Source organism: uncultured Acetobacterium sp., assembly GCF_927416815.1.
Classification (GTDB): Bacteria; Bacillota; Clostridia; order Eubacteriales; family Eubacteriaceae; genus Acetobacterium.
Map to the genome: position 1 here is coordinate 57,672 of NZ_CAKMJU010000007.1, position 40,976 is coordinate 98,647.

A 40,976-nucleotide genomic window follows, 5' to 3' on the forward strand; every position below is an offset into this window, starting at 1 on the left:
TGCCCCGAAAGCTATTTTTTGTGGTTCAGAAAAAATTAGAGGATGGAAAAGTAAATGCGGCTAAAAGTTCTTGTTGATAACAACACCATAATTGATGAATATTATTGGGGTGAGCCTGGGGTCTGCTATTATATTGAGGACGGGGAAGAAGCCTTGCTTTTTGACGTCGGCTACTCGGATCTGGTTATCAAAAATGCTGCCGCCATGAACATTGATCTCAGTCAGCTCAACACCATCGTCCTTTCTCATGGTCACGATGACCATACCCGGGGATTAAAAAGTTTATTGGAAATCAAAAAATCGGAAGCTATTGAGATTATTGCCCACCCCCACGCCTTGAATTACAAAGAATGTGATGGTCTAAAAATATCGGCGCCCTTTACCCGAACGGAACTGGCCGAAAAGTGTCAGCTGAAGCTCACCCAGACCCCGGTAAAGATTACCGAAAACATTACCTTCCTGGGCGAAATCCCCCGGGTGATGGCTTTTGAAAAACCGGACCCGATTGGCAAACAACAAGTAGGTGATGACCTGGCCGATGATTATCTATTGGATGATTCCGCCTTGGTCTATCAGGGCGAGGCGGGGATTTTCATTATCACCGGCTGTTCCCACAGCGGCATTTGTAACATCATTGAGTACGCTAAAACCGTCACTGGAGACCAGCGGGTTTGCGGAGTCATTGGCGGCTTTCATCTATTTGAGGTCAACGACCGGGTGGTACGGACGATAGAGTATTTTAAGAACAATCAAATCGAGCAGATCTACCCCTGCCACTGCACCGCCTTTGCTGTCAAAGCTGCTATTCACACACACATTCCCATTACCGAAGTAGGGGTTGGCCTGGAACTAGAACTGGTGATAAAGGAATAGCACAAAAATCAAGTGTGTTGGAGTAATAATCGTGAAAAAACCGGATAAACAATTTTCAAGACAAATTATTGCGGCTGTCGAAGACCTGATCTTTGGAGCAAAATCGCTGGTACAAAACAAATATCGGGAAACTGTGAATACCGACTATGCCTTGTTTATGGAAGCGGAAATTGTGACGGCCTTGTTGGCCATACCGATTGAACGCATCAGCGAGGCCGGCTTAGGAATCCGCACGACGGTCATTCGGGAAGCAGGTATTGATAACATTGCTGAGCTTTTGAAACTTAGCAAAAAAGAGCTGGAAAAAATCCAGGGTATTGGCGAGCATAGTGCTTTTCAGGCGATGGCGGTAGCCCAGAACTTTGAAGATTCGCTCCGAAAAACCCTTTTTCCCAGGTTAAACCCTGAGGCACCAACAGCGTTTACCGATCGACTGGTCAAAAATCTATACTGTATTCTTCAGAGTCAAGTCGATTATGAAATCTGCAAAACCATCCTGGAAGAATTTGAAAACCATCTTTATCAGGAATTAGAGCTTGCTCGGCGCACACAGCAGTCGTTTCGTTGGCTTTTTAGCGGCAAAGAAACGAAGGAAGCGGCCTATAATTCGCTAAACAATTTAACCCGCTTTCTTGATAGTGATGCCGGCCGAGACCTGGAACGGTCGGTAAAACACTACCGCTTGATTCAGGCAACACCACTGTCAGAAATTTGGCTGGATTTTACCAGCAACGCCGCCGCTTACTATGTGCTACTGGAATCGATTACTGGGGTCAAAGCAGACCGTCAAAAACGTCAGGGTGACCTACCCCAGGAACTGGTGGAGACGGTGGAAGCCCTGACATTAAATACAACGCTGATGAAATCTTCGCTGCGGGGTTATCAGGAATTCGGCGCAAAGTACGCCATTGTCCAGGAAAAAACGCTGCTTGGTGATGAAATGGGTTTGGGAAAAACTGTCGAAGCGATTGCAGCGATGGCGCACCTTCAAGCAGTCGGACAAACCCACTTCATGGTGGTTTGTCCCGCCAGTGTGCTGATCAATTGGCATCGCGAAATAACCCACCATAGCGTGCTTGTGCCTTATACTCTCCATGGCTCGGAACGGGAAAGTAGTTTAATAAAATGGTCAGAAAATGGTGGAGTGGCGGTAACTACCTACGCAACCCTGAGGGTTATTGCTATCCCTGAGCAGCTCACCTTAGATCTGCTGGTAGCTGATGAAGCGCATTATGCAAAAAATCCCGATGCTAAAAGATCGCAAGCCTTGTACCAGCTGGTAAAGCGAGCTAAGCAGGTACTTTTCATGACCGGAACGCCCCTTGAGAACAATCTTCAGGAAATGAGTAGTTTAATCATGCGACTGAATCCGGAGATTGCAGAGAAAATTAACAAGAAGGAAGTATTGACTAACGAGTATCAGTTTCGGCTTTTGATTGCGCCAGTGTATTTGCGACGAAACCGAGATGATGTACTAAACGAACTGCCAGAGCTGATCCAAAAAGAACAATGGCTCGATTTTGGAACTCAGGAAGAAAAAGATTATCGTCAGGCAGTCTTAGATGGTCAGTTTATGGTGATGCGCCGGCTAGCATGGACAGGCGCAGGAGTAAAAGATTGTCCCAAGCTCAAGCGGCTGATCGAAATCTGCGTCGATGCAAAGGAGAATGGACGCAAAATTTTAATCTTTTCTTTTTTTCGGGATGTCATTGATACCCTCAGTCAGGCATTGGTTGGGACTTCACTGGAACCGATAACGGGCAGCGTTACCCCGGCCAGGCGCCAGGCCATTATCGATGATTTTAACATCGCCCCTCCCGGCACCACCTTGATCTGCCAGATTCAGGCTGGCGGAGTAGGTCTGAATATTCAAGCAGCCAGCGTCGTAATTATTTGTGAACCTCAGATCAAACCAGCACTCGAGACTCAGGCAATCTCCCGAGCTTATCGGATGGGACAGACCCACACCGTTTTTGTATATCGGCTGCTCACGGATAACAGCGTCGATGAACAGATGATGATCATGCTCCAAAATAAGCAGCAGCTTTTTGATTCCTATGCCCGGGATTCGGTAATTGCCGAATCGAGCTATCAGGCCGTAGATGTTTCAGAAAAATCAATAATTGATGAAATTTTGATGGCAGAAAGAAAGCGCCTGAATTTAAAGTTTGAAAAAACGGCACTTCAGAATAAATTGTTGAATTGAACAAGTCTGAAAGAAAACAGACAGTATTGATAAGATTGAAGATATGAGGAGAAAAAAGTTCGATTGTTGTTGTGCAAGTTGCTCTGATCAGTACTGCTTGTTTGCCACAAAAGAAGGACATCCTGGTGGGTAAATGGCAGCGAGTGGAACCGGGTAGTATGAACATTTACCAATAGGGCGTTCCTAACTTAAAAATTTCGATCGTGTAAACGGTGGTTCGAGATTGAAAACAGTATCGTCATCAGACATTTGTGGTCGTTCAGGTCTGCAGTGATACAGCTTTCGAATCAGGTCATTATAAACCCATTCCAGATTATCCAGTTCTTCTAGTAGCGTAAGGGTGTCGGCGATGATCTCAGCGGCCTCAGTGTATTCGGAATTTTTTGAAAGTCGTTCATATTCTTTTTTGCTGATGACATCAAGCACCTTGCTTGCTCGCGATTCGGCCTTATCGGCGGCAAAAAGTTTAATTCCCTTGTCAAAGCTCTCCTGAGGCAGACCATCCAGGTCCTTGCAGAGCTTCCTGATTTTTTCAAGTATTTTTTCTGAGATCATATGGCTCCTCTTTTCGTGTTTTTTTTAATGATAACCATCTTTCGAATAAACGTCAAGGATAAAACATTGTCATTTGGGTTTGGGTTGTGCTTTTAAATATAATTAAAGTAATTCTAAAGAGATGCTTTGTCAAGTAAGGTCCAGGATTAATAGCTGAGCCTTCGTAAAGCATCTCTTTTGGTGTTTTTAATATAGCGTCATCATTTTTCAGAACGAACAAATTTTCACATCTTAAATAGGCGGTTCGCTAAATGGCAAAAAATAAAGTCAAACATGTAAATATATACATGATATGATTGACATAATTGAATGATCATGTTAAGATTTTATCAAATCGACCACTTGATTATGACGAAACAAATAAAAAGTATTAAGGAGAATTGACGATGCAACGAAAATATCCAAATCTATGTAAACCGATTAAAATTGGTAATGTAACCTTCAGAAACAGAATGTTTGGGGCACCTATGGGAGGCACCGATATTACTGCTGACTGTACCATCGGCCCTAAATCAAAAGCTTTTTATGAACTGAGAGCCAAAGGTGGTGCCGCCGCAGTCACTGTAAGTGAATGTGTGGTTCATCCTGAAACTGAAGGCTCCCATATGTATCATCTCGATCTGCAAACGGTTGATTCACTGTCAAGCTTTACTTACACGGCTGATGCAATCCGCCGACATGGAGCCATTCCCTCTGTCGAACTGTCGCATTCTGGACAGTATGCCGGTACCTATCTGACCGACAAGGATAAAAAAGGTGGTATGGCTCAGTGGGGACCCAGCGTCGGAACCCGTCCGGACGGTAGACCGGTTAAAGAATTGACTCAGGAACTGATTGATGATATTGTCGCTGCTTATGGACGAGTTGCCGGATTGGCGAAACGGGCAGGATTTGAAATGATCATGGTGCATGGTGGTCATGGCTGGCTACTGAACCAATTCCTTTCGCCCTTTTTCAACCATCGAACCGACAAATACGGCGGTCCACTGGAAAACCGGGCGCGTCTGGCCTTAGAAGTCCTCGATAGCGTTCGAGCCGCAGTTGGTCCTGGGTTCCCGATCGAATTCCGAATGAGTGGTTCTGAGTTTTTCGAAGGCGGCTATACCCTTGAAGAGGGCGTTGAAATTGCCAAATTGGTCGAATCCAAGGTGGATTTATTGCATATTACCGCCGGCACCTATCAAAGTGGATTTGGATTAACGCACCCATCGATGTTTGAACCGCATGGTCGCAATGTTTATCTGGCTGCAGAAATTAAAAAACATGTCTCGGTTCCGGTAGCGACCCTGGGCGGTCTGAATGATCCTGCAATGATGGAAGAGATTATTGCTTCTGGGCAAGCGGATATTGTTGAGATGGCTCGGGCGCTGTTAGCCGATCCCTTTCTGCCACGAAAAGTGATGAGCAATCAGGATGCCGACATTGTTAAATGCCTGCGCTGTTTTACCTGTATGGCCGAACGGGCAGTCACATCGACACGACGCTGTACGGTTAATCCATTAATCGGACGCGAAATGGATGGGACTGAAATTATTCCCACCGCCAACCCGGGAAAAGTATTAGTAGCTGGTGGCGGACCAGCCGGACTGGAAGCGGCGCTAACGGCAGCTAAACGGGGGCACCAGGTTATTCTTTGCGAAAAAGGTGATACCTTAGGTGGAATCCTTAAAGGCGAACAGGCAATACCATTTAAATATGAAATGTATGAACTTGGTGTTACCCTGGAAAAATTGGCCAGAGATGCCGGTGTTGAGATTCGCTTAAACACACCAGTAACAAAAGAATATGTTGATCAGGAAAATGTTGATGCCTTAATTGTGGCAGTCGGCTCGGAGCCGATCGTTCCAGCAATTCCTGGTCTGGACGGCGACAATGTGATTGTTGTCAATGACTACTACAAGAAAAAAGATCAGGTTGGGGATACCGTGGTTGTTTTAGGTGGCGGTTTGGCCGGTTGTGAAGCGGCCATCCATTTTGCCCGTGAAGGTAAGACCGTTAACCTGATTGAGATGAGACCAGAATTGGCACCAGATGCTAATCTTCGCCATCGCCCGCTGATGATGAATGAAATTGCAAAATGTGGCATTGCTGTTCACACTGAATTAAAAGGATTACAAGTTACCGATCAGGGGGTTGTCAGTGAAGATGTCAATGGCAAGGCAATCTTGGTATCAGGAACGACAGTCATCTGTGCCCTGGGACAAAAACCCCTACGCAATATTGCCGAAACCTTGGTTGATTGCGCCCCCTATGTCATCGAAATTGGGGATTGTGTAAAAGCATCCACCATTACCACCGCTATTTACCAGGGCTACCACGCAGCTCTGGACATCTAATCCGGACTAGCATCGAACAAAAAATCAAACAACTTTAAAGCTGTACAAAATAAATAAACGTGATAGTTGAAACCTGTTCATATTAGCAAAAAACCGCCCACCGGCGGTTTTTTGCATTAGTTCTGATAACTGGGCAGTTGCCATCCAATAAATATGGAATAATCCATCGACATTTTTCTGTGATTATGGTATCTTAATCATATGTGATGATGCAAACGAGTAAAACAGAAAGGCACGATACCAAAGATTTTAAAGAATAACTGCCAATCTCAACAATTCATCAAAATAGAGTTTGAAATGGAGAAGAAAATGAAGCGAATATCAAAGTTTTTATCGCTGCTGATGGTTGCGGCGATGTTGTCGCTGCTGATTCCGGTCTCAGCTTTAGCTGCTGAAGAAGCGGTAAGTGGACAAGAATCACCCAACGAGTTTGGCCTGGTTATAGTAACAACTGAAGCGGCCGATACGGAGACCGTGTTACCAGAAGAAACAGCAAACAGTTCCGAAATTGCCTCGCTGCCGGTTGATGCAGAAGTATCAGTGCCGACAGATAATAGTCCTGAAACCAATGTTGTTTCAGAGCAACCGGTTATATCAACCATTGAACCGGAAACGATCGAAACCCAGGCAGCTACATATTTGTGTTTAACCCAGAATGGTGTGATCATTGATGTCCTGGCCACCAATACCGGATCGGACTATGCATATGATGCAGCTGCTAACGAATTGACATTAAATAATTTTATTGGAGAGAAGTTGGATGTCAAATCGGCAGCAGTTCCCTTTAAACTCGTCCTGCTAGGAACCAATATTATAAAAACGGATAATGGTTTTGCCGTTAAGGTTGATGGTGATATGAATGCCAGCGGGACGGGCATGCTGATTGCAGAAGGACAGGCGACCCCTGATATAATGGGGGGTGGCATCAACGTCGTTGGAAATCTGGTTATTGACAGTGGGAACTATGATATTGCAGCGGTCGGATATGAAAGCTCCAGCTCAGCGGTTGGAATCCTGACCGGTGATAATGCTGAAGTTATGACAATGGGGAATCTCACTATCAACGGTGGAAACATTGATGTAACCGCATATAATAGCGATTATGCCGGAGCCTTTGGTTTGTTTGCTTTTGGCGATTTAATTGTCAATGGCGGAAATATTGATGTTTTCACCGATAGTCCAAGCAGTTACAGTCGCGGTATCGGAGCCTATGATAAACTGGTATTTAACGGCGGATATACAGTTGTCGAGTCGATTGCAGATCATGGCGATGCTGGCGCTTTATTCTCTTATAATCAGATTATCATTAATAATGGTATTCTTAATCTCTGTACATCCGGAGCCATCGCTAAGGCTCTTGTGGCCGAAGGCAGCATTGATATCAGCCCGATTTATGGGGATGTCGATCGTGATGCGGCCTGTTTGTATTTGGAACCCCTTTCGGCTCAAACATTCAAAAAACAGCATGCCAGTTCAGCCAATCCCAAAACCGGAGTGGATGCTACCGCATCGGACGCTGCTGTAGCGGGAGCAGCTCTGATCATGATGATCGGACTTGCTTATACTCTGGGTAAACGAGAGATGCAGGTCTAACATTTTACGAGTAGATGACTGAATTTATAATTATCGATATTTTACAGCGGCCGTTCTGGCCGCTTTTCTTTTATGGATCTGCAAAAAATAACGTTGGAGAGTAAATAGAAGCCATTACTGACACAAATAAAGCCTTACAGCCCGCACAAAACGAGTTGATCATTGATACGCTTTTTTAATGGTAGCGTTAAATTTAGTTCACAACCATCCTGATTCTGTGATATTATGCACTTGTAATGTTTTAGAACAAATGTTATATCAGCAATAAATACAGTCAGAAAGAAGAAAAATATGTTAAATCAGGAATACATTGAAGCGCAAGCGGTTATGAACCAGGCCAAAAAAGATCTGGAAACCATTTTTGACCAGGTTAAACCGCAAACACCAGAAGATCAGGAAGCGCACAACAGCTTATTGAAACTGATCGATCAATTAAAAAGTATGGATGCTTATTACAATCATCTAAAAACAGCTAAAATCGAAGCATTGTCTCCAAATGAGAAATTATTTACCAATCTTATCAAAAGGAACAAAGAAAACCTGAAGTAATCTCTTCAGCAGAGATTACGTCAGGTTTCAGTTTGGAACAACCATAGGAATAACAAGCTAATTGCATTAGTCGCACATCTGGAGATAACAATACATTGGGGTAAAATTGTTTGCTTGGTCAAGCAATTATAAAAGTAGATCTGCAAAAAGATAATCATTGATGCGGTCAATCAGTTCCCGTGGTCTGATCATTTGATCAACGATTTTCCGGGTCTGCGTGACGTCGTCGGTGATAATGTTATCAACGCCGATTTTGACCATTTTTTCGGTCAATTCCTGGGATTCGACTGTCCAGGCTAGAATTTCCTTGTCATCGCGATGAATGGCTGCAACTAATTCGGGGGTGACAAAGGTTGATTCAATGCTGTAAATATCAACAGGCAGTTTTTGAATATCACCAATGGCCAAAGCGGTAATGTAAGCCCGTTTAAGATCAGGATCGACGGTAGCAACCTTTTCGAGTGTGGGGTAATCCAGAGAGGCAAGAACACATTGATCGGCAAAATCGTTCTGATTGATAACAGCTATCGTAGATTCGACCAGACTGGCTTCATGACCGGTCGGCTTAAGTTCGATATTTAGATGAATCTTTCCTTTGCAAAGCTTTATCGCTTCGTCAAGAGTGGGGATGCGTTCATATTTAAATTGCGGATCAAACCAACTGCCGATATCCAGATCCTTGATGTCCGCAAAATTTGATGACCAGATATTCAGATCCTTTCCAGAGATGCGCTTAAGGTTATTGTCATGTGAGACAACAACGACGCCGTCCTTGGTTTGAGCCACATCGATTTCAGCATAATCAGCTTCCTGGTCGATAGCCTTTTGCAAAGCGGCCAGCGTATTCTCAGGAGCCAGGTTAGAACCACCGCGATGGGCAGTTATTTGCGGTCCCGTTAAAAAATTGTCGTTAAAGGTTTCCGAAAAGGTATTAAAAATAGCGATACTGTTTAATATAATAAACAAAACAATCATGATTATGCTGATCGACATAATCGTTTTTCTTTTTATTTTAATTTTATATTTGTCTAATGGAGGCGGTTCAGGATTAACCATCACCTTGGATAAGGCTGAATACTGATAATAAAACTGCGAGACCACAGCCAAATTGATGGAAGTGGTCAGTAACGAAAAAACGGTAAACAAACCAGACACCAGAAAACCGAAGGCAGCAATAAAAATCGATAAGGCCAGCGGGTGTTCGAGGATCAGCGCCAATACCAAGAAGGCGATGATTTCAAGCATAATAATCGAAATAATCAGCAGCACCACAATAAAGAGGTTAAAAGACAAGACAAACAAAATAGTCTGCCAAAAATGGCCTTTAATCAAATGACTACTTTTTTTAACCGCCTGAAAAAAATCTTGATTCTCCAGGGTAAAATAATGGAATGAGAAAATCCAGATGATCGAAACCAGTAGCATGACCAGTGATAGTGACGTGAAACCAACTGTGTACATGGGGTTGGCCATGATATAGTTCATAATAAATTCTGGAATTGAGATTTCAGAAATAAAATTGGAAGACAATGAAAACTCAGTTAAAGGAATGATGATAAGAATAAAAATGACGAAGGGAAAATTCTTAACCTTTATTATTTTAATCGCTCGTTTAAAGCCCTCTTTGAATAATTGAATCAATTGAACCTTACGCCGAAAATGACTTTCATTAAAGAGAAAGATTATCGTGGTAAATTCCAGCAGACCAAAAAAAGCGACAAGAACAGCAAAGCCAATAAGAGTCAACAGAAAAAAAGGATTAGTTATAGCCTGGCTGAAATTTGAACCGCTTAAATAGGGAAACCCCAACAGGTTGATGATTCTGTTAAACAGAAAAAAACCTCCGGGATAAATAATAATGGCGCCGGCAGCGGTATAGAGTGCTTCAAAAAAAAGAAGATGTAAAAAATTAAACTGAATAAGCGTGAATATTTCTTTGCTACGGCTAAAAATGCCGGATCGTTGTTTATCCATGATGCGCAGTCCTTTCTCTTTTTACAGTATAAGCATGTCGAAAAACGTGTTTTGTTACATCCCAATGAAATGTAGGAATACTTGCATTCTCCAAAGTTTGGATGAGTGTTACTCTAAACCATGTTCAGTGAGAATGGCTCGAATTTTTTCGAAGGGGAAATGATTAGCTTCCCGTCTGGATTCAACCGGTTTAGTCCGAATATCAATGTGGGGACTGGCATTGTCGCCCTTTGCAGGACCACCGTCAATGTACAGATCAACATTTTCTCCAAAATAAGCAATTGATTCTTCGATGCTTTTGGCAGCAAGTAGAGCCTTCGTATTGGAAGAGCTAATCGCGAGGATCCGATCACAGCATTCGTAGAGATCCCGAATGGGACTGCCTTGAAAATAAACCACAATAGCATCGGAAGAAGCAGTTGCGGCATCTAGCGGAGTTTGTGCTTTTTTTTGAACATACATACTAACCGGTGAAGGCGAAAAAATATCAATGATTTGTTGCTGGCGTTCATCAATCACCGCATATTCTGGAATTTTTGATTTATCCATGACGATGGTAATTGGTTTGTCAGCTGGACTATGACGAATTTCTCTTAATCGTTTCAGCGCGGATGCATTAAAGGCATCACACACCAGTACATAGATGGTTAGGGTTGGCATCACAATAACTTTACCATCTCGGATTGCCTGAGCTGCTTTTTGATAGGCTTTTGGACTGGCCTTGATAATTTGTACGTTTGAAGCGGTTTCACTAACTAAGTTTTTTGTATTCATCGGATAAGATTCTCCTTGTCGAATAATGCTTTGCTAATTTTGGTTGGTATTATTATATAATGGATAGAAATGATCTACAACACATTTGTTGCCTTATGAGTTGCCTTAAATTGCGGGATGAAAGGATGGTTTTTGATGATTGCATTGATGATAGAAGTATTTCAGTATTTGGGGATTTTGCTGATTATTATTTCGATGGTGAGAATGATAAGGTTAAAAAGTATTGAAATCAAGGGTCTCGAAGTTGAAGCGATCGTGGTAGACATCAATGAAAACAGGGTTCGAACTGGTCGCCAGGTATATGATGAGTATACACCGATTCTGGAATTCGTGGTCGCGGGAAAGGTTTATCAGAAAACAGCATTGGCCTCCCAGGGCGATAAACGCTATCATTTGGGTCAAGTTATCCGAATCCGCTGCAAACCGGGAAACCCTGAAGATTTTTTAATTCCAGGAGATCTCCGGTATTATTTTAATCCTGTTTTAATTGGTATGACAGGAATAATGATCGAAGTTCTGGTTTTCCTATTGATTCGATTTTTATAAAACGATTAAATGCTAGATTAAGATTCATAGCTGATACTATTAATAGAGCGATAAAGCTTTATGCAAAAATATGTTTGGACCTTTTGGTTGATAAGATGAAGTATCAGGCTTTAGACAAAATCAAATGATCCATTCCCGTTCTATAAGAAAGGAGTGGCGATGACGCGATTATTTTTAATTATTTTTATTCAATTGCTATATGTTCCGATGTTGACGCTTCGCACCATTTGCATGGTGAAAAATTTAAAAGTATTGACTGGTATTTTTGGATTCATGGAAGCGCTGATATATATTTTTGGCTTGGCAATCGTCCTATCGGGGGAGCAAAGCATTGTCGAGATGGTCGTTTATGCGATTGGTTTTGCAGCCGGCTTGACTTTGGGTATTTATATTGAACAGAAATTGGCGATTGGATTCACTAGCATCCATGTAAATATTGAACAGGAAAACCCAACCTTGATCGAGGTGTTAAGAAAAGAAGGCTTTGGCGTAACCGTTTATTTGGGTGAAGGAAAATTCGGAAAACGAACCAAGCTGGATATTCTAACTAGACGAAAATCAGAAAAGAATCTGTTGCAAATTATTGAAAAATATGAACCGAAAGCTTTTATTATGTCTTTTGAACCTAAAATGTTCCGCGGTGGCTACCTTGCTGATATGATGAATGTCCGTTTGAAAATGAAGATGCAACGAAAAGATCGCGAGGAGATGGAAATAAAAAGTGTTATCGAGAAAACGGTTGAAGAGATAAAAATAGAGACTGAAACACTTAAGAACGATTGGTTTGAGAACTAGAAAAGAATCAAACTAAAGTTCTTGGACGATACAAATACTAAGTTGAGAAACCAACTATTTCATGAAATAGTAAACAATGCAAAAAAAACAACGATGGTGGTGGCATCGTTGTTTTTTTGTTTAGATCGATTTGAATTTTATGGCCTTCATCTGGGTATCAAAGTAGAAATCACCGGCAGCAGAAACCATTTCTGACCAGTTCAGGAATTTGCTGTTTTGCAAAACCCAGGCGTCCATTACGGTAGCCGGGATAAGCTCAAAATCCTGCTGGGTGGAAACAGAAAATCCGGCTGATTGTAAAAAATCTTCTAGGCTGGTGAAAACAGTATGCTTTTTCAAAAAGGCTGGGGTTAGATAGTTTTTAATTAAATCAAGATCGTCACGTAGACCGATCACCGAACCGTCCTCTGTTAGCAGACTTGACTGGTCAGATTGAGTTTCAATGGTTTTCATTAGCTACCTCCGGGAAATTTAGTATGGTTACTGTTTATCATATATCGTTTTAATCAATGTGACAAGAAAAATCTGAAACTTTACGAATGTTGATGATTTAAGAATTTGTAATTTTGAAGCGAAAAGGAGGACTGCGTAAGTTACAAGTAGATTATCTGGAAGAGAAGCTTGTTAAAGACGAAATATTACCCTTGATATGAGGATGATTATGTCGATGATTGATAAGGATAATATTTTGCTGCTGTTTTGCAGTAGTATTCAATAACTACATCTGATTCATGTTAAAAATATTGCATGGTTGGAAGAAAGAGGGATCATAATTTTTAGCAAAACAGCTTTGAAGAACGCTTTAAAAGGAAATGTCAAAACTTGGTATATGATCGATGTCCCGTTTCAAAAATAGGACTATCTTTTATAAAAGTGAACAAAGGAGGATTTAAAATGCAAACAACTCAAAAGAAACAAATGAATTTGCTAACCCGGATACTTGTTTATATCGGTATTCCGATCGTAATTATTTATGGTATTTCATCGTTTATTACATTGTATAACGTGAATACATCAATTACCGGTTTGACTGAGAAACAGCTAGAGTCAGAGTCTGATGCGGCGGCCAATGAGATAGCCGGAGTTTTCACCAAATATCTCGAAATAACAAGACAAATGGCAGTTAACTCGCAGTTTGAAGATATGACAACAGAAGTAACCCCTGGTTTTGTACCAACCGCTGCTCAGGGATTTGCCAAGTCGGAAAAGTCACTATCCAGTGTAAAGGCATCTGATCCAAATATTATGGAAGCATGGATTGCCGATGCTGATTCGAATCAATTGCTTTTATCAGAAGGATTTTATGCAAGTCCCGATTGGATCATGGCTGAACGGCCGTGGTACATTCAAATGATCGAAGCTGGTGGAACGACCTTAACAGCACCTTATGTGGATGCTATGACCAACAAAATGGTGGTAACAGCGGTTTCACCGATCTATCGTACCGGCACTCAGGAAATTATCGGTGCAGCGGGGTTAGATTTTTCACTGGATAGCGTTTCAACGATGATGGGCGAATATAATTTAGGTGAAACGGGATTTTTCATTCTGGCGAGTGCTGATGGACAGCTGATCTATCATCCTAACCAGGAATATGGCAACACCAATATTACAGATGCGAATATGTCAGATAATATTAAAGATGCGGTTTTGACTCAACAGACCGGGGCGATCGAATATAGCAGTGATGGTACAAATAATCACGGCTATGTTGCGATGGTCGGAAATACCGGTTGGACAATAACCACCGGTCTTCCGAATAAAGAGTTTGACAGCGCTTATAATCTTATTCAGCTGATTACTTTTATCATTATGCTGATCGTTATAGCTGGAATGGTGATGCTGACAATTTTCACATCCAGAAAAATCGCCAAGCCAATCAATATGTTAGCAGGCGTTGCCAACAAACTGGCAGTCGGTGATGTCGATGTCAGTACCGATGAAATTTCTGCCATTAGCAGCGAAATAACGGAACTGACGGCGGCGTTTAGTGAGATGGCAGACAATACCAAAGAGCAGGCAATGGCAGCAAAAAGGATCGCCGCAGGCGATTTAACGATGGATGTCAACCCAAGATCAGATAAAGATGTGCTGGGAATCAGTATGGCGATATGGTCAAGTCTTTACGAGAGCTAATCCAGGAAACCGAAATGCTGACAGTCGCCGCTGTCGCTGGCAGATTATCGGTTCGTGGGAATACAGAAGCGCTAAGTGGTGGTTACCGAGATATCATCGCAGGCTTTAATGCTACCCTAGATGCTGTCATCGAACCACTGAATATGGCCTCGGGTTACATCGATAAGATTGGAAAAGGAGAAATCCCTGAAAAAATAAACCTTGAAGCCAAGGGTGATTTCGCTGATTTGAAAAATAGTATCAACTCCTGTATTGACGGATTAGGCGCCTTGACTGAAGGAAACGAAATTCTGGCGCTGATGAGCAAGAATGATTTAACAAAACGCATTGAAGCCAATTACTCCGGGATTTATGGTGAAATAGCCAAATCCATCAATACCATTCAAGATTCGCTGATGATCATGGTCAGAGCAGTGGATGATATTTCAAATGGGGATATGAAAATGTTGGATGGCTTAAAAGCGGCCGGTCAACTCAGCGAAAATGATCGCTTAATACCCGGTTTTATCAAGCTGATGGAAAACATCATCATGCTGCTAGAAGAATCTGATAGCATGGCCAAAGCCGCCGTTGCCGGCGATCTGAACAACCGGGCCGATGTATCGCGATTCCCGGGAGACTATGCCAAGGTAATCAACGGCTTTAATAACACCCTTGATGCCTTAACTGAGCCAATGCAGGAAGCTTCCCAAGTGCTTAATGAGTTGGCGCAGGGTAATCTCACGACGGCCATGACGGGAAGCTATTTGGGTCAAAACGGTCAGATCAAAGAAGACATGAATAAAACCATTACCTTCTTAAAACAGTATGTTCATGAAATTTCAGAAACGCTGGAAAAAGTCAGCGATGGTGATTTCAACCAGGAGATTACAGCTGAATATCTGGGAGATTTTGTCAATATTAAATATGCGATCAATGACATTACCGCCCATCTTAGTGAAATTCTGACTGAGATTGGGAACTCCGCCAACCAGGTAGAAGCGGGATCGCGACAAATATCTGATGGTGGTCAGGCGCTGGCACAAGGAACAACTGAACAGGCCAGTGCAATCCAGCAATTATCCGCTTCCATTGATGAAGTGGCTGAAGAAACCAAGAAAAATGCGCAAAACGCCAACGCTGCCAATGAGCGAACCCTTGATGTTCGGGTAACGGCCGAAGAAGGCAACAAACAGATGGGTGATATGGTCAATGCGATGGAAGAAATCAATGAATCCTCCAAAAATATATCCAAGATTATTAAGGTCATTGATGACATTGCTTTCCAAACCAATATTCTGGCTCTTAATGCAGCGGTAGAAGCGGCTCGAGCCGGCCAGCATGGAAAAGGCTTTGCGGTGGTCGCTGAAGAGGTTCGTTCACTAGCGGCCCGGAGTGCCGAAGCCGCCCAGGAAACGACTGGTCTGATTGAAGGCTCGATTGACAAGGTCGAATCTGGAACAAAGATTGCCAATGATACCGCTGATAGCCTGGAAGAGATTTTGAAATCAGTCGCCAAAGTAACCGATCTGGTCAGCAACATTGCTCTGGCATCCAATGATCAGGCCACCAGCATTGCCCAGATTACTCAGGGGATTGAACAGGTATCCCAGGTGGTTCAAACCAATTCAGCAACGGCCGAAGAAAGCGCCGCTGCCAGCGAAGAATTGTCTGGCCAGGCCGAACTGCTCAAAAATATGGTTTCTAAGTTCAAATTAAAAGGCAAATCAAGCAGTAGCGCAGGTAAGAGACAAGCCACTGTAGCGACTCCTCAGATAAAAACTGCCCAAACTAACCAACAGACAGCACAACCGCAGATTTTGTTGGATGATATCGAAATGGATAAATACTAAATACTGGCACTGATGATTTTATCATCGTCAGTCTGACCGGAACAATCGCTTTAAGCAGAAAAAATCCTTCCAGTGACGTCGATTAACGTTATCTGGAAGGATTTTTTGTTTTGGTAGCGGGTGCTTAGCTTGCTTGAGCAACTTTACCCAAGCTGGTAAAGGTGTCGGCCTTTGTAATCAAGGTAGCAGTCATAGTATAATGACCGGCTTTGTCATAAGCATAAACATGGACATTATAATCACCAAGTTCAGTATTGTGATCACTGTATGGGATAAAGACGCTGGCCACATTGCCGGTAACGGTTCCTTGATGCCAGATTAAATCATCCTGACCGCCATTTTCAGTCCACACTGGAAAGAAAACTTTATCGATGCCGCTTAAGTCATCAGAAACCAGGGCGGTGACCTTGATTCCTTCACCTTGATAGTCGGTAGCTAGTACATCTGATAGGGCTGGGGGGCTTGTGTCCATTGAGGCGTCAATATAATCGCCGAGATAGATGTAACCCTGGAAACCGCCAACAGAGGTAGCATCTTCAGCACCGATAGTATAGCTGTAATTCTGGAAATAAACGCCGCTGTAGGTTGATTCGGAAAGGGTGACCGTATTACCATTAATCGCCTCAACAATGGCTACATGGCCGTCTGAACTACCGCCCCAACAGATCACGGCGCCAAGTTTGGGGGTCGATCCGGAGGGATAATAGCCGGTGCTTTGATTATAAGCCCACCAGGAATTTGCATTACCCATGCGTAAGTTTGGTATGGTTCCCAAAATTTCATATGCCCGGCCAAAGGCGTAGGCGGTACAGTTTGGCATACCGTAGCCACCCTGGGCATAAGGGTTATTGGCAAAGAAATAGGCATTATCAGCGGCTGGTGCTGTGGCTCGTGCTGAGAATAAGCTGGGCAGGGGGGCAGAATTTTCGGAAGTATCAACGGCCACGGCAATTGGCATTGAATCCACCTCGGCTGCTTCTGCTATAACGGCACTTGGGGCGATGCCCAGGCATAAAGCAAAGGCAAGGCTTACACAGGCGTTCTTTATTAAGTTTTTCTTCATTTGACCTCCAATGTCAAAACATGATGGTGTCACGATGTTGACGTGACTTAAATGCATCATTGATTGTTGCAATTTATTTACAAATTAGCAATGTGTATAATACATTAGAGCTGGACATTTTGCAAGTTGATGATTAAATCCATTTAAGAAAGTGCAAAAATAAGTCGATCTAAACTGATTGGTATTGACAAAGAAATGGCTTTATTAAAGGGAAAACGTTCGATGATCGGCAATCGGATCAAAAATTAATGAAGAATCATTTCTAAAAGTGATTAATTTAGCATTAAGCAAAATTGAAATAGTTTGTAGGAAAGTAAAAATAAGAGTCGAGCTTGAGTCATGATGACGTTTTCTTTTTTAGCTAAATGCCATCAGCTTTCTAATAAATCTACAGAAAAAATTTAGCTTTTCAGAAATGTTGCCAACAGCGAGCTCCTGAAAGGGTGATAAAGCATATCAGGCAATAAAAAAACGATGGGGTTGACGGTTGTTTGAGTCGTTAAACGCGCATGATATTTTGAGAAGCTTCTTTTATTTCAAGGAAGTAATATGGTGTTAGCTATATTTATCACTAGCTTAATCGATGAAAGGCAAAAGCAGGATACTTCGACATAGAATATTGGAAGATTTGCGAAAAGAAAGATTTGACGCTATAATGGTTGAAGATATCATAAATAGCGCCTTAAATGTCCAAAAGCGCGTGCCTTTCCGCGTCGAATTCGTGATAAGGTCTTCCCGCGGGATTAAATTAGGTGTATAATAATCAAGTTATAAAAAAAAACTTCTGAGGACTCTCAGAGTGCGTTAATATTTACAAAACGAAAGGAAATGAATGGAAAAATTAACTTCACCACGGGTCATTGAAGGATTGCTAAAAAAATATGATCTCCACTTTAATAAACGTTTTGGACAAAATTTTCTAATTGATGAAAATATTGTTCAAAAAATTGTCAGAGCCGGAGATGTAAGTGAAAGAGATCTAGTGCTTGAAATCGGTCCGGGGATTGGTACCATGACTCAGGCGCTCAGTGAACATGCCGGCAAGGTTGTGACAGTAGAAATAGATAAAAAACTGATACCGGTGCTTAAGGAGACGCTTAAAGAATGTGACAATGTAGAAATTATCCAGGGCGATATTCTAAAAACTAACGTCAAGGAGGTACTAGGCGATCATCTTACTACCATGCCGCTAAAAATTGTGGCAAATCTACCCTATTATATTACGACTCCTATTATTATGGGTTTTCTGGAATCAGATCTGCCAATTGAGAGCATGACCTTCCTGATACAAAAAGAAGTGGGCGAGCGTCTGTGTGGGGTTCCCAGCACAAAAGCCTACGGATCGCTAAGTATTGTAGCACAATTTTATGCCGATATTTCGATTGATTTTGATGTGCCCTCCCATGTGTTTATCCCCAAACCCAAGGTCGATTCGATCGTCGTAACCTTAAAAAAACTGGCAGTTCCTAAAATAGAACTGGAGAATAAGGAATTGTTTTTAGCGGTTGTCAAAGCCAGTTTTCTGAATCGACGAAAAACCTTGATCAATGGGCTGTCGATGAATACCCCATTTGACAAAAGCGTCCTGCTTGAGGTATTAGAGATCTGTAATATATCACCGGGAATCCGGGGGGAAACCCTTACCGGTTCAGATTTTGGCCGCATTGCCAATGAACTGAACAAACGGATTGACCAATTGGTTGATCCCAACGATAAAACGGAATAATGTTTGTAAGGAGAAAAAAATGATTGAATTAACCGACGTTACCCTTAAATATTCAAGCACTAAAGGTATTTTCAACTTAAATTTCAAGGTTGAAAAGGGTGAGGCTTTTGGTTATGTCGGCCCAGACAATGCCGGCAAAACGACCACCATTCGGATGCTGATGGGATTGATCCGCGCTGGCCGGGGTAAAGCCACCATTGATGGGTTAAACTGTTTTTCCAGGGCATCTGCGATTCAAAAAAATCTCGGTTATGTCCCTGAAGATGTGGTTCTTTTTGATAATATGCGGGTAAAGGAATACCTCAATTTTATTACTCAGATGCGCGGCATGTTTGGACAGAAAGACGCCAAGCTCAGAGATTCGCTAATTGAACGGTTTGAAGTGGAAACCCGGGGAAAAATTGAAAATATGTCAACTAGTATGAAAAAAAGGCTAGCTTTCGTTACAGCTATGATGCATGATCCCCAAACCCTGGTGCTGGATGAACCGACTAGCGGCCTGGATCCGCTGATGCAGTCCCGATTCTTAGACCTCATTCTCGAAGAAAAACGCCGCGGAAAAACGGTGTTGCTGTCAACCCATCGCTTTGAAGAGGTGGAACGAACCTGTGACCGGGTTGGGGTTCTTAAAGAAGGCCATCTGGTCGAAAACATGGACATTGTCAGCCTTCGCGCCGAAGAAACAAAGGCCTATCTGGTTAAATTTTCAGCACCGCCGAATCTCGAGCAAATTAAAAAGTATGGTTTCGGTTATCTGCAGTTTTCACAGAGCGACTACGAAATTTTTGCTCCGGGTGATCGGATTGATGTTCTGATGAAGGTTTTATCCCATGAAAAAGTATTAGTATTTAATTCAAAAAATCAATCCTTGGAAGAAATTTTTAAGAAGCATTATCAGAAGGAAATAAATCACCATGAGATCAAAAAAGAAGTGAAAGAAAAAAAACTGATCGAAAAACCGCAAGAAAGAATGAAAGAAAAACCGCAGGAAAAACGAAAATTGCTGGCTGAAAAGAAAACAAAAATCAAAGCTCAGCCAGATCAGGAAGAAAAAGTTCGTGAGGTGACAAAAGCATGAGTATTCCATTATTTCTTAAAAATATCAAAAACAACACCCTGTTATTGTTCGTTTTTGTCGCTCTGATGTCTATTTATCTGGCCGTCATTATCTATATTTATGATCCCAGCGGGGTAGGCGCAATGATGGATATGATGTCAATTTTACCGACTAGCCTGGTAAATGCCATGGGCTTTGGTACCATTGAAAGTGGTCTTACCGGATTTATTGCAAGTCTCTTTTACGGTTTTCTGATTTATCTCTTTCCAATGGTCTACTGCATTATTCTGGCCAACCGACTGGTCGCAAAATGGGTTTATGAGGGGTCGTTTACCAGTTTGCTGTGTACCCCAAACAGTCGGATTAAAATCATTGTGACTCAGGGGATTTATCTGCTGGCCTCGATTGCGGTTTTGTTTACGGTGCTCTTTTTAGTTGGCTATGCCATGAGTGAACAGTTTTTCCCGGGAATGCTTGAAGCAAGAGTATTCTTAAAGCTGAATTTGGGAGCCTGTCTGATGACCATGACGATCGCGATGTTCTGTTTTTTCTTTTCCTGCTTGTTCAACAGTTCAAAACCGGCGTTGTTCTTTGGTGCGCTGATACCGATTGTTTTTTTTATCTTAAACATTCTCAGTAAGTTGTCTGAACGGACTGAATTCTTGGGAAAATTCTCCCTATACAATAGTTTTGATGGTCTTGCGATTGTCAATGGTCAGGCCAATACCACGCTCATCATCAGCGGTTTCGCCGTCTTTATTGTGGTGCTGTTTGTGGCCGCAGTCGGGGTATTTAGTATAAAACGTTTGCCTGTGTAGAACGCAAGGTAAGATTATATGTTTATAGGCAAACACTGGGTTGCGAAAACATCATGCCTTAGTATTAAAGCCAGCATCATCTTGGGACGGATCCCAAAGAAGATGCTGGCTTTTTGTAAGGGTGTTCATTTGTCGTTATTCAATGGTGTTTCGCAGGATCCCGATTTTTTCGATTTCGGCTTCAATCTGATCCCCATGCTTGAGGAATTCGGGCGGATCCTTGGCAAAGCCGACACCGGCGGGAGTTCCAGTAAGAATGATATCTCCCGGCATGAGTGTCATTCCTTGAGACAGGTCACTGATAATTGAGGGAATGTCAAAAATCATCTGACCGGTATTGGAGTGCTGACGCACCTCACCGTTAACGCGGCAGGTGATGTTCAGGTCAAAGGGAATTCTCAGATCACTCTTATGGAGGATCCGAGGACCCAGTGGACAAAAAGTATCCAGGGATTTGCCCTTGTACCATTGCGAGTGCTTTTTCTGAAGATCCCGAGCCGTTATGTCATTGGCAATAGTGTAACCAAAAATATAATCTTCAGCTTCTTCTTTAGAAATATCACACCCTTCTTTGCCAATGACAATGGCCAGTTCCACCTCATAGTCGATCTGCTTGGTAGCCTTGGCATGGGATAAAATCACCGTATCCGGGCCAGTGACTGCGTTAGATAGTTTAGAGAAGTAAATTGGATTTTCAGGCACTTCCCCCAATGAGGGAATGTTTTTAATTTCCTGAGCGTGGTCGGCATAGTTTTTGCCCAGACAGAAAATATTTCTTGGCGGTTTGGGAATCGGAGCCAGCAGCTTGACCAGTTCCAGATCGATCCCCAGATTCTGATGTAGAGTCATGATTTCTTTGATCTCTGCTAGCAGTTCATCAGTAGCCAGTGGAATAAAGTCAATCAGAGGCTCCGGAAATTTAAGACCCAACAGTTTACCAATGGTTGTTATGGGTAATACCTTTGTTTCATCAGCGGTTAGAATGCCGCCTTCACTAAATGCGTTATATTGATACGTTACGAAATACATAGAATCCCTCCTTTTTTTATTATCATACCATTATCTGCCTTGAAATTCCAGTCAAATCATAGAGTGTGTGATCTTCGACTAACTGAAGTTCAAAGATTATCTTAAAATTACAGCTTCTTTTAATCAAAGTCCATTGACAATTTTGGTTAATTAAATTATGATTACTGTAATTGATTATGCAGGCTTTATTAAGCAAGGCATAGAGGTGCAAAAGGAACGATACATTTAATGAGGGAAAATGCCTGTTAGAAAGTATGCCGCTATTTTTATAAAGCGGCTTGTTTTTTGCCCATAATTGTGTTTATCATAGGAGGAATATTATGTTAAAAGGAAGACATTTAATTGAGCCTGGAGACTTTCAACTAAACGAAATTGAATCGATTATGCAGCTGGCTGATAATATTATTGCAGATCCCGAGGGTTATTCTTTGGTTTGTAAGGGGAAAATATTAGCCAGCCTTTTTTATGAGCCTTCTACCCGGACGCGGTTTAGTTTTGAAGCGGCGATGCTGCGTTTAGGCGGCGAAATCATCGGCTTTGATGATCCTAATAATTCGTCGGTATCGAAGGGCGAAAGTCTGGGTGATACCATCAGAACCATCGAGTGCTATTCAGACATCGCCGTGATCCGGCATCCCCGTGAGGGAACAGCCCGGCTGGTGTCCAAATTTGCTAACGAAATGCCAGTTATCAATGCTGGTGATGGCGGCCATGAACATCCCACCCAGACCTTGACCGATCTGCTGACGATCAGGAAATACAAGGGTGGCTGCGACAACCATGTGGTAGGGGTCTGTGGTGACTTACTTTTTGGTCGAACGATTCATTCCCTGGTTAAAATGCTGAACCGCTATCAGGGGGTTCGGTTTGTTTTTATTTCTCCCACCGAACTTAAAATGCCGGCTCATATTCTTAATCAGTTGGATCCCAAAACCTATCAGGAAATTACCAGTCTTGATGAGGTTATCGGCGAGCTGGATATTCTTTATATGTCACGGGTACAACGGGAACGGTTTGTCAACGAGGAAGAATACCTGCGCTTAAAAAACTATTATATTCTCGATAAAAAGAAAATGAAGGCGGCCAAGCAAGACATGATCGTCATGCATCCCTTACCCCGGGTAAACGAAATATCTACCGAGGTGGATGAGGATCCCCGGGCGGTTTATTTTGCCCAGGCTAAATATGGAATGTATGTACGAATGGCACTGATTGCCAAACTTCTGGGAGTGGAGGATAAAAAATGATCAACGTATCAAAACTAAAAAAAGGTATTATCATTGACCATATTGAAGCGGGACACGGTTTTGAAATTTATAAGGAACTTCATCTCAATGACATTGATGATGTGGTCGTTTTGCTTAAAAATATCCCCAGCAAGAAAATGAAACAAAAGGACTTAATCAAAATCGAAACCGACATGCAAATTGATATGACCGTACTCGGTCTGATTGATCCCAATGTTACCATTAACTTTGTGAAAAATGGCGAGCTCTACAAAAAAATAAGTTTAACCTTGCCGAAAGTTGTTAATGGCATAATGACCTGTAAAAATCCCCGTTGCATTACCCAGTACGAGGATGTCAAAGACATTCAATTTTTTCTGGTAAATGAGGAGAAAAAACAATACCGCTGTGAGTACTGTGACGCCTATACCACCTTTATCGAAGAAGAATAAAAAAGGAGGAACGATGAAAACCTTAATCAAGAACATTGAAATGGTTGATGCTGACGGAAGGCGGTTTGGCAAGGTATTGATTGAAGACGGAAAAATAAAGAAAGTGTATAAAGAAAAAGGGAATGTCAAAACAGCATATGATCAGGAAATCGACGGCAGGGGCTATCTGCTGATGCCAGGATTTATTGATATGCATTGCCATTTGCGAGACCCCGGCTATGAATATAAAGAAACCATCGAAAGCGGCATGCAGGCAGCATTAAAAGGCGGGTTTACCACTCTGGTAGCGATGGCTAATACCAATCCTGTCATCGATGAGGTCGCTCCGTTAAAAGCCAATCTCGACAAAGCCGAGGATCTGCAGCTTTGTAACCTGATTCAGGTGGCGGCATTGACAAAAGCGTTTAATGATGCAGAGCTTGTCGAGATCGAACCCTTGCGTCCGCTGACCAATGTTTTTTCTAATGATGGAGTTTCGATTATGAATCAAGACATCATGGTGGCTGGACTTAAGGCTTCGAGCGAGCATGATTTTATTTTATTAACCCATTGCCAGCCGGAAACCGAATTGGTACGACGGGATGTTAAATTGCTTGAAGAAATCGGCGGTCATCTGCATGTCTGCCATATCAGCAAAAAAGACACCCTGGAGCTGATTGTCGAAGCCAAAGAAAAGGGTCTGGATATTACCTGCGAGGTGACCCCTCATCACATCTTTGCCTCGGCGATGGACTACAAGGTCAATCCACCGTTTCGGACTTATCCCGACCGCCGTGCTTTAATCGAAGGGATCAAGGCTGGCGTCATTGATATGTGTGGTACTGATCATGCCCCCCATTCTGAAGCCGACAAACAAAAAGGCGCCCCGGGAATTAATAACTTTGAAATCGCCTTTGCCATGTATTACACGGTCTTTGAGCAGAACGGCATTGACTTGGAGACGCTTAGCGAGATGCTCAGCAACGCCCCGGCTAAACGCTTGGGCCTTAAAGCCGGACTAATCAAAGAACGGTATCCGGCGGATCTGGTTTTAGTGGATCTGAACTGGGAAGGGAAAATAAAACCCAAAGAATTCATTTCAAAAAGTAAAAACAATCCCTTTGGTGGCGAGACCCTAAAAGGAAAAGTAATGATGACGATGGTGAAGGGAGAAATAAAATATGATGATAATCGATCGGCTATATCATGAAGCTGTAAAAAAAGGACCGATCTGTGTGGGTCTGGATACAACCTTAAAATTTTTGCCAAAATACTTGTTGGACAAGGACTGGTCTGATGGTGAAAGAATAACTGAATTTAATAAAAAAACGATCGATGCCACCGAGGATCTGGCTGCCTGCTACAAGGTTCAGATTGCCTGTTACGAGTCACTAGGACTTGACGGCATGAAGGCCTACAGCGAAACCGTTAAATATGCCAGGAGCAAAGGCATTGTCGTTATTGGTGATGTCAAGCGGGGCGACATTTCATCGACTGGCGATCAGTATGCTAAAGGTCATTTCACAGGTGATTTCGAGGTAGATATTATGACCGTTAACGCCTATATGGGTGAAGATGCGGTATCACCCTATTATAAATATATTAATGAAAACAACAAAGGTATCTTCATTCTGCAACGAACATCCAACCCATCAGCGGTGGATCTCCAGAACCTGCAGGTTGGCGATGATACTATCTACGAAATTATCGGGGATAAGATCGAAGCCTGGGGAAGTGCCTTCCGCGGCGAAAATGGATTTTCAGCGATCGGCTCGGTGGTTGGACTGACTCGTCCGGAAGAATTTGAAGCGATTCGGGCACGTTGTCCCCATACCTTCTTTTTAGTGCCTGGCTACGGCGCCCAGGGCGGAACCGGTGAGGATATTGCCAATATTCTAAAAAAATCCCGCTGTGCGGTGGTTAACTCATCCCGGGGACTGATCACTGGCCACCAAAAGGCTGGTTGCGAAGACGAGGGCTTTGCCGAGCATATTCGAAACGCAACTCTGGCAATGCAGGAGGATATTCTTAAATGGCTTTAATCCTAAATAACATTGCTATATCACCGGGGATTTTTAAAATGACTGTCGCTTTTACCGGAGTAGTAAAGCCAGGGCAATTCTTTATGCTGCGCGCCTGGGACAAAGATCCGCTGCTTTCTCGACCGATCAGCGTTCATAATTACGAATCCGGTCAGCTCACCTTTTTATACCAGGTGGTGGGAAAAGGAACCGAAATCTTATCCCAGCTTCAGACCGATGATCAGGTGACCATCCAGGGTCCCTACGGTAATGGCTTTCCGGAAATCACTGGCGATTTGTGTGTGGTTGGCGGCGGTATCGGGACAGCACCGCTTTATTATCTGGTGCGACACTATCAGGAACAAAACCCCACTGGGAAGTGCCGGATCTATCTGGGATTTCGCGATAGTGCCTACGGGGTTGATGCCTTTGAGGCCTTGGCCGATGAAATGATTCTCGATGTTGGGGGAATTATTACCGATAAACTTGTAGTTTTAGCTAGTGAAACGGTGGTGACCTGCGGACCGGAAATTATGATGGAAACGGTGGCTAAAACCGTGCCGGTAGATAATACTGTTTATGTTTCGCTGGAAGCGCATATGGCCTGCGGGATCGGTGCCTGTCTGGGTTGTAGCTGTGAAACCCGATCCGGCAATAAAAAAGTCTGCAAAGACGGCCCGGTATTTGTCAGAGAGGAGGTCTTTAATGTCTAAATATCTGGAAACAAAGTTTAATGACATCCTCTTTAAGAACCCAGTGATCCCGGCTTCAGGAACCTTTGGTTTTGGTCGAGAGTATGAAGCCTTTTATGATTTGGCTAAGCTTGGCGGCCTCTGCTCAAAAGGGCTGACCTTAGAACCAAAATCAGGCAACACCGGCATGCGGCTCTGGGAAACCCCGGCCGGGCTAATGAACAGCATTGGTCTGGAAAACCCCGGGATTGATGCCTTTATTGAGAATGAATGGCCCCATCTAAAAGAAATCGATACGGTAACCATTGTTAACGTCGGTGGAAAAGATGAAGAATCTTATCTCACCGCCATTAAAAAGCTAAATGCTATTGATGCTCAGCTAATTGAGCTGAACATTTCTTGCCCCAATGTAAAAGCAGGGGGAATGGCCTATGGTATTAAGGCCGAAACCGCTGGAGAAATTACCAGAAAAGTTGTGGAACTTTCCCGTCATCCGATAATGGTTAAATTATCGCCCAACGGCGAGGCGGTCGCTGACATTGCCCGGGCTTGTGAGGATGCTGGTGCCCAAGGGATTTCGCTGATCAATACACTGCAGGGAATGGCCATTGATTACAGAAAGAAAGCCGTTGTTTTTGATAACCTTTATGCCGGTCTATCCGGACCGGCGGTCAAACCAATTGCCCTGCGGATGACCCATCAGGTTTGTCAGGCGGTAGCAATCCCGGTGATGGCCATGGGTGGCATCAGCGATTGGAAAGATGCCCTGGAATTTATTATGGCTGGGGCAACCTGTGTACAAATTGGCACCATCAATTTTAACAACCCGATGGCACCGATCGAGATCATCGCTGGCTTAGAAGCCTATTGCATCAACGAAGGCCTTGCCAATATTGGCCAAGTCCGGGGAATTGTTTAATTTAAAATACAGAAATGAGGAATAAGATGAGTCAAGAAATATTAGAAATTCTGAAAGAAACTGATGCCTTTTTAGAAGGACATTTTTTACTGTCATCAGGAAAACATAGCGACCAGTACGTTCAATGCGCCAAGGTGCTACGATTTCCGGATGCCGCCGCCAAGGTCTTAGCACCGGTTGTCGAGCAGCTAAAAGCACTGGAAATTGACAAGGTAGTTGGCCCGGCCATGGGCGGTGTCATCGTATCCTACGAAATCGGCCGACAATTGGGCAAAGAAGCGATTTTTACCGAACGTAAAGATGGGCTGATGGAATTGCGACGCGGCTTTGAATTAACACCCGGCGAACGGGTTATCATCACCGAAGATGTCGTCACCACCGGAAAATCCACCATTGAAACAAAAAAAGTGCTGGAAGAATTGGGTGCCGTCGTCCTCGGAGTTGCCTGCATCGCCGACCGCCGGGCTGCTGGGGTTGAAATTAACATGCCCATCTATTCAGCCATCAAACTGGAGATCACCGCCTGGGATCCCGACGACTGTCCCGTCTGCAAGGCCGGACAAGTCGCACTGATTAAGCCCGGTTCCAGAGGGAATGTCTAAAATAAAAAAAACAGGAGGAAACAAGATGAAAAACAAAAAGATTATCGCCTTGATTAGCAATGATTTTGAAGATCTTGAATTATGGTACCCGGTACTTCGCCTACGGGAAGAAGGGGTTACCGTTGATGTTGTTGGCGAGGAAGCCGGCAAAAAGTACATCGGCAAATATGGGGTGCCCTGTGTGTCCGACCTGGCCTATACTGACATCAATCCTGACGCTTATGACGGGATTCTGGTTCCCGGCGGCTGGGCACCAGATGCGATCCGTCGTTTCCCGGTGGTTTTAGAGATGATCCGCAATCTGGACCGCCGCAAACGGGTCATAGGTGAAATCTGCCACGCTGGCTGGGTATTAATTTCTGCCGGCATCCTTAAAGGTAAAAATGTCACCAGTACCCCCGGTATCAAAGATGACATGACCAACGCCGGTGCCATCTGGCATGATACCCCTTCGATTATTGATGGTCATATCGTATCAAGCCGTCGGCCTCCGGATCTGCCAGAATATATGATCGATTTTATCAAAGTACTGAAAGCTCAGGACTGATCCCGATCTAAGACATTTAAAAAGCCACTCAATTGAGTGGCTTTTTCGATATTTTGAAGGATTTAATTAAAATTCCATCTTTCTGACGACAACTGAACTAAGTGTTGATAACTCTTTTTCAAGAATTTCACTTTCGGTATCAGAACCTGACAAAAATTCTAAGATGATCAATCCGCTGGTGCTACAAAGATCATCAGATGATTCATGTAAGCCAAGACGCGTCTTAATAATACAACCATTTTTAGTTAATAATTCTTGAACTTTAAGAGCTTCACTTTCACGATTGCCTACTTGGATTCCAATAATTTTTTTCATTTCAAATTCTCCTCTTTAAATAGTTTTGACTAATTATACACTAAGAATAGAATTGAATCAATCTTAAATGATAAAGAATAAAACATTCAATTATATTGTAGAGGCAAAATCTCGCCAAATAGCGATTTGATTTCTTCCCGCTTCCTTGGCATGGTAAAGAGATGCGTCAGCATGTTTTAACAAGTTATCTAAGGAGTTCTCATCAAGTGGATCTGAAGAGACCACCCCGATCGAAACAGTGACGACATCATTAACTGGTGAGGACAGGTGCGGAATAGATAAATTTTGAATTGCTGCGCGCAGGGTTTCGGCGACGTTCTGAGCGCCTTTCGTATTGGTGTTAGGGAGTAGGCAGGTGAACTCTTCACCACCCCAACGGGCAGCTAGATCCTTGGGGCGTTTGAGGGTCGCTGCCAGAGTAGCTGCCACTTTTTTCAGACAGCTATCGCCTTCCAGGTGGCCATAGGTATCGTTGTAAAATTTAAAATGATCAATATCGAGTAAAAGCAGCGATAAAATGGTTCCAGTTCTTTTGGCTTTTTTTATTTCCAGCGTCATGATTTCGTCAAACCGACGACGGTTGGCGATCTGGGTTAGCGAATCGACGTCAGTATTGATTTTAAGGGTGTCCTGATAATATTTCAAGGCCAGATGGTTCTTGATCTTTGCCTTGATAATCGGGATGCTAAAGGGTTTAGTAATATAATCGATCGCTCCTAAGGTCAATCCAAACTCAATGTCCTTGGATGCGGTGAGAGAGGTTAGAAAGATCACTGGAATATCCTTTGTTTTTGGACTATGGTTGAGTCTTCGGCAAATTTCGTAGCCATCAATTTCAGGCATTATAACATCCAATAGGATCAGATCCGGGGGATCGCTGGAATTGCAAATGTTCAACGCTTCTTTTCCAGTGTGTGAAATCAGAACCTCATAGTCATCAATTAGGGCGGTTTCCATTATTTTTGTATTAAGTGGCGAATCGTCAACGACGAGGATTTTTTGTCGGATCGGACAGAGATCTTCTAATTCATTTTGAATATTGCTTGTTTCGAGCTGATTTCGAACCGCTTTAAGCCCAGCGGCGGAGAGCTTTGTGTGGGTGATGTCGGTTCCGGCCACATAGGCGTAGCTGTCGTGGCGATTAAATTCCCAGTCGATATAACGGTAGCTGCCGTCTTTGGAACGGAAACGATTAGAAAAGGTCAGTCGGTGGCTGGTTTGTAGCAGCTCCGAAAAAACGAAGGCGGTAGCATCGCGATCGTCAGGGTGAGCATAGTCGATGATATTTGAATGTGACAGTTCTTCAGCGGTATACCCGAAGGTTTTTTCCCAGGAAATATTGACCATTTTAAACCATCCATCAATATCTAAAATGCACAAAAGACCAAGATTTAGCGAAAAAATGCGGTTAAGTACTTGTTGTTGGTTATTTGTGGCAAAAAAATCTTGCATAAGCATTCATTCCAATCGTTAATCAAATTTATTTATAATTATACCATGTATTACTAAAAGATGAATAGAAAAGTTGATACTTATCTAGAGCATGGGCAACCAGTATAATCACTGGCGCGGGGAAATTGTAGCATCGTCGATAGTTTCTGGGATTGAAAAAGCAATTGTCTGTACCGACCTATCAGGACGAGAATAAAACAATTGCTTTTGCTAAGTTCCAGAGAAACGTTGGGCTGATCTGCTAAGAAACGGCGGTTTATTGTTCCACAAAATCAACAATGATTTCGATCAGATCCATAGCCAGTTTATTGTAATGATCGCCGGTGAGATCATCGGTTCCGGAATAAATCAAAACAAAAGATTTGGCATTGAGACCGACCCCGATTTTGATCCGAGGCTTGTCTTTAAAGGCAACTGGAATATTGTCATTTCTCAAGGTAATATACATTTTTTCCTTATCGGCAAAAAGCTTCACCAGGGTTCGTCCGTCTTCAGCTTTAATACTGTAAGAACCATTAAAGGTAATGACCTTGCTAGTAGTAAGCCGATCTCCAAGCGACACTAAAAATTCCTCCAAATTCAGCTTTAAATCGGGATGCCATTGATCCAGAACAATCGTCCGAATAGTGGGGTCGTTATTGCTGGAGCCAGTTTCTGCTGGCAGATGCAAGACGTTTTCTTTTGACGCAGCATAATATCCGGCCTGGGGATCAACCAGCTTTTGCTCTTCAAGCATAGCAAAAGAAATCAACCCAAAGGATTGTTTTTCGGCTCGCCAGCCACTGACGCCAATGGGGGGGAGGAAGTTGGCATTCTTGAAAGGCTGGATATCAGTCGGATCGTTCGTCATGGCCACAAACAAAAAATCCGGATTGTATCCGAATTTTTCAATACAAAGTTTGATCATGACGGGTTTTTTTAAAACCTTTGGCAGGTCATGATAAAGCTTGTAAGCTTCATCTACATCTTCAATAAATCCACCGTCTTTTTGATGGTGATAAGCTTTGGCCAAACGATACATCAGTGCCAGCCGGATATTTAGCTTGTCGCCGATATCCTTGTATTTATTGGGAAAGAGTTTTATATTTAATTTTTCCGACGCGTCATCATAGGCCGAAATTTTTGATTCAACAAAAATGACATGCCGCTGAAGGCTTTTTTCTTCGGCGATAATAACCAGATTGGGTGTACCGAATTGCCCCAGAGACGGTTGAATAATAAAGCTTATTTTGACAATATCCGGCAGCCATTCAGGCTTGAAGTCATCGGTGAATTTGATTGTGTTTAGAAATCTTAATTGTTTTTCGAAATCGGTTTCCATATCAAGTATGATGCTGTTCACAACTCCTTGGTTTCCGTAGAAAGTGGCTGTCATAAAGAACCCTCCATTTGTAGTGATTTTAGTATACCACGTCAAGGCCAACTATAAAAGGATTTTGATGCATCTGCTCATGAAAATGAAGGGTAAAAATCAGGTATAACGGGCTATCAGCGTTTTCATGCATTCAATGACCCAGTCAATATCAGCAGAGCTGACACCGTGATTGGTAACAAACCGGTATTCACCGTCTTCCTGTCCGCTGATTTTAATATTTTTTTCCAATAAGCCGGCAACTAGGGCAGATTCGGTAATCACTGATTCTGGCAGCTTAAAAAAGACCATATTAATATCCAGACGATTCCGAAGGACTGAACAGGATCCGATTTCTTCCAGACGACTGGCCAGATAGCGGGCATTCTGGTGATCTTCTTGAAGACGGGAAACCATTTCGGTTAGACTGATGATCCCGGCAGCAGCTAAGATTCCCGCTTGACGGAGTCCGCCGCCCATCAGTTTTCTGTTTTTACGGGCTTTTTTTATAAAACTTGTAGTTCCTAGTAGCAATGAACCTACCGGTGCACATAATCCCTTGGAGAGACAGACGTTTACTGAATCACCCGTGGCGGCAATTTCTTTAGCCGTGATGCCCAGGGCAAGGGCAGCATTAAAAATTCTGGCTCCGTCAATATGAACCGGGATATTTTGGGATTGTCCCAAAGCATAGACCGCTTTCATATTGGAAAGGGGAACAGTTTTACCTGAAGACTGGGCATTTTCCATGCAGATTAGACCGGTATCCGGGAAGTGGATATCATCGCCCCGGAGCATCAGCTCCAATTTTTCGACATCGATGCCATCATCAGTTACTGGGAAGGTTCTAATTTGCACGCCTGAAAGAACCGCGGCAGCACCGACTTCATGCATCAGGATATGGCAGTCATCGCCAACCAGTAGCTCATTTCCTCTCTGGGTGTGGGTCATAATTGCCAGCTGATTACCAAAGGTGCCGGATGGCACAAACAAGGCGGCCTCCTTGCCTAGCATTTCAGCGGCCAGTTGCTCTAGCTGATTGACAGTAGGGTCATCGCCATAAACGTCATCACCCACAGGGGCATTGGCCATTGCGATTCGCATGGCCTGAGTTGGCTGGGTTACAGTATCGCTTCTTAAATCGATTAACATTGTTAAAACTCCTTCAATTGTCATTGATATTCAGTATAGCTCTATTATAGCGTGAAACTACCTGTTCGATAAAGAAGTTATTTTCAGGTGGCACATCCTAAATTAATATATTCTAGTGTTTCTTAAGAATGGTAGTTATGCGATGCTTTGTTTGAGATGTAAAATATTTGCCAGCGAATGATACTATTGATAATGGTTGTTTTGTTTATGCATGAATATACAGTAAAATATTGATAAGTTCCGATAAAAAATAGTTGAAATAAATCGTAGTCATGTTATAATTTGGCCATATGTGAAAGTATGGGGGATCAGTTTTGGAAAAGATTCAAATCACCATCAATCGCCAGATAAGATTGCTTCTGGTTGGTTTTAGTTTAATCACGATTATCTTTGTGGCGATTTATTTTAATTACTATAGAGGTATAGACGTGGTTTATACGCATCTGTTTTATGTGGCGATTATCATGGTTGGTCTCTGGTTTAAACGTTATGTTATTCAGCTGGCCATGTTTCTAGGTGGTTTTCATATCGTAGTCGATTATTTAAGTACTGGAAATTTATTAATGGCTCCGATATTGCGGGGGGGTATTTTTTTATTTGTCGCAGTCGTGATGTTTCTTTTAATCACGCGATTGGAGTGTACCCACGAAAATCTTGATCGAATTATAAACAGTGTGGGGGATGGCATTATCGTGGTTGATCTTGAAAAAAAGGTGACGATGTTAAATAAGGTTGCTGAGAACTTAACTGGGTGGACCATTTCCGACGCGCGCGGCAAAGATTTTAATGAGGTGTTTGATCTGGCCCATGAGAACCCGGAATACTATGTACTGAACCCTGTGGAGGAAGTGCTCAGAACAGATCATCCCTACGAGTTAACAAACCATGCTGTTATTACCAGCCGTAATGGTGCACGGGTTTTCATCGAAGATAGTGCCACCCCAGTAAAAGACAACGAGGGTAATACGACTGGAGTGGTGCTGATTTTTAGAGATGTATCCGAGCGAAAAGCCCAAAAAGAAAAAATAGAATACTTGAGTTATCATGATCAGTTAACCGGTTTATATAATCGTCGCTATTATGAGGAAGCACGGGAAAGATTTGATGATGGGTCACAGTTTCCGCTTTCGATCATTATGGGCGATGTGAATGGCTTAAAAATGACCAATGATGCATTTGGACATCTGGCTGGAGATGCGTTATTAATCACAGCCAGTAAGGTCTTGACCCATTGTTGCCGTTCCTCAGATGTGGTAGTTCGTTGGGGTGGCGATGAATTTGTCATTTTGCTACCAAATGCAGACGAAGAGATTGTGAAAAAGCGGATGAACCAAATAATCGAGGCAGTTGATTCATGTAAGGTTGATCAGGGAATTCTTTCAATCTCATTTGGATGGGCAACCAAGCATTCCAAGGCTGAGCCGTTTACGGAACTGTTTAAAAATGCTGAAAGCATGATGTATAAGAATAAACGTATAATGAAACCCGAAGTTCGAAAGAAAACAATTAACGCAATTATGGGTGCTCTCTGTCAAAAGAGTGAAGCAGAGAAAATTCATGCAGAACGGGTTTGTTATTATTGTCAGCGAATAGCTGCGGAAATGAATATGAATGAAAAAGAATTAGAAGAGCTCAAGTGGATCAGTCAGCTTCATGACATCGGTAAAGTAACAATTAGCAAAGAAATTCTTGAAAAAAGGGGAGAATTAGCCCCCGAAGAATGGGAAATAATAAAAAAGCATCCAGAAACGGGCTATCATATTATCAATACCGCACCAGAACTGGTTGGAATAGCTACTGCAATTTTGAGCCATCATGAAAGGTGGGATGGAAAAGGTTATCCCAAAGGACTGATTGGCGAAGAGATTCCGATATTCGCACGAATTATGGCTGTTGGAGCTTCGTATGATACCATTTTATCTGAAAGAGCTTATAAAAAGGCGAAAACAAAAAGTGAAGCGTTGCAGGAGCTTCAGAATCATGCTGGAACGCAGTTTGATCCTCAAATTGTTTCGCTGTTTGTGAACCGTGTGGCGAATTCCTTATAGAAAAATCGATCATAATAAAATTGTATTTTTGTTATGATCGATTTTGTGCGTTTCATCAAATTTAAAAAGCGATCTGAAATAGAAATTATATAGAAATTGTGTTACAATCCTAACAAAAGTATGGTATCATAGCAAAATAATTATCTGCCTCGAATGTCTCAGAAAGAAAGGAAAAGAAAAATGGTCTCTTTACTAGAGTTAACCCTTCAATTATCCAGAGCTTCTGACATGGTAAGTCCAGAACTGAATCATCATCAACGTCTTGTCGCTTATATTGCTTTTAATCTCGGTGAAGAGTTGTGCTTTGATGAAAAGAAGCTAAATGAAGTTTCGGTTGCAGCAATTCTCCATGATGTTGGCGGTTTAAGCATGCAGGAACGGATCAAAGTACTTAAATTTGAAGCCATTAATCCCCATCAGCTACGGCAGTGACAGAAAATAGACCCTACCGGAAGGGAATGAAGAAGGATCAGGTTATCGATATTTTAAAAAATATGGCGCTTGATGAAAAAATTGATGCCGGCATTGTTGAAAACCTGATCACCAACTATCTGGATATCAATATAGCCAGGATTAACGCCCAGAAAAAAGCGAGAACCCGATATGTAGATTTTGCGAAATTGCTGGTTTAGAAATACGCCACTAGGAATCAAAAGAAATCCTGTTTGAATCAGCTGATTCAAACAGGATTTCTGCGTTTGTAAAATGTATCAGGAGGCGGCTCGGCGACCAACCAGTAATCCCATAACTTGGCCGTTATTTTTAATCGGCGCTACGTCAAAGACAACCGGTTGATTGGTGACCTTGCTGATGGTCACTTCAGATACTGAGGGTTCTCCTTTAAAGCCGTTTTCGTACCAGAATTCACCCCAGGCATCAAATTCGCCGCCACCCTTGATGTACTTGGCATGACCGGCAAGATCCATTATCGCGATGTCCTGGTAATCCAGCCGTTTGAAACCAGCAATGGCATCCACCTGGGTTTGCCAGTCCATGGTGGCAAGTTGCGGTTGAGCAGCCAATTCATTGAGTAGTGCGGTATCTTTGTGAATGTTTTTTTCAACATTAACCTTGTTTAAATCTTTTAGTTTGAAGGTGTTGATCATATGTTTAAGAACCTCGGCCTGGCTGGAAAGTTCTTCGCTGGAAGCGGCGCTTTCTTCGGCGGTGGCAGAGTTGGTTTGAACAACATTCGAGACCTGTTCAATCCCCTTAGTAATCTGAGCGATTTCGGAAGCCTGATCATTTGAAGCTCGGGCAATATTGCCAACCAGACCAGTGACCTTTTCAATTTCATTGAGAATCTCGATCAGGCTTGCGGCGGTTTCATCGGCAATCTTGGTGCCAATCGCCACCTTGTCGATCGAGCCTTCGATTAGTCCGGTGGTTTCTTTAGCCGCTTCAGCACTACGGGCGGCCAGGGTTCGCACTTCTTCAGCTACCACAGCAAAGCCTTTGCCATGTTGTCCAGCCCGGGCAGCTTCCACGGCCGCGTTGAGTGCCAGAATATTGGTCTGGAAGGCGATGTCATCAATTACCTTAATAATTTTGGAAATATTATTGGATGATTCATTGATTTCGACCATTGCGGTAACCATTTTTGCCATTTGAGAATTGCCCACTTCTGCGTTGGTGCGAACCTCAATGGCGCGTTCGTTGGCCTCATTGGCATTCATGGCGTTTTGTTTGGTTTCAGCTGCCACCTCTTCAATCGAAGCGGTCAGTTGCTGGATGGCACTGGCTTGTTCAGTGGTACCCTGAGACAATGCCTGACCGCCATCGGAGATTTGGATGGCACCTGATTCGACCTGTGCGGCAGCATCATCAATTTCCTTCATAACCTCACTTAAATGGGTGGTGATATTATTGATGACCAGCTTGGCAGCATTGAAATCCCCATGATAATAGGCGTTGATTTCCTTGGTGAGATCACCTTCGCCAATCAGTTGGAGTAAGGAGGTAATATCCGCGACATAGTTTTTTAGAAAGCTGATGGTGCGATTCATATCCTCTTTAATCTTGCCATGTTGTCCTTTATAATCACCGTCCATAGTAAAGCTAAGATTACCTTTTGCCAGTTCATTTAGAGCCGCAGATGTGGCCTGGATTGGTTCAATAACAGCATCCAAAGTCTGATTGAATCCCGAAATAACAAGCGCATACTCGCCCCGGAACTTGGATGGATCGCCTCGGTGATCAAGATCGCCTTCTACCGCCAGTCGGGTCAGTTCATCGGCTTCGCTGACCAGTGAATGGATATTTTCAATCATTTGAATCAGACTAGGAATAAACTCATCTTCATCGCTGCGCTTTCCGATGTTTACCAGGTCATCATAGTCACTCATGACACCATTAGAGACATTATTAATAATCGAATGAATATAGTTGAGCTTCCATTGGATTTCGTTAACTGAGGTGGCCAGATCACCAAAGACACCTAAATAGGTGCCTTCCATTTTGGCGGAAAAGTCATTGATATAAAGCCGGTGGAGGACTTCACCGGTTTCGGTTAAGGCGCCTAGACCATCAATACAGGCGTTGATATTATTTTTTAGATCGTTAAAATCGCCTTTATATTCAGTGGTGATTTTAGGTGGGATGACCCCATGTCCGATCCGTTCAATGGCTTTGTTAGCAACTTTGAGCGGTTTGACAAAGGTATTGATGACATTATTCAAAGAGATAACCAGATCCTTATAGGCACCGGTATATTCATTGGTATTACCCCGATAATTGAGTTGGCCTTCTAAAGCGGCGTTGCCGATGTTTACAATAGCATCGTGAACCCGGTTCATTTCAGTCAGTACAGCAAGCATTGAATAGCTGATCACGTCATCGTCGGATCGGGGAATGATTTCAACTTCAAAATCGCCCTGAGCCATCCGCTGAGCAGCTTCGGCCATACCCTTGTTGTTTTCGATCATTGTTTCAAAGGACTTCATTAAATCGCCGATTTCATCGTGGGTAGTTATTTCGATGTCGACGTTTACTTTTCCCACAGCAACCTGATCGGCAACTTCTTTCAGTTTGATGATCGGTTTTGCGAGTTTTTGTGCCATAACGTAGGCAGCAGCGCCGCCAATCAAAAGAATGAACAACGAAATCAATAAAATCAGGTTTCGCAGATTGGTGATTGGAGCCAAAACGTCATCTTTATACTGAGCAACAATCAGTGTCCATTTTGTTCCGGGAATTGGTGCAGTGGAGCCGATCTTGGTCTCACCATTGACGGTGTAAGTGAGCATTCCGGTAGATTGAGTTCCCAGTTCTTTTAGAGAAACGGCAAAGCTTTTCCAGGTACCGTCTTTTTCGATGTCATCAAACACGTTAATCTGATCCAAAATCATCTGGTCATCTGGATGAGCCATCATCGCGCCATTTTCGTTAACAATAAAACTGTATTGGCGTTGACCGTCGCCCATCGCATTAGTGGTATCTTTTAAGAAAGTGGGATTCCGTCGTCCAACTAGCAGACCCACGACCTGATCATTGTTTTTAATTGGTGCGACATCAAATACTACTGCTTCCTTGGTGACCTTACTGATCGCTACATCGGAGATGGAAAGCTCTCCATTGAAGCCGTCTTCGTACCAGAATTCACCCCAGGAATCATACACACCGCCGCCATTGATATACTTGGCATGACCTTCTAGGTTCATAACGGCAATATCCTGATAACCTAATCGTTCCACATCATTGGAAATGGCATCGACCTGAGTTTGCCAGTCCATCGTGGTAACTCGGGCTCGGGAAGCCACCTCGTTAAGGGTGGACAGGTTTCCGGTGATAATCGAGCCAACATGGGCAGCGCCTTCGGTGGTATATTTTTGGGTATCGTCATTGGCCTGGTCGGTGAGGGCAGTGGCGCCCAGGTTCACGGCGATAATCCCCAGCGAAAATACCGCCAGTGCAATGATCGAAACGGTGAATGCCAGCAATTTGGTGGAGATACGGATTTTTCGATACTCCTTTTCGGGAAGACTTTCTTTTTTATTCACACTGATTTCTGATGTTAAATCCAAGTCATTGCCGGGATCTAAGATCGGTTCTTGATTCTCTTTCATAGTAACCCCTTTCAAATTTAAAGATTCAATTTGCCGCGTAAACGTGTACAATAAGAGCCGTACTAGAACGTTTACCGGATAAAGTTTGAAAATACTGTTGCGTGTAGCATCGCAAACTGGTGCATACTAACCAATTATAACTCTTTACATAGCAAATAGCTACTGTTAATTTATGAAAAATTACCTTAATTACTTTCGTTTAGTAAAATAATTTAAGAAACAATTAAATTATTTGGTTTGTTAGCATAATTTTATTTTGAGATGAAATATCATGTAAAAAGTCTGGTTAAAGATAGCTATTCTTGGTACAATATCACTATCTCAGGCAAAGGTCTAAGACAAGGTGATTTAGTCAACAGTTAGCGTGTTTAAACTGATTTAAATAACAGTTGCTTTAAAGAAGAAATCTTACAGATAATCCTGAGAATAGGAGATAATATAGTGGTCAATAAAATAATTACAATAAAGTCAATCGATATTTTAAATCAATATCTGCAGACCGATGAATTCAAGAACCATATGCGAGTCTCAGTTTCAGTGTTTGTCCAAATATTTTCTTCTAATCGGGATGTCACCTGGATGAACGACCTTGAGTCAGCACTGCGGATTGCGATGCCCACGGGCGTGATTGCGGGAGTCACGACGATGGGAGAAATTGCAGCGGGGCGTCTGCTTATTAACACGACGGTGATATCTTTCGCATTTTTTGAAAAAACCGGAGTGCAGGGTTTTCTAATCAAGGGTGATCAGGGCAATGCAAGCGAATTGGGAAATAGTTTTTTGAGAGAAATAGAAATGGCCTGTCCAAAAATCGCAGGAATTATGCTTCTGGCGACCCCTTTTACGATGAATGTTACAGATTTTTTAAGGGGCTTTTCATCAGGTAGAAGCGGGAATTATCCAGTTTTTGGTGGTGGGGCAGGTGATTACGAAGCGGCACAGGAACCGTTGATCGCGCTAAATGGAAATTGCACATCAACAGGGGTGCTGGCTGTCGTTTTTTTAGGCGATAAAATCCAGATTGATATGCATACCTATCTGGGATGGCAGCCACTGAGCAAAGAAATGATCATTACCGAAACCGATGGTCTCTGGGTAAAAAAGATCGATGATGAACCGGCTTTTAAAGTGTATCATCGCTATCTGGATATTCAGAATGACGGCGATTTTTTCCTAAATTGTTTGGAGTTTCCGCTACTGCTTAAACGCAATGGCATTCAGTATGCCAAGGTTCCGATGGAGGTTAATGAAGAAAATGCGATTAAATTCATTGCTGATCTGAAAGAAGGGGAAACAGTATGCATTGGTTACGGCAATCCATCAGTCATGATTGAAAAAGCCAATGACATCCAAAATCGTATTCAAACTGTTAATCCGGAGGCTATTTTTCTTTACTCGTGTATTTGCCGGCGTTTTCTACTGCAGAGCGAGGTTGATCTGGAAACCAGACCATTTGAAAACATTGCCCCCACATCAGGATTCTATACCTATGGGGAAATCTATTCTCAGGGGAAATCTGTTATGCTGCTAAATGCAACCATGGTCGCTGTCAGTATGAAAGAGCATAATGGAGAAAAAAGGGGAGAAGAAAAAAATGGGGAAGAAAAAAAATGCGAGAGCCTTGAGCATCAGATTGCCAAACCAAAACCATTGGATCCCTTTACTAGTCAGCACACCCGGATTATTTCCCGCTTGGTTAAATTCATCAGAGTAGTGACAGAAGAGTTAGAGATCGCCAACACAGAAGCGCGACGTTTAGCCGAACGTGATTATCTAACCCAGGCTTATAATCGCATGAAGGCACATGAGTTTATTGAAAATGAAATAAAAAGATGCGACCGGTACGGTCTCGAGTTTTCTATTATCATGTTGGATATGGACCATTTTAAAAAGGTGAATGACACCTATGGTCATAATCTGGGGGATGAAATTCTCATTCAGCTGGTAAAATTGATAGCTCTGGAAATTCGTACGATTGATATGCTAAGCCGCTGGGGTGGCGAGGAATTTCTGATTATCATGCCGATGACTGCGAGCGATGGAGCCAAGATAACAGCGGAACGGATTCGAACAGTTGTGGAACAGACCGAGTTTACAAGGGGGCTCAGGCAAACCTGCAGTTTTGGAGTAACCGCTTACAAAAAGGGAGAATCCCTTGAGACATTGATTGACCGGGCTGATAAGGCGCTTTATGAAGCAAAAATTAAGGGTCGCAATGGTGTCATCACCAAATAAAGAAGACCGGTTGAAACTGGATCTAATCTTGATTGATAAAGATTAGATTATGACCCATT

36 protein-coding genes (1 of these 36 only partly in view) are annotated in these 40,976 nt (G+C 42.8%); 25 read left to right on the forward strand and 11 right to left on the reverse strand.

Translation table 11 applies throughout. The features are described 5' to 3' along the window. The 3 genes in view from QZ998_RS01475 to QZ998_RS01485 are tightly spaced (at most 31 nt apart) and all read left to right on the forward strand, a layout consistent with a single transcriptional unit that may run on beyond the window. A protein-coding gene (locus tag QZ998_RS01475; RefSeq protein ID WP_296557438.1) for a class I SAM-dependent methyltransferase crosses the window boundary here: on the forward strand, positions 1-77 show its end. Its footprint begins 613 nt before the window's first position; only the last 77 of its 690 coding nucleotides appear in the window; its start codon lies off the left edge, out of view; the stop codon is at positions 75-77. Further along, positions 55-873, forward strand: coding sequence for an MBL fold metallo-hydrolase (locus tag QZ998_RS01480; protein WP_296557439.1), 819 nt, complete (start codon positions 55-57; stop codon positions 871-873). Before QZ998_RS01475 ends, QZ998_RS01480 begins: the two co-directional genes overlap by 23 nt. Before the next feature lie 31 nt (positions 874-904). Beyond that, positions 905-3,079, forward strand: coding sequence for an SNF2-related protein (locus QZ998_RS01485; protein ID WP_296557441.1), 2,175 nt, complete (start codon positions 905-907; stop codon positions 3,077-3,079). A 183-nt stretch (positions 3,080-3,262) separates the two neighbouring features. Here the strand turns inward: QZ998_RS01485 and QZ998_RS01490 are convergent, their stop codons facing one another. Continuing rightward, positions 3,263-3,634, reverse strand: coding sequence for a hypothetical protein (locus QZ998_RS01490; RefSeq protein WP_296557443.1), 372 nt, complete (start codon positions 3,632-3,634; stop codon positions 3,263-3,265). A gap of 386 nt (positions 3,635-4,020) precedes the next feature. On the opposite strand from QZ998_RS01490, the gene QZ998_RS01495 reads away from it, so the two are divergent. The 3 genes from QZ998_RS01495 to QZ998_RS01505 all read left to right on the forward strand — a co-directional run bounded on the left by QZ998_RS01495 (position 4,021) and on the right by QZ998_RS01505 (position 8,112). After that, positions 4,021-5,970, forward strand: a complete 1,950-nt coding sequence (locus tag QZ998_RS01495) for an FAD-dependent oxidoreductase (RefSeq protein ID WP_296557444.1) — start codon at positions 4,021-4,023, stop codon at positions 5,968-5,970. Positions 5,971-6,279: 309 nt separating this feature from the next. After that, entirely contained in the window at positions 6,280-7,563 is a 1,284-nt protein-coding gene (locus tag QZ998_RS01500) for a hypothetical protein (RefSeq protein WP_296557446.1), read from the forward strand. A gap of 291 nt (positions 7,564-7,854) precedes the next feature. Further along, the gene (locus QZ998_RS01505; protein WP_296557447.1) at positions 7,855-8,112 is read left to right on the forward strand and encodes a hypothetical protein; all 258 of its coding nucleotides are present in this window, start codon (positions 7,855-7,857) and stop codon (positions 8,110-8,112) included. A 126-nt stretch (positions 8,113-8,238) separates the two neighbouring features. Here the strand turns inward: QZ998_RS01505 and QZ998_RS01510 are convergent, their stop codons facing one another. Next, complete coding sequence (locus QZ998_RS01510; RefSeq protein WP_296557448.1) at positions 8,239-10,086, reverse strand: glycerophosphodiester phosphodiesterase; 1,848 nt, start codon at positions 10,084-10,086, stop codon at positions 8,239-8,241. A 108-nt stretch (positions 10,087-10,194) separates the two neighbouring features. Then, on the reverse strand, positions 10,195-10,860 hold the full coding sequence (locus tag QZ998_RS01515; protein ID WP_296557449.1) for an L-threonylcarbamoyladenylate synthase: 666 nt from the start codon (positions 10,858-10,860) through the stop codon (positions 10,195-10,197). Between the two features lie 147 nt (positions 10,861-11,007). On the opposite strand from QZ998_RS01515, the gene QZ998_RS01520 reads away from it, so the two are divergent. Together QZ998_RS01520 and QZ998_RS01525 are read left to right on the forward strand one after the other, a co-directional pair. Then, positions 11,008-11,406, forward strand: a complete 399-nt coding sequence (locus QZ998_RS01520; protein WP_296557450.1) for a hypothetical protein — start codon at positions 11,008-11,010, stop codon at positions 11,404-11,406. A gap of 159 nt (positions 11,407-11,565) precedes the next feature. Beyond that, positions 11,566-12,201, forward strand: coding sequence for a DUF2179 domain-containing protein (locus tag QZ998_RS01525; protein ID WP_296557452.1), 636 nt, complete (start codon positions 11,566-11,568; stop codon positions 12,199-12,201). Positions 12,202-12,321: 120 nt separating this feature from the next. Here the strand turns inward: QZ998_RS01525 and QZ998_RS01530 are convergent, their stop codons facing one another. After that, entirely contained in the window at positions 12,322-12,654 is a 333-nt protein-coding gene (locus QZ998_RS01530) for a hypothetical protein (protein ID WP_296557454.1), read from the reverse strand. A gap of 441 nt (positions 12,655-13,095) precedes the next feature. On the opposite strand from QZ998_RS01530, the gene QZ998_RS01535 reads away from it, so the two are divergent. Beyond that, entirely contained in the window at positions 13,096-14,337 is a 1,242-nt protein-coding gene (locus QZ998_RS01535; RefSeq protein ID WP_296557455.1) for a cache domain-containing protein, read from the forward strand. Between the two features lie 14 nt (positions 14,338-14,351). Beyond that, complete coding sequence (locus tag QZ998_RS01540) at positions 14,352-16,169, forward strand: methyl-accepting chemotaxis protein (protein ID WP_296557456.1); 1,818 nt, start codon at positions 14,352-14,354, stop codon at positions 16,167-16,169. 124 nt (positions 16,170-16,293) lie between these two features. Here the strand turns inward: QZ998_RS01540 and QZ998_RS01545 are convergent, their stop codons facing one another. Then, entirely contained in the window at positions 16,294-17,232 is a 939-nt protein-coding gene (locus tag QZ998_RS01545; protein WP_296557457.1) for a CHAP domain-containing protein, read from the reverse strand. 832 nt (positions 17,233-18,064) lie between these two features. Here QZ998_RS01545 and rsmA point away from each other — a divergent pair. Genes rsmA through QZ998_RS01560 form a run of 3 tightly spaced genes read left to right on the forward strand, consistent with a single transcriptional unit; the run spans position 18,065 to position 20,833 of the window. Continuing rightward, the gene (gene rsmA, locus QZ998_RS01550; RefSeq protein ID WP_296557458.1) at positions 18,065-18,958 is read left to right on the forward strand and encodes a 16S rRNA (adenine(1518)-N(6)/adenine(1519)-N(6))-dimethyltransferase RsmA; all 894 of its coding nucleotides are present in this window, start codon (positions 18,065-18,067) and stop codon (positions 18,956-18,958) included. 19 nt (positions 18,959-18,977) lie between these two features. After that, on the forward strand, positions 18,978-20,036 hold the full coding sequence (locus tag QZ998_RS01555) for an ABC transporter ATP-binding protein (RefSeq protein WP_296557460.1): 1,059 nt from the start codon (positions 18,978-18,980) through the stop codon (positions 20,034-20,036). Continuing rightward, entirely contained in the window at positions 20,033-20,833 is an 801-nt protein-coding gene (locus tag QZ998_RS01560) for a hypothetical protein (RefSeq protein ID WP_296557461.1), read from the forward strand. Before QZ998_RS01555 ends, QZ998_RS01560 begins: the two co-directional genes overlap by 4 nt. 135 nt (positions 20,834-20,968) lie before the next feature. Here the strand turns inward: QZ998_RS01560 and QZ998_RS01565 are convergent, their stop codons facing one another. Continuing rightward, a complete protein-coding gene (locus tag QZ998_RS01565) occupies positions 20,969-21,862 on the reverse strand; it encodes a fumarylacetoacetate hydrolase family protein (RefSeq protein ID WP_296557463.1) in 894 nt (297 codons plus the stop codon). A gap of 320 nt (positions 21,863-22,182) precedes the next feature. Here QZ998_RS01565 and pyrB point away from each other — a divergent pair, with 320 nt between their 5' ends. From pyrB to QZ998_RS01605, 8 genes are read left to right on the forward strand one after another with little or no spacing between them, the layout of a single operon-like run. After that, positions 22,183-23,109: an aspartate carbamoyltransferase gene (gene pyrB / locus QZ998_RS01570; protein ID WP_296557464.1), complete on the forward strand. Its 927-nt coding sequence runs from the start codon at positions 22,183-22,185 to the stop codon at positions 23,107-23,109. Next, positions 23,106-23,540, forward strand: a complete 435-nt coding sequence (locus QZ998_RS01575) for an aspartate carbamoyltransferase regulatory subunit (RefSeq protein WP_296557465.1) — start codon at positions 23,106-23,108, stop codon at positions 23,538-23,540. The genes pyrB and QZ998_RS01575 overlap by 4 nt, the downstream gene beginning before the upstream one ends. A 13-nt stretch (positions 23,541-23,553) precedes the next feature. Further along, positions 23,554-24,729, forward strand: a complete 1,176-nt coding sequence (locus QZ998_RS01580; protein ID WP_296557467.1) for a dihydroorotase — start codon at positions 23,554-23,556, stop codon at positions 24,727-24,729. Continuing rightward, positions 24,701-25,561, forward strand: a complete 861-nt coding sequence (pyrF, locus tag QZ998_RS01585; protein ID WP_296557469.1) for an orotidine-5'-phosphate decarboxylase — start codon at positions 24,701-24,703, stop codon at positions 25,559-25,561. Before QZ998_RS01580 ends, pyrF begins: the two co-directional genes overlap by 29 nt. After that, entirely contained in the window at positions 25,552-26,253 is a 702-nt protein-coding gene (locus tag QZ998_RS01590) for a dihydroorotate dehydrogenase electron transfer subunit (protein ID WP_296557471.1), read from the forward strand. Before pyrF ends, QZ998_RS01590 begins: the two co-directional genes overlap by 10 nt. Next, entirely contained in the window at positions 26,246-27,151 is a 906-nt protein-coding gene (locus QZ998_RS01595; RefSeq protein ID WP_296557472.1) for a dihydroorotate dehydrogenase, read from the forward strand. The genes QZ998_RS01590 and QZ998_RS01595 overlap by 8 nt, the downstream gene beginning before the upstream one ends. Before the next feature lie 26 nt (positions 27,152-27,177). After that, entirely contained in the window at positions 27,178-27,753 is a 576-nt protein-coding gene (gene pyrE, locus QZ998_RS01600) for an orotate phosphoribosyltransferase (protein ID WP_296557474.1), read from the forward strand. 25 nt (positions 27,754-27,778) lie between these two features. Next, the gene (locus QZ998_RS01605) at positions 27,779-28,300 is read left to right on the forward strand and encodes a type 1 glutamine amidotransferase domain-containing protein (protein WP_296557476.1); all 522 of its coding nucleotides are present in this window, start codon (positions 27,779-27,781) and stop codon (positions 28,298-28,300) included. Positions 28,301-28,366: 66 nt separating this feature from the next. On the opposite strand, the gene QZ998_RS01610 is transcribed toward QZ998_RS01605, so the two are convergent. The 4 genes from QZ998_RS01610 to ltaE all read right to left on the reverse strand — a co-directional run bounded on the left by QZ998_RS01610 (position 28,367) and on the right by ltaE (position 32,570). After that, on the reverse strand, positions 28,367-28,615 hold the full coding sequence (locus tag QZ998_RS01610; protein WP_296557477.1) for a hypothetical protein: 249 nt from the start codon (positions 28,613-28,615) through the stop codon (positions 28,367-28,369). A 90-nt stretch (positions 28,616-28,705) separates the two neighbouring features. Then, a complete protein-coding gene (locus QZ998_RS01615) occupies positions 28,706-30,073 on the reverse strand; it encodes a diguanylate cyclase (protein ID WP_366512370.1) in 1,368 nt (455 codons plus the stop codon). Positions 30,074-30,323: 250 nt separating this feature from the next. Further along, the gene (locus QZ998_RS01620; protein ID WP_296557481.1) at positions 30,324-31,442 is read right to left on the reverse strand and encodes a hypothetical protein; all 1,119 of its coding nucleotides are present in this window, start codon (positions 31,440-31,442) and stop codon (positions 30,324-30,326) included. Positions 31,443-31,538: 96 nt separating this feature from the next. Continuing rightward, entirely contained in the window at positions 31,539-32,570 is a 1,032-nt protein-coding gene (gene ltaE / locus QZ998_RS01625) for a low-specificity L-threonine aldolase (RefSeq protein WP_296557482.1), read from the reverse strand. Positions 32,571-32,884: 314 nt separating this feature from the next. Here ltaE and QZ998_RS01630 point away from each other — a divergent pair, with 314 nt between their 5' ends. From QZ998_RS01630 to QZ998_RS01640, 3 genes are all read left to right on the forward strand, one after another. After that, positions 32,885-34,618, forward strand: coding sequence for an HD domain-containing phosphohydrolase (locus QZ998_RS01630; RefSeq protein ID WP_296557484.1), 1,734 nt, complete (start codon positions 32,885-32,887; stop codon positions 34,616-34,618). A 180-nt stretch (positions 34,619-34,798) separates the two neighbouring features. Next, entirely contained in the window at positions 34,799-35,050 is a 252-nt protein-coding gene (locus tag QZ998_RS01635; protein ID WP_296557485.1) for an HD domain-containing protein, read from the forward strand. After that, on the forward strand, positions 35,047-35,250 hold the full coding sequence (locus tag QZ998_RS01640; RefSeq protein ID WP_296557488.1) for a hypothetical protein: 204 nt from the start codon (positions 35,047-35,049) through the stop codon (positions 35,248-35,250). Before QZ998_RS01635 ends, QZ998_RS01640 begins: the two co-directional genes overlap by 4 nt. A 78-nt stretch (positions 35,251-35,328) precedes the next feature. On the opposite strand, the gene QZ998_RS01645 is transcribed toward QZ998_RS01640, so the two are convergent. Then, on the reverse strand, positions 35,329-38,682 hold the full coding sequence (locus QZ998_RS01645) for a methyl-accepting chemotaxis protein (RefSeq protein ID WP_296557489.1): 3,354 nt from the start codon (positions 38,680-38,682) through the stop codon (positions 35,329-35,331). Positions 38,683-39,123: 441 nt separating this feature from the next. On the opposite strand from QZ998_RS01645, the gene QZ998_RS01650 reads away from it, so the two are divergent. Beyond that, positions 39,124-40,917 (forward strand): GGDEF domain-containing protein, encoded by a 1,794-nt coding sequence (locus QZ998_RS01650; protein ID WP_296557490.1) that lies wholly within the window; start codon positions 39,124-39,126, stop codon positions 40,915-40,917. Positions 40,918-40,976 lie beyond the last annotated feature (59 nt).

What these genes read in the sequence shown, in the direction of transcription:
- QZ998_RS01545 (WP_296557457.1), bottom strand. Translation starts at nt 17,232, where the DNA reads ATGAAGAAAAACTTAATAAAGAACGCCTGTGTAAGCCTTGCCTTTGCT.
- pyrE (WP_296557474.1), top strand. Translation starts at nt 27,178, where the DNA reads ATGAGTCAAGAAATATTAGAAATTCTGAAAGAAACTGATGCCTTTTTA.
- QZ998_RS01535 (WP_296557455.1), top strand. Translation starts at nt 13,096, where the DNA reads ATGCAAACAACTCAAAAGAAACAAATGAATTTGCTAACCCGGATACTT.
- QZ998_RS01615 (WP_366512370.1), bottom strand. Translation starts at nt 30,073, where the DNA reads ATGCTTATGCAAGATTTTTTTGCCACAAATAACCAACAACAAGTACTT.
- QZ998_RS01530 (WP_296557454.1), bottom strand. Translation starts at nt 12,654, where the DNA reads ATGAAAACCATTGAAACTCAATCTGACCAGTCAAGTCTGCTAACAGAG.
- QZ998_RS01560 (WP_296557461.1), top strand. Translation starts at nt 20,033, where the DNA reads ATGAGTATTCCATTATTTCTTAAAAATATCAAAAACAACACCCTGTTA.
- rsmA (WP_296557458.1), top strand. Translation starts at nt 18,065, where the DNA reads ATGGAAAAATTAACTTCACCACGGGTCATTGAAGGATTGCTAAAAAAA.
- ltaE (WP_296557482.1), bottom strand. Translation starts at nt 32,570, where the DNA reads ATGTTAATCGATTTAAGAAGCGATACTGTAACCCAGCCAACTCAGGCC.
- QZ998_RS01595 (WP_296557472.1), top strand. Translation starts at nt 26,246, where the DNA reads ATGTCTAAATATCTGGAAACAAAGTTTAATGACATCCTCTTTAAGAAC.
- QZ998_RS01500 (WP_296557446.1), top strand. Translation starts at nt 6,280, where the DNA reads ATGAAGCGAATATCAAAGTTTTTATCGCTGCTGATGGTTGCGGCGATG.
- QZ998_RS01590 (WP_296557471.1), top strand. Translation starts at nt 25,552, where the DNA reads ATGGCTTTAATCCTAAATAACATTGCTATATCACCGGGGATTTTTAAA.
- QZ998_RS01510 (WP_296557448.1), bottom strand. Translation starts at nt 10,086, where the DNA reads ATGGATAAACAACGATCCGGCATTTTTAGCCGTAGCAAAGAAATATTC.
- QZ998_RS01635 (WP_296557485.1), top strand. Translation starts at nt 34,799, where the DNA reads ATGGTCTCTTTACTAGAGTTAACCCTTCAATTATCCAGAGCTTCTGAC.
- QZ998_RS01520 (WP_296557450.1), top strand. Translation starts at nt 11,008, where the DNA reads ATGATAGAAGTATTTCAGTATTTGGGGATTTTGCTGATTATTATTTCG.
- pyrB (WP_296557464.1), top strand. Translation starts at nt 22,183, where the DNA reads ATGTTAAAAGGAAGACATTTAATTGAGCCTGGAGACTTTCAACTAAAC.
- pyrF (WP_296557469.1), top strand. Translation starts at nt 24,701, where the DNA reads ATGATGATAATCGATCGGCTATATCATGAAGCTGTAAAAAAAGGACCG.
- QZ998_RS01645 (WP_296557489.1), bottom strand. Translation starts at nt 38,682, where the DNA reads ATGAAAGAGAATCAAGAACCGATCTTAGATCCCGGCAATGACTTGGAT.
- QZ998_RS01605 (WP_296557476.1), top strand. Translation starts at nt 27,779, where the DNA reads ATGAAAAACAAAAAGATTATCGCCTTGATTAGCAATGATTTTGAAGAT.
- QZ998_RS01555 (WP_296557460.1), top strand. Translation starts at nt 18,978, where the DNA reads ATGATTGAATTAACCGACGTTACCCTTAAATATTCAAGCACTAAAGGT.
- QZ998_RS01575 (WP_296557465.1), top strand. Translation starts at nt 23,106, where the DNA reads ATGATCAACGTATCAAAACTAAAAAAAGGTATTATCATTGACCATATT.
- QZ998_RS01565 (WP_296557463.1), bottom strand. Translation starts at nt 21,862, where the DNA reads ATGTATTTCGTAACGTATCAATATAACGCATTTAGTGAAGGCGGCATT.
- QZ998_RS01540 (WP_296557456.1), top strand. Translation starts at nt 14,352, where the DNA reads ATGCTGACAGTCGCCGCTGTCGCTGGCAGATTATCGGTTCGTGGGAAT.
- QZ998_RS01610 (WP_296557477.1), bottom strand. Translation starts at nt 28,615, where the DNA reads ATGAAAAAAATTATTGGAATCCAAGTAGGCAATCGTGAAAGTGAAGCT.
- QZ998_RS01480 (WP_296557439.1), top strand. Translation starts at nt 55, where the DNA reads ATGCGGCTAAAAGTTCTTGTTGATAACAACACCATAATTGATGAATAT.
- QZ998_RS01580 (WP_296557467.1), top strand. Translation starts at nt 23,554, where the DNA reads ATGAAAACCTTAATCAAGAACATTGAAATGGTTGATGCTGACGGAAGG.
- QZ998_RS01620 (WP_296557481.1), bottom strand. Translation starts at nt 31,442, where the DNA reads ATGACAGCCACTTTCTACGGAAACCAAGGAGTTGTGAACAGCATCATA.
- QZ998_RS01505 (WP_296557447.1), top strand. Translation starts at nt 7,855, where the DNA reads ATGTTAAATCAGGAATACATTGAAGCGCAAGCGGTTATGAACCAGGCC.
- QZ998_RS01525 (WP_296557452.1), top strand. Translation starts at nt 11,566, where the DNA reads ATGACGCGATTATTTTTAATTATTTTTATTCAATTGCTATATGTTCCG.
- QZ998_RS01490 (WP_296557443.1), bottom strand. Translation starts at nt 3,634, where the DNA reads ATGATCTCAGAAAAAATACTTGAAAAAATCAGGAAGCTCTGCAAGGAC.
- QZ998_RS01495 (WP_296557444.1), top strand. Translation starts at nt 4,021, where the DNA reads ATGCAACGAAAATATCCAAATCTATGTAAACCGATTAAAATTGGTAAT.
- QZ998_RS01515 (WP_296557449.1), bottom strand. Translation starts at nt 10,860, where the DNA reads ATGAATACAAAAAACTTAGTTAGTGAAACCGCTTCAAACGTACAAATT.